The following is a 57,671-nucleotide window of genomic DNA, read 5'->3' as shown; positions in this document are numbered from 1 at the left end:
AGACATTCAGCTAAGGGGTTATGAAGAAATTATTTAGGGAGTATCAACATTATAAATGAAAAGGCTTAAATCAAGCTTAATCAAAATATTACTTTAAAAAAATAATAGAAAGATTGACAAATGCGATATAAATATATTATAATATAGAAAAACACGATAAGAGGGAAGCGATGAATTTCGGAGAAAATATCAAGCGACTTCGCACTTCTGCGAATCTCACCCAGTCGGAATTAGCAAAAAGGCTCGGGATTAAACAGAGTAGTTATGTTTCATGGGAACAAAAAAAGAGTAATCCCACATTGGAGTTGCTCGAAAAACTATCTGATATCTATCAGATGCCTATCCGCAAAATTATAGAAAAAGATGATATAAACACTGAAGAAGGACTGTTGATTGACGATTTCAGACGGTTAAGCAATTCCCAAAAAGTTCAATTGTCTGAGTTTGCGCATTTTTTGATGCAAAAACAAGTCCAAATCCCACAAAAAGAGCGCTCGATGTCAAAAATTATCGAAATCACACGCTACAAACGCGATCGCCTTCACTATGCTATCGTTGAAGACGAGCAACTGTCAGCAGGATATGGACAGGCAGTTTCAAATACAGGTGAAACATACAAAGCCTATACTCCAGAAAGATTGGCGAGATATGACGGAGCAGCGCGAATCAAAGGGGAGTCAATGGAGCCAGAATTTCCTAATTTTTCGATTGCTACCTTTTTAAAAACAGGATTCGATCGTGATGGTCAGATTTATGCCATTTCTCAGGGAGATTTGGGAGATGAACAACTTTATATTAAACAAGTTTTTAAAGAAGATCAACAGTTCAGGATTCATTCATTAAATCCTAAATACAAAGATTTTTATTTAGGAGAAGAAGATAATTTCAGAATTATTGGACCAGTGGTTGATCATTTTATGGAACTTGAAGAAGAACAAATCGAAGATTAACGCAGAAGCTTTGGTTGATGGAGATGATGATGTTAGAGAATTACATGCAATTTATTCCGATTTTGAGTGTCGGTGTGATTTTTTCCGTAAGTTACGAATTAGTCCTGCTTTTAGAGCGCAAATTAAATCAAAACACAACGCAAAAATCACTGCATTTAATAAATCAGATAAGAAAAACGGAAACAAAAACAAAACCCATCAAAACCAATCAGCATTCTGCCTAAAGTGAGAAAAAATCATGCTCTCTTTTCCACTCATCAATGATACATCAAGAAAAATTATACACATTGACATGGACGCTTTTTTTGCCGCTGTAGAAATCAGGGACAATCCATCTCTCAAAGGGAAACCAATCGTGATTGCGAGAAATCCCTTAGAGACAGGTGGAAGAGGTGTTGTTTCTACGTGCTCTTACGAAGCCAGGGCTTTTGGTATTCACTCAGCAATGAGCGCTCAAGAAGCTTATGAACGCTGTCCTCAAGCAATCTTTATTTCTGGGCATTATGAAAAATATACCGCTGTTTCACAGCAAATTCAAAAAATCTTTTTTAGATATACCGACCAAGTGGAGCGTGCATCCATTGATGAAGCTTACTTAGATGTTACAGAAAACAAGATTCAATCAACATCTGCCATCAAGATTGCAAAATTAATTCAACACGATATTTTTGTTGAACTCCATTTGACTTGCTCTGCAGGGATATCTTACAACAAATTTTTAGCAAAAATTGCTTCAGATTATCAAAAGCCACATGGCTTGACAGTGATTTTACCCGCAGAAGCTAAAGCTTTTTTAGCGCAATTACCAATAGAAAAATTTCACGGTGTAGGAAAAGCAACAGTCCCGAAACTTCATGAAATGAATATTCAAACAGGAAAAGAAATACAAGAAGCTGATCCACTAGACTTAGCTGAGCGATTTGGTGTTTATGGCTGGGAATTGTATCTCAAAGCAAACGGGATCCACCAGGCAAAAGTAAAAAATTCACGTCAAAGAAAATCTGTGGGTAAAGAAAAAACCTATGGAAAACTCCTTTATTTTTCAAGTGATATCAAAGAAGAGTTGAATATTCTATCAGAAAAGGTCGCAGAGAGTCTAAAAAAATACGATTTAGTGGGGCATGTCGTGACGATCAAAATGAGATATTCAGATTTTACAACATTCACTAAACGAAAAAAATTTCAGGAAAATATCTCACTAAATGAAAAACTCAAAACTGCAGCAACAGAACTTTTTGAAACGATTGATTTTGATGAATCAAGAGGAGTGCGATTATTGGGCGTTACTGTTAGTGAATTTGGAGCGTTAGAAATAGGATTAGATATCCAATAGATAAAAACGGAATGAAAGCCAGTTCTTTTTCTTTTTTGAAGACATACCACAAAAGCCCCAATACACTAGCGATTTGGATGACTTCGACTAACTGAATGAATGATAAAAAATAAGACAAAATAAAGAGCCACAAAAAATCTCCTGCCCCGATTTTAAGCGGAAAACAATCAGCGAGCAAAGCCAGGAAAAACCAGCATAGCATGGTTACATGAAAAGGAAAAATCAGGAAAAATATAACGGCAAATCCTCCCCAAACGAGAAGGGGGAATCCATGATTTTTTGCATCAAACAAAGAAAGAACGAGACAAAAAAGAAAACTCAATGCTTGGGTGACGGATGTGAAGTGAAGAAAAGCACTGAGAAAAATTAAACCACAAATCAATTCCGTAAAAAAATTAAGAAATGAAATTTTTGTTTTGCAATACCGACATCGCCCTCTCAAAAATAATTGAGATAGGAGTGGCACAAGATCAAAAATGCCCAAACGATGCTGACAATGATCACAATGTGATCGTCCATAAATGAAAGATTCTTCAGTGAAAAAACGTTCGACAAAAACGAGTAAGAAAGAACCAATCGTACTTCCAAAAAAGAAAATAAGTAAACTAAGCATATCTTTTTATACGTAAAAAGAAAAGAGTTGTCACTTTTTATGGGAATGATTTGGCTTTTGTTCAAAAAACGGGTATAATTAAAGAAGAGTTAAAAATAAATGATAGAAAAAGGAGAAAATTATGTCAGACGTAAACACAATTCTCAATCAAACGGTTGCCGATCTTGCGAAAGCATCAGCACTTGTTCACCAAATCCACTGGTATATGCGTGGACCAGGATTTATGAATCTTCATCCAAAAATGGATAGTTTCATTTCTGATTTGAATGAACTTCAAGATGAATTTGCAGAACGCTTAATCACTATTGGAGGATCACCACTTTCTACTTTAAAAGAATTTGATGACACTTCAAAAATCAGCTTAGAAACTGCAAGCTGGGATAAATCCATTCACGAGAGATTTGAAGCGTTGGTTACAGCGTACAAATATTTAGCCGATCTCTTTAGACAGGGGATTGATGTGGCCAATGAAAACCACGATGATGTGACTGCAGATATTTATACAGGTGCACTTGGAGATATTGAGAAAACCACTTGGATGATTAAAGCAGAATTGGGCTGGTAAAAATTATTTTTATCTGAAATCAGAGAAAATTGTGCTGTAAGAGGCAAAAAAACGAGGATCATATCAAATGACCCTCGTTTTTAATTTTTTAGTGGAAATTTGAAAAAATCGATTATGCGCCTTCTTTGACTTTTCCGTCCCATCCATTTAATCCGTTTTTCAAAATATAAATCTCAGGAACACCCGCTTTTTTAAGCTTTTTTGCAACTTTTGCTGCTGCAATGGGTTTTGCATTTTCATAGATCAAGACAGGTTTATGTGTGCTGATTGCATTTAAACTTGAATCAATTTGAGCGGCTGCGATATTACGCGCACCTAAAATATGTTTGACACGATATTGATTTGCTTCACGAATATCTAAAATCTGAGAAGTCATCATTAAACGGTTGAATTCTTCGTTTTCTACAACTTTTGCATTGCGCCGAAGATTCCATCTGGGGTAAAAAAGCATCATAATGATGGCAATAACTAAAACAACATCAATAATTAACCAAAGCATTTATTTTATTCTCCTTTTATTTTTAAAGCAAGGCTTGCAGCACCAATGATTCCTGCATCATTTCCAAGGACAGCAAGTTTAATTTTTGTGGTGTTACGAACCGTTGAGAAGGCGTATTTTTTGAAGTAAGCGTCCACTTTTTCGCGTAAAAATTCTCCAGCAGCAGAAACACCGCCACCAATAACAATAGAATCTGGATTTAATGTTGACCCAAGATTGGCACAAGCAAATCCAAGATAGTATGCAAAACGATCAACGACACGGAGTGCAAAAGCATCACTGTCTTCTTGTGCCGCAACAAAAATATCTTTTGATGTCACAAGTTCACCATTATCAATTGCAGCTTTAATTTTGGAGTCTCCCTCATATTCTTCTGCGAACTTGTTTGCTAAGCGGACAATTCCTGTTGCTGAAGTTAATGTCTCTAAACAGCCAAAATTTCCACAGGTACAAGCAAAACCATCGTCGGGTTCCACACAAATGTGTCCAATCTCACCAGCCGCGCCAGCAACACCATGAACAAGAGCACCAGCAGAAATAATACCACCGCCAACACCAGTACCTAGAGTAATGAAAACAACATCTGGATTATTTTCTCCTGCACCGACCCAAGCTTCTCCTAATGCAGCAACATTTGCGTCATTATCAAGAACAAAAGGTAATCCGATTGCTTTGGAAATCACAGGACCAACTTCTTGTGTGTTTTCCCAATTGAGATTAAATGCAGCTCTGACGGTTCCTTTTTCAATATCAACCGTACCAGGAGTTCCCATACCTATCCCAACAAATTCAGATTTGTCAAGTTGGTATAAATCCAAGCGATGGTGGATGGATGCGATGATGTCAGGGACGATGTGTTTTCCGTCTTCAAGGATATTGGTAGGAATGGACCATTTGTCTTGGACTTTTCCATCTAAAGTTAAAATGCCAAATTTGATTGAAGTGCCGCCAAGGTCAATTCCGATGATTTTGTTTGCCATTTGAGAGATCTCCTCATTTTTCATTTTCAAAACGCTCCTCACGCTGCAAAATCAAGCGCGCTTTAAGGTAGTCGTGATTATTTTTTTCAATGATTCCAGAAGCAACGAGATTTTTAAGCTCTTGTTGCATAAAATAAATCGCATCTAAACGGTTGGGGGAGAGGTTAATATAACCAAACTTTTTGAACCATTCTTGCACATCGTAAAGAGTTTTCATTACTATATTTTACCTTATTTGAAAGCGGTAATCAAGTGAGGGAAGGTTTTGAGGAGGATTTATAAAAAAAAGTCGCATTTTTTCATTGAAAAATGAAGAAAAGCAGAGAAAAAAACTTTATTTAGTCGTGTAAACACATACATTTACACGTTTGGTAAAAGTGTGTTATAATAAGTCTGATATATTGAAAGAATAGGTATGATAAAATTGACTAAATTACGCGAAGATATAAGAAACGTCGCTATTATTGCCCACGTCGACCATGGTAAAACGACGTTGGTTGACGAACTCTTGAAACAATCTCACACATTGAACGCACGGACACAATTGCAAGAACGTGCAATGGATTCAAATGCGCTTGAACAAGAACGTGGGATTACTATCCTTGCTAAAAATACTGCTGTTGAATATGATGGTCATCGCATTAACATCTTGGACACACCAGGTCACGCGGATTTTGGTGGTGAAGTGGAACGGATCATGAAGATGGTTGACGGGGTTGTTTTGGTGGTTGATGCTTATGAAGGAACCATGCCTCAAACGCGTTTTGTTTTGAAAAAGGCTTTGGCACAACATTTGACGCCTATCGTCGTTGTCAATAAAATTGATAAACCTTCTGCTCGTCCTCAAGAAGTGGTTGATGAAGTTTTGGATTTGTTTATTGAACTTGGTGCAGATGAGGATCAATTGGAATTCCCCGTTGTTTATGCATCAGCTTTGAATGGAACATCTTCAATGTCAGACGATCCAGCGGATCAAGAACACACAATGAGTAATGTTTTTGATACTATTTTGGAACACATTCCTGCGCCAGTTGATAATTCTGATGAGCCTTTGCAGTTCCAAGTTTCACTTTTGGATTATAATGAATTTGTCGGTCGTATTGGGATTGGTCGTGTTTTTCGTGGAACAATTAAGGTTGGGGACAGTGTCACATTGTCTAAACTTGATGGCACAACTAAAAATTTCCGTGTGACTAAAATGTTTGGTTTCTTTGGGTTAGAGCGTCAAGAAATCCAAGAAGCTAAAGCTGGGGATTTGATTGCGATGTCAGGGATGGAAGATATCTTTGTTGGTGAAACAGTGACCCCATCTGATGCTGTTGAACCATTGCCTCTTTTGCACATTGATGAACCAACACTTAAGATGACTTTTCTTGTGAATAATTCACCTTTTGCTGGACGTGAAGGAAAATGGGTCACTTCTCGTAAGATTGAAGAACGTTTGAATCAAGAATTACAAACGGATGTTTCGCTTCGCGTTGAAAATACGGATTCTCCTGATAAGTGGATCGTTTCTGGTCGTGGTGAATTGCATTTGTCTATTTTAATTGAAACAATGCGTCGTGAAGGATACGAACTCCAGGTTTCTCGTCCAGAAGTCATCATTAAAGAAGTCGATGGTGTGATGTGTGAACCATTTGAACGTGTTCAAATTGATACACCTGAAGAATATCAAGGCTCAATCATTCAAGCGTTGTCTGAACGTAAAGGTGAAATGCTTGATATGATTAATGAAGGTGCGGGACAAGTCCGTTTGGTCTTTCTTGTCCCTGCTCGTGGATTGCTTGGGTTTACAACAGAATTCATGTCAATGACACGTGGATATGGAATCATGAATCATACGTTTGATTGCTACAAACCTTATATTAAGGGAGTAAATATTGGAGGACGTAATCGTGGCGCACTGGTTTCAGCAGATACAGGAACAGCTACGCACTATGCCATCATGTATGTAGAAGAACGTGGTGTGATCTTTATTGAGCCAGGGACTGAAGTTTATGAAGGAATGATCGTGGGACAAAATTCACGCGAAAATGACATTACAGTCAATATCACGCGAATGAAACAACAAACCAATGTGCGTTCATCAAATAAAGATTCAACAGTGGTCATCAAAGCGGCTAAAATTATGACACTTGAAGAATCTCTTGAATTCTTGAATGATGATGAGTACATGGAAGTCACTCCTGAATCCATTCGCGTGCGTAAGCAAGAATTAAACAAGGGAATGCGTGAAAAAGCAGCTAAAAAACGCAAACAAGCAGAAATGGAACTTGAAGGTTAAGCAAGCGATTTAAGTCAGAAAATCAAGGACACCAAAAAATATTCTGTCAGTACTGACAGAATGAAAAAATGAACGGGGATCGCGTGTTTTATGCGACAACGTGCAAGCAAAATCGGAGGGCAACGTGTTATATTTTATTCTTTTGGTCATAATGGCATTGGTGTATTTATTTGTGATGCCAAAAGAGATTAGACGGAGCTTGGATATTTTTGCATTAGCTGCACTTGTTGTGCTCGTTTTGGCGGTCGCGATTTCACAAGCTGTGATGAATCGGGGATTGGTTCTTGAGATTTTGATTGTTATTTGTGGATTTTTCTTGATGATCAAGGCCTGGCGAGAAATCGGGCAGATGAATCAAAGAGGACGTCGAAGCAATAGAAACAAAAGAAGATAAGAAATTGCTGTCAGGAGATTAGCCCCAACAAGCTGTTGTGAGGCTGTCAGTACTGACAGCTTTTTGAGTTTTTCATCAAAAAGTTAAAGATAAAAAAGGAGACACGAATGGACATGGAAAAAATTGAGCAAGGTTTTTTGCTGATGATAGAAAATATCAAATCCATCGCGCGCGAGCAAAACACAGATTTTTATGATGCGTTCGTCGAGCAAAATGCGGCATTTTTGCAAGCAAAGCTTGATAAACCGACAGATGTGGCGCTGTCAGTACTGACAGCATCAAATCAGAAGCTCTCACAGCTTCATTTGACCAAAAAAGAGTGGCAAAAACTGTTTCAATTTGTTTTGCTAAAAGGAGCTCAAGTCGCTCCAATGCAGCCCAATCATGCGTTCACACCAGATTCAATTGGCGCGTTGTTTCACTTTATCATTGAAACGTTGCATCCTAAAAAAGACATTCGTGTGTTGGAAATGGGCTCTGGTTTAGGGAATCTTGCTGAATTTTTACTTGTAAATACGACAAAAAATATAGAATATGTGGGCTTTGAAGTCGATGATTTATTACTAGATCTAGCAGCTTCAATGTCAGAAATCATCGGATTACAAGCGACATTTATGCAAGTTGATGGGGTTCAAAGTCAATTGTTAGCTCCAGTGGATGTGGTGATTTCTGATTTACCGATTGGATTTTATCCAGATGATGCGCTTGCACAGACTTTTTTTGTTGGTCAAAAACAAGGACACACGTTCGCCCATCATTTGATGATTGAACAAGCGATGAAATATCTAAAAGAGAGTGGTTTTGCAGTGTTTTTGGCTCCTGCGGATCTTTTGACAAGTGTACAAGCTGAAACGCTCAAAAATTGGATGGTTGAACAGGCGCATCTTGCCGCTGTGATTACACTTCCTGAGCAGCTATTTAAACAGGCAGCAAAAAGCATTTATGTGTTTAAAAAATCAAAAAGTACACGCGCAACATTTGTGTACCCGCTTGAAAATCTCAATGATCAAAAAGACATTCACGCACTCATGACCGCTTTTCAATCACATTTTGACGCGTAAGTGCAAAAAGTGCGAAAATAGGGGTGTTTTTCATTTTAAAACCGCTAACATTTCCAGAGTGTGATATAATGAAAAGGTATAAATTGTAAAATAGAAGGAAGTAGAAATGTCTAAAACACTCTCAGTTAATGCGGGTTCATCCTCATTAAAATGGCAACTTTATGAAATGCCAGAAGAAAAAGTGATCGCAAAAGGAATGTTTGAACGGATCGGATTGAAAGATTCCATTGTCACAGTGAAGTTTGATGGAAAAAAAGAAGAACAAATCTTTGATGTCCCTAATCATGTTGAAGCAGTCGAGCGCTTGCTTGAAGATTTCAAACGCTTACATATCTTGTCAGATCTGACAGAAATCACAGGTGTTGGTCATCGGGTGGTAGCAGGTGGAGAATTGTTCAAAACATCCACTTTGATCACACCAGAAGTATTGGAAGAAATTAAAGCGTTATCAAATCTTGCTCCTCTTCATAACCCAGCGAATGCACAAGGCATCGAAGCGTTTATGAAATTATTACCAGATGCGACTGCTGTTGCAGTTTTTGACACTGCATTTCACACGACCATGCCAGAAAAAGCATTCCGTTATCCTTTGCCTAATAAATACTATGATGAGTTCCAAGTCCGCAAATATGGCGCACACGGGACCTCACACATGTATGTCTCACAAGAAGCGGCAAAATTACTTGGAAAACCCCTTGAAGCCACTAAAATCATCACGTGTCATATCGGAAACGGAGCGTCAATCACAGCCGTTGCAGGTGGAAAATCTATTGATACATCGATGGGATTCACACCACTTGGTGGAATTATGATGGGGACACGTTCAGGCGAACTTGATCCTTCTGTTTTTCCTTACTTGATGGCCAATGATCCAACGCTCAAAACTGCGCAAGATGTAGTGGATATGATGAATCAAAAATCTGGATTAACAGGAATTTCTGAAATTTCATCAGACATGCGCGACATTCGTGATGGCAGAGCTAACGGCAATAAAAAAGCCATTCTTGCTTTTGAAATGTATTGTGATCGAATCAAAAAATACATTGGTCAATACTTAGCTGTGATGAACGGTGCAGACGCCATTGTATTTACAGCAGGAATTGGTGAAAATGCAGAGTACATGCGTGCAGGTGTACTTGAGGGATTATCTTGGTTTGGCATTGAATTAGATCAAGAAAAAAATAACACACCTGGTGCAATCGAAATTTCAACACAAAACTCACGTGTAAAAGTCTTTGTCATCCCAACAGACGAAGAACTCGTTATCGCACGTGACGTGGAAGCGTTAAAAAAATAAATGCGTTTAAACACTCTGTTGTCAGTACTGACAGTAGGTGATCTGAAATAAATGAAAAATAAAAACACTTGCGAGTTGAACGAAAACCGTGAGTGTTTTTTTCTGTCAGTACTGACAGAAATTTTAAACGATACAAAATCAGCCAAACAGAAAATTTTTCTTAAAATATGTTATACTTTAGAAATAAAACGCATACATAAAGGAGAATAACATGGAAAAAACACTCGCAATCAACTCAGGATCATCCTCTTTGAAGTGGCAACTTTATGAAATGCCAGAAGAAAAAGTCATTGCAAAAGGAATTTTTGAACGGATTGGACTTGAGCGCTCCATGTCAACAGTCAAATTTGATGGGGAAGCACACACACGAGAAATTGATATTATTGATCATCGCCAAGCAGTACTACTTTTGATGGACGAATTGATTCATTTCCATTTGATTAAAGAATTTCGTGAAATCACAGGTGTCGGTCATCGTGTCGTTGCAGGTGGTGAACGCTTTAAAGAATCCGTCTTAGTGACCCAAACAGTCCTTGAAGAAATCAAAGCAATCTCCAATCTCGCGCCCCTTCATAATCCAGCCAACGCAGCAGGTATTGAAGCTTTTTTGAAACTCTTACCTGATGCCGTTTCTGTTGCGGTATTTGACACTGCTTTTCACACGACCATGCCACAAGCTGCTTATCGCTATCCGATCCCAAATAAATATTACAATGAATTTTCAGTGAGAAAATACGGCGCACATGGGACATCACACATGTATGTTTCAAGAGAAGCGGCACAGTATTTTGATAAGCCACTAGAATCACTCAAATTGATCACGGCTCACATCGGCAATGGGGCATCAATATCCGCCATCGACGGTGGAAAATCCATTGACACCTCCATGGGATTCACACCGTTGGGTGGAGTGATGATGGGGACAAGATCAGGTGAGATGGATCCGTCTGTCATCCCATTTTTAATTGAAAATGATCCAGAACTCAAAACCGCACAAGATGTGATTGATTTATTTAATCATCAGTCAGGCATCAAAGGTGTTTCCGAGGTTTCAAGTGACATGCGGGATTTGGAAATCGCAAGAGATCAAGGTGATAAAAATGCGATTTTAGCGTATGAGATGTTTGTTGATCGTCTCAAAAAATACATTGCTCAATATTTTGGCGTCCTCAATGGTGCTGACGGACTGATTTTCACAGCAGGAATTGGTGAAAATGATCGAAAAGTTCGTGAGGATGTGGTCAATGGACTTTCTTGGTTTGGAATGGAAATTTTACCAGAACGTAATGTTCGCGGCGTGGTTGGCGAAATTTCAACGCCAACATCTCGTGTGAAAGTGCTTGTGATCCCAACAGACGAAGAAGTCATCATCGCACGAGACGTTGAAAAATTCAAAAAAAAGACAGCTTTTCTTTAATTCTGTTTCAAGCTTGAAAAAAATTAAGAAAAAAGAAAAATCAGATGTATAATAGAATCAATAAAGAAATCGAGGTGATTCTATGCATGCAAGTCTTGATGGCGAACGTGTTGAGATCTGGCATTTTACAAAAGCAGATCCTAAACCTAGCGAATGGGTAAAAACAGCACTTGAAACCGGTATACAAATGCAAAAAAACGACGTTATTGTCAAACACAAAGACGGAAAAATCGAAGTTTTGGATGAAAAAACAGCACTTCAAAAGTTGAAGCTGCTTACAGCTGCGCAAGCAAAAGTCATGAGCATGACGAAAACGGGCGATGCCAAACTCCTAAAAGTGAAAAATGGATTTGATATCTGTGATGCTTGGAAAATTTGCCCCAACGAAGAACCAATTGGGTGGGTAAAAGAAGCGCTGGATAAAAAGTGGGTTTTTTGGGACGAAATTTCGGAATTTTCTGAAGTGTTCTTAAAAGCACCTGGTTTTTATCTTGGATCCGGCATAGGAAGTGCCGGTGCCTATCTGGTCATGGCAAATGGAAATTTTAGAATTGTTCCTGAAAAAGATTTTAACAAACAGTATCGCATTTTAAAGGAGGCAGGGGATGCTTGAAAAAATAATCTTCATTTTATTCGGGCTTGCTTTTTGTGTGGGCGGCGTATTTTTCCTTTTTCAAAAGCAAACATTGGAAAAAAACTTTTTGGATTCAAAGATGCCCGTGCCATTTTATGGGTTTATTAGTAAAGTGCTCGGAGTCGTTTTCATTATTTTAGGAGTGGTGATTGTAGGGTTTGCACTCATTGCACTCATCCATCATTAAAAACAAAAAGGCATTGAGCCTTTTTTTAATGAATATTTTATGATAAAATAGAAGAAATAAATAAAATGGCGTGTTGTGTGACTACTGACAAGTCGAATCCATATTTATTTTAAGAAAACAATTTTTTTGAAAAATATGACAAGTAAAACAAGGATAGAAAAAAGTAGAAATGCTTGATTTTATCCTCTCGGAGGACTCATGGCTGAAATTAAATATAAACGTGTACTTTTAAAATTATCTGGCGAAGCACTTGCTGGTGAAAAAGGCTTTGGATTTGACCCTGAAACAGCAAAGGTTGTCGCAAAAGAAATCAAAGAAGTTCATGATTTAGGTGCTGAAATTGCAATCGTCTGTGGTGGTGGGAATATCTGGCGTGGCATCACAGGTGAAAAAGGCGGGATGGAGCGTGCGCAAGCAGATTATATGGGGATGCTTGCAACCATCCAAAATGGTCTTTTTGTCCAATCTGCGCTTGAAAATCTCGGGGTGGATACCCGAGTGATGACAGCCATTTCAATGCCTGCAGTTGCTGAGCCATACATTCGTCGTCGTGCTGAGCGTCATCTTGAAAAAGGACGTGTCGTGATTTTTGCAGGAGGAACAGGATCACCATATTTTTCAACGGACACAACCTCAGCGCTACGTGCTGCTGAAATCAATGCAGATGTGATTTTGATGGCAAAAAATGGCGTGGACGGTGTCTATAATGCAGATCCAAAACTTGATCAAAACGCAGTAAAATTTGAAAACTTGACCCACATGGACGTGATTACAAAAGGATTGCACGTCATGGATAGTACCGCGTCAACGATGTCAATGGATAATCACATCCCATTAGTTGTCTTCAACATGAATGAACTTGGCAATATCAAACGTGTGGTGTTGGGTGAAAACATCGGAACAACCGTTGAATAAATCAATCTAACAAAAAACACAGGAAAAAATTTCTGTCAGTACTGACAGAATTCAAAAAGAAGAAAAAAGGAGTCTGTCAGAGCTGACACGTTCATTTTTACCTCAAGTGAAGATAAAAAGAGATCAAAAATGAAAATGAAGAAGTGAAAGTGACAGAAAATAAAAAATGACAAACGAAATTATTGATCACGCAAAAGACAAAATGAAACAATCCCTTGGAAGCTTGCAACGTGAACTTGCACACATTCGCGCTGGACGCGCTAACGCAAGTTTACTTGATCGAATCCAAGTAGAATATTACGGAGCGTCCACACCATTGAACCAATTAGCTTCTGTCACAGTTCCAGAAGCGCGCGTTTTGATGATTACCCCGTTTGATAAAACCATCTTAAAAGACATCGAAAAATCAATCTATGAGTCAGATCTCGGGATTACACCAGCAAATGACGGCGCTGTAATCCGCTTGGTGATTCCAATGCTGACCGAAGAACGTCGCCGCGAGTTGGTCAAAGACATGGGCAAATACATTGAATCTGCAAAAGTAGCCATCCGCAACATCCGCCGTGATGCGATGGACGCCGTTAAAAAGCAAGAAAAAGCAAAAGAAATCACAGAAGATGATCGGAAGTCACTAGAAAAAGACATCCAAAACGCAACAGACGATGCAGTAAAAGAAGCAGATCGTTTGGCCTCTGTAAAAGAAAAAGAACTTTTGGATCTGTAATTCTAAAAGTGCCGTCAATAAAGGAACTAAAACGGCTCATTGAGCCGTTTTTTAAAAAGAAAGCTGCCTAAACAGCTTAAAAGGAACAATATGGAAAATTATATCGCAACAACATGCGCTGCGCTCATCGTTGAAGAAGGAGACCAGTTTTATTTTCTCCAAAAAGGAGATACCATCTTTCGCTTGGCAAAAGATGAGGGGGAACATGCTATCGGAGACGTTGTGACGGGATTTGTTTATACAGATAAAGAAAATCACAGTCGGATTACGACAGTAGCGCTCGCAGCAACACAAGAAACATTTGGTTGGGGCGTCGTGACAGACGTTCGAAAGGATTTAGGAGTGTTTGTCGATACAGGACTCCCAGGAAAAGATGTCGTCGTCTCACTTGACGATTTACCACTTGAAAAAGAACAATGGCCCAAAAAAGGAGATCAGCTCTACGTGAAGCTTGTCTTAGATCGTAAAGCGCGCATTTGGGGACATTTAGCATGGCATGAAGATTTCTGGCAATTAGCGCAAGCAGGGTATGATAACATGAACAATCAAAACCTTCGAGCAATTGTATATCGGAATAAAGAATCCGGAACGTTTGTCTATTTACCAGATCATAACATGCTAGGATTTATCCATCCCAACGAGCGTTTTTCAGTACCACGGGTGGGACAAGAATTGCAAGTGCGCGTGATTGGATTTAGAAAAGAAGATCGCTCACTCAATTTATCCGCAAAACCGCGCGCGTATGAAATGTTAGACGCAGATAGTCAAATGCTGCTTGCTTATTTGCAGTCAATGGGAGGAAAAATGTCCTTCAATGACAAATCAAATCCAGAGGAAATCAAAGCAACGTTTGGCATCTCAAAAGGACAATTCAAAAAAGCACTTGGCGGATTGATGAAACAAGGAAAAATCAAACAAAGCCCGCAAGGCACCACACTTAGTGATGAAGCATAAAAAACAGATGGAATGAAATCATTCCATCTGTTTTTGTATAGGGGACATTATTTAATGTAAACGGTCTTGAAATCATACTCCAATCCAGTGCCGTGGAATGTCAATCCTTTGAGTGCAGTATTGCGCAAAGCAGGCGTTGTACGGAAGAAGATAGGATTGATGCTGGATTGATCATAGAGCGCTTTTTCAGCAGCTTTATAATCCGCATTCCGAGCAGCATCATTAGTCACATCAGGAAGTGTTGATGCTTTAGTCCAAGCTGCTTGATAAGCTGTATTATTAACGCCACCATCATTTTGTCCTGATCCAGCTGCAAAAAGTTGGAGGAATGTTGAAGGTTCAGCATAATCTCCACCCCATAAAGAGTTGACCAAATCAAAGTTGTGCGCAGCAGAATCTTTCAAACGTTGTTGGAAAGGAACAACCTTTTCAGTGATTTTCAAACCAGGCAATGCTTTTGCAAGTGAAGATTGAAGAAAATCAGCTTGAGTTTTCGCCGTTGGGCTATCTGCATCCGTCTCATACGATAAATTAACAGAAGTGGCACCGATTTCTTTAAGTCCTTCTTCCCACAATGTTTTCGCTTTTTCAACGTTATATGTATAAGGTTGAGCAGCGTACTTAGCAAAGTCTTTTCCAGATTGTGTTTGCGCCATGCCAGTTGGTGTGAATCCAGTCGCAACAGTTGAAACAGCTGTGGATTGTGCAACAATAGCAGAGCGGTCGGTGGCAAGATTTATCGCTTCTCTAATTTTTTGATTTTGGAGCGCTTTAGCAGCGGTTGGATTTGAGGTTCCTTTACCAGTTTGGTTATATTCGATATAGTCCGTCGTTGATTCTTTAAGTTTGACTAAATTTGTATTTTTAGTGTAGCCTTTATTAGCATTGTACAAATCAGGACTACCAAGCGAAACTTGATCTAACTTTCCTTCTTTATAAAGTTGAACAGCAGTATTTGGATTTTTGACCACTTGAAGATCAATTTCATTGGATTTGACATCTTTTTTATCGTAATAATCTGGATTTTTAACAAGTTTGAAACTTTCATTTGTCCCTGTCCATCCGTTGCCCTTGAAGATAAATGGACCATCATAAAGTGTCTTAGTAGAGGATGTTCCATAACTCTTTCCATATTTTTCAACAAATTTTTGATTCAAAGGATAATAAACGGACTCAGCAAGTAAGAACTTGAAATATGGCGTGGGTTGAGAAAGTGTAACGGTCAACTTCGTATCGCTCACTGCTTTTACACCGAGCGTATCCAAATCAGCTTGTGTCGCTGTTTTAAGTCCCATAATTTTATTTGCATTTTGAATATTTCCAAGAAGATAAGCATATTGTGATCCTGTCGCAGGATTTACTGCCCGTTGCCAAGCATAAACAAAATCTTTTGCAGTTAACGCATCTCCATTTGACCATTTAAGCCCTGAACGAAGTGTAATCGTCCATGTGAGTCCATCAGAAGATTCAGAGATTGATTTAGCTAAAGCATTTACAGCTTTTCCATTCGCTGCGACACGCGTTGCACCTTCTTCTACATTTCCGATAAACAAATTAGAGTACGTATCGGTATTCAATGTTGAATCAAGCGTTGTGATATCAGTCGGAACAGCAAGTGATGGAGCTTTTGAAGTTGTACTACTTTGTCCGCAAGCAGCAAGCAATGCAGCAGATCCCAGTGCAATCGTTCCTAAAGTAACTTTTTTCCAATTTTTCATTTTTTTCCCTCATAATGTATTACCATTTTTACGTAATAAATATCTTTCAATTACGTATGAAGTTGATTATATGCTCAAAATTTCTGAATGTAAAGTGAATTGACATAATTTTTTGAAAATTTGGCTTATTATTTTTTTATGATGGACTAAAAATAAGGAATATCAAGCGTTTAAAGCAGGTGATGAAAAACAAAAAGTTTTAGAGCAAGCAAAAGAAATGAAGGCTATGTTATAATAATTCAAAGAAAGTGAGAAATATGGCAATAGAAAAAGCAATTTTTGCAGGAGGCTGCTTTTGGTGCATGGTTCAGCCTTTTGAAGAACGTGAAGGAATTTTGACTGTGACAAGCGGGTACACGGGAGGAGATTTTGCACATCCGACCTACGAGCAGGTCAAGATGCACATGACAGGACACACCGAAGCCATCGAAATTATCTTTGACAACGACATAATCCCATACGAAGCACTCGTTGAACTTTATTGGCAAACGACTGATCCAACAGATGCGTTTGGACAATTTGAGGATCGCGGGGACAATTATCGTCCCGTCATTTTTTACAGCACTGAAAATCAACAGCGCATTGCACAAAAAAGTAAAGCAGCCCTGCAAGCTTCCAGAAGATTTGATGGACCAATCGTGACAACCATTGAGCCCGCACAAATATTTTGGCCCGCAGAAGCGTATCATCAAGGATTTTACAAAAAACATCCCCAAACCTATCAAGAAGAAATACAAGAACGACGCACGTTTATTTTAGAACATTGGTCAAAAAAAGAGGAGAATAAAGTGAACGAATGAATAGACCCTTTTATACATTTTTAATGAAATATCGCGCACCAATAGAAGTTGATGATGTGACCCGACTTGCAAATCTCGCTTTTCGAGATCCGCTTTTTCCAAAGCACAGCAGTGATTTTGAAGAAATTTCAAGTTATCTTGAAACACATGCTCCCTTTTATTTTAATCTGACATTGTTTGATGAAATTTGGGAAAAATACTTAGAAAATTGAAACATCCGTGTTTCTTTTTTATATGAAGCTGTGACAAAAAAGACGCCCAATCAAGAGTGTCTTTTCGTTTCTTTTTATTTCATTGTAGGGAAAAGCAAGACATCGCGGATACTTGTCGTTCCTGTAAAGAGCATGACCAATCGATCAATACCAATTCCCAAACCACCTGTTGGTGGCATTCCATGTTCAAGCGCTTCGACGAAATCGTAATCAACACCTGTTGCTTCGTCATCGCCCAATGCTTTAGCCTGTGCTTGTTTTTCAAAACGTTCTAATTGATCAATTGGATCATTCAATTCTGAAAATGCATTTGCGAATTCGTGTCCATCAATGAAAAACTCAAAACGATCTGTAAATCGTGCATCCTCAGCGTTCGCTTTTGCAAGCGGTGAAATTTCCTTTGGATGACCAAAAACAAAAGTAGGTTGAATCAAAGTTTCTTCTACATAAGTTTCAAAGAATTCATTAATGATATGTCCAACTGTGTTCATGTGTGGATCAAGGTGAATGTTGTGTTTTTCAGCAAGTTTTGCAGCTTCATCAAAAGACATTGGCAACCAAAAATCGACTCCTGAAACTTCTTTAATCGCATCTACCATGTGAACACGACGATATTGTCCACCCATATTAATTTCATGTCCATCATAGTCCAACACATCATGACCGACCACATTTTTGGCGACAGATTGGAAGATGCCCTCAACCATATCCATTACATCATGATAATCTGCATAAGCTTCGTAACTTTCCATCGTTGTAAATTCAGGATTGTGCGTTTGATCCATCCCCTCATTACGGAAAACACGGCCCATTTCATAGACTTTTTCCATTCCTCCGACAATCAAGCGTTTCAAATGCAACTCTGTTGCAATCCGAAGCGCCATATCCATATCTAAAGAATTATGGTGTGTGAAAAATGGACGTGCAGCTGCCCCACCAGCTTCATTTTGCAAGATTGGAGTTTCTACTTCAATAAAACCAAGACTATTCATATAACGTCGAATTTCAGAGACAATTCGTGAGCGCATCACAAAACGATCAAAACTTTCACGATTTGAAATCAAATCCAAATACCGTTTACGATAGCGTGTCTCGGTATCTGTCAACCCGTGGAATTTTTCAGGTAATGGACGCAAAGCTTTACTCAAAAAAGTGAGGTGGCTTGCTTTAAGTGTCACTTCACCTGTGTCTGTTTTCATGATATCCCCATCAACACCTAAGAAATCACCAAGATCGGCTTTTTTGAACAGCTCATAATTTTCTTCACCAACCGCATCTTTACGCACATAAATTTGGATTTGTCCGTTTCGATCTTGAAGATGTGCAAAACCGACTTTTCCTTTTCCACGTTTTGTCATCATTCGACCTGCAACAGTTGCTGTCAATGCTTTTGCTTCGAGTTCTTCTTTAGTATCTGCATCGAATTTTGTGTGTAATTCAGCAGAATTATGCGTGCGTACAAATTTTGTGCCAAATGGATCAATTCCTGCCTCACGCAAGTTTTCCATTTTTTCACGACGCACTTTCATTTGGTCATTTAATGCTTCAATTTCAGCCAATTTTGATCGCTCCTTGTCAAGTTTATTCTAGCCTATTCTATCATATTTTTACAAATTTTACACGCTTGTCCTCATTTAATTTTCAAGATTGTAAAGAGGATTCATCATTTTAATGTTACTTTTAATACTTTATGGATAAATTCGTTTGTTTTTGCGGATTTAGCACACTCAACCGTGATGAATCAACAAAAAAATGCTATAATAATTTGGTTACGATTATAGGAGTAAAAAAGTGTTTAAAAAATTAAAAGAAATTTTAATCGGTAAGCCCTTGAAATCATCTTCGGATGATTCACATTTATTAAATAAGCAACAAGCGCTTGCGATGCTTTCATCTGATGCGCTATCTTCTGTTGCTTATGGACCAGAGCAAATCATCATCGTTTTGATGACCGTTGGAGCTGCTGCAACATGGTATTCTGTTCCAATTGCTGCAGTAATTTTGATTTTGCTGGCTGCATTGATTTGGAGTTACACACAAGTCATTCATGCTTATCCATCTGGTGGAGGTGCTTATCTTGTTTCAACAGAAAATTTAGGAACAATTCCAGGATTGATTTCTGGAGGTTCGTTACTTGTAGATTATATGTTGACGGTCGCTGTATCGACAGCTTCTGGAGCAGATGCAATCACTTCTGCGATTCCAGAGCTCTATAAGTATAACTTAGGGATTGCGATTGTTCTTGCGTTGATTTTGATGTTTATGAATCTGCGTGGACTACGTGAATCGGCGGCATTTTTAATGATTCCAGTCTATACTTTTATTGTAAGTACCTTTGTTTTACTTGCTGTTGGAGTCGTCAGGATTTTATCTGGAAGTTTACCCTATCACGCACCAGCACATTTAGGTGCTTCTATTGGTGGGGTCACATTAATCCTGATTTTAAAAGCCTTCTCCACAGGTTCCTCATCCCTCACAGGAGTGGAAGCCATCTCAAATGCAGTGCCATTTTTCAAACGTCCAAAAGAACATAATGCAGCATTGACATTAGTCATGATGGGCTCGATTTTGGCTGTATTCTTTGCCGGTGTTGTTTTCTTTGCTTATTGGATGGGACTTGTGCCTGGTCACAATATTACAGTGATTGCGCAAATGGCAAACGGATTACTTGGAGAAAGTCCGATTGGACATGTGATGTTCTTTATCTTCCAATTCTCAACCGCCTTAATCCTCGCAGTTGCTGCAAATACGGGGTATTCAGCTTTCCCCGTCTTAGCATTTAATATGGCAAAAAATAAATACATGCCACACATGTTTACTGCCCGCGGCGATCGTTTGAGTTATTCTAATGGGATCATTAGTCTTGCTGCAGGAGCGATTGTTTTACTTGTGATTTTTAAAGGTCAAACAGAGCGCTTGATTCCACTTTACGCGATTGGTGTTTTTACACCATTTACACTCGCTCAAGTCGGGATGGTTGTGCATTGGAAAAAGAAATTAGGAAATAAATTTATTTTTCATTCCATTCCAAATATCATTGGTGCTTTGATTTCATTTTCAGTCGTTATGATTCTTCTGATTTTCAGAACACTTGAGATTTGGCCTTTCTTTCTTGTCCTTCCACTCTTGATTTTTGCTTTTCTTCGCGTGCATCATCATTATGTCAATGTTGCAGAGCAATTACGCTTGCGTGAGGGAGTGGCTGAGCACAAGTTTGATGGGAATACTGTCATTGTACTGGTTGGAAATATGACAAATGTTGATTTAGGCGCCATCAATTATGCACGCTCTATCGGAGATTATGTGATTGCACTCCATGTTTCAACCAAAGAAAATACACAAAAAGAACAAGAGATTGAGACAGAATTTAAATCAACATTTCCTGATTTACATTTGACTGTGATTCAGACGAATTATCGTGACATCATTGCTCCCGCCGCTCGCTACATTGGTTTGACAAGTAAAGATGCTAAAAAACGAAATTTCACTACTACAGTGATTATTCCAAACTTTATCCCTTCTAAACCTTGGGAAAATATGTTCCATAATCAAACAGGACTCCGCTTACGGATGGCCCTCAACTCACATGAAGACATTATTCTTGCAAGTTATAATTATCATCTAAAAAAATAAAAAACTCAACTTCTCAATTCAATGACTGCTTCATCCTTTGAATTGAGATTTTTTTGAAAGAAAATTTCTCATTCTAAACTTTACATTTTTTCAAAAAATCCAGTGATACCAAGGCTTTAAAGACAAATAAAAGAATAAAAAACGAATCTTCCCTTCCCTTCCCTTCCCTTCCCTTCCCTTCCCTTGTGGTATAATGTAATCAAAAAAGGGAAAAGAGAAGTGCGATGGCAGAGAAAAATAAGCATCTGAATTTTAAAGATCGACAAATGATTGAGACATTATTTAATGACCATCAATCTATCGCTAACATTGCGAAAGCAACAAAGCATAGTCGTGTGACAATCACAAATGAAATCAGACGCGGAGTAAAAGAAATGCAAACTTCTAAAGGACTTCGGATTGAGCGCTATTATGCCGAGTACGCCCAGCAACTTTATGAAGCCAGTCAAAAAAATAGAGAAAATACGCCCCGTTTTTCAGAAGTAATCAAAAATAAAGTCAAAGAAAAATATCAAGCAGGTCATTTAGATAAAGCAATCGTCGTTGATATTCAAGAAGAATTTGGTACTCTTGCACCTGCTGAATCAACAATCAGAAGATGGCTAAAAGTCCTCAGAGATAAGCAAGCACCTACGATCGATCGGACTTATTCCCGACTTGGAGACGAAGCTTATTTTAATGATGACTTTAAAAAAGCGAGGCAGTATTATAAAAAAGGAGTAGCCCTTGGCGATACTTATGCAATGACTGCATTGGCTGATTTTTATCAAAATGGAAAATCTGTCCCTCAAGATTGGAGAAAAGCATATCTTCTCTACGAAAAAGCTGCGAATCTGGGAGATTCAAAAGCAAGGTATATGCTCGGTATTTATCTGGATAATGGATTAGGCTGCAAAGCAGATTCTAATCAAGCGATTTTTCATTTAATCAAATCTGCAAATGAAGGAAACTCAACAGGAATGACTATTTTAGCTTCAAATCTTGAACATGGAGGAAACATGGCCAAAGATCTCCGAAAAGCAGTCTATTGGTACAAAAGAGCAGCAACATTAGAAAATGCTTATGCTAAAAAGTGGTTGGAAAAACATGAAGGAGAAGCACTCAATCACCTCCAAGACGAAATAGGATTTACGAATGAAGAGTATATCAGCTACACGTGGTCGAAAACGCATGAAGAATTTGGACACTTAGATAAAAAAATAACAGAAAAAGAACTAGAAAAACTAAGAGCTGCAGGTATCATCTCAGAAGTTACATCAAAAGAAAAGAAACAGCATAAAAAAGATTCAGATTGAATCTTTTTTTTCATAAAATTTCTCATTATAAATCTTAATCAAGGCTGAAAAAGCGCGTGATGACTGGGGGGACGTGCAATGTGTAAAGTTTACAATGAGAAAAATAGTTGTTCCAATGCGTCAAAAAAAGAGTAAAATAGTAATGTTAAGTTATAGATGACAAAAAGGAGTGAAAAAATGGGTAAATACCAATCCAAACATGACGTTAAACAAACGAACTTTCGCACATGGAAATCAGGAAAAATCTGGATTTATGCGGCTGGCGCGCTGCTGACACTTGGGGCAGCGGGTGTCTTTGGGACTGTTCCATCAAGTCCAGTTGCTTTAAGCACGCGTGCTTTTGCTGACACACAGCAGCAAGCAAAAGCAAATGTCACTGGAGCTGTGTCAGGGACAAACTTGACGATTACCGCTTCAAGCTCACAAGCAGGGACAAACTCTGGAACAACAGGAGATTCGATCTCAACAATCAACTTTACCGATACAAAGTCGGGAGACTCTATCACACTGAGTGCAAAAAATAATTATAGTGAGGAATTTGGCGGAGCAATCACTTGGAAAGACAATAAAACAGGGGAAACAGGAACGGCAACTGCTGCTATTGACTATAAGAACAATACGGTAAATCTCGTAACCATCCGTGATGATGCGCCTACTGGACTATCTTATAAAGATCAGTCAAATTTGGAAGTTCAAAATTTCACTTATATCATTGGCGATAAATTTGATGCAAGTAAAGGGTTTGAAAATGCAACTGACGCATCAGGAAATGCTATTGCTTTTTCGAGTGTGAAAGTTGATAGCAGTAAGGTTGATTTAAAAACCCAAGGAGTTTATCCTGTCAGTTATTCCATTGTTGATAGTGCAACAGGAAAAACGCTGACGAAGGTTGCGAATGTGAGTGTGAGGAATGACGCTGCTTATATTGGACTTTTTGGTAGTGATGGGGGGACGGACGATCTTGCACTAATCAAGCTAGGTTCAAAATTTGATGCCAGTCAATATTTTGGGTTTGCGCAGGATATGAATGAAAACTCAGTTGATTTCAGTCAAGTCACGGTCGATACAAGTAAGCTCAACACATCAAAAGCGGGGATTTATCCAGTTTATTATAGTATTCCAGATCCATCCCTATCGGGTGGAAAATTTACAATGGTTTTAAATGTAACAGTGGGCTCTCCCTTAACTGGGGACGCGAGTACATTTGATCCTTGGGTTATGGGTACTTATATAACAAAAGGGAACACAGACTGGGCAATAGGAGATTCAGGAAGTCTTTTAGGAGACTTTTCTGAAGGAGAAAATGTGGATACTTCAGGTACTAAAATCATCCTGAAATCTCCAGATAGTAGTACAGCGACTTTTGATAGTGCAGCTGTAGATACTAACACTCTAGGAACTTATCAAGTGCCCATCACAGTGATTGATCCGATTGGAAATAGTCAAACCATGTATGCGACGGTTGTTGTCAGTCAACCATCTGGCTGGCCAGGTTACTACAATCCAACTTGGAACATTGATTTACCAGTTGGTTCAAGCTATAGTCCTACTTATGGCATAGACACTGGATATTATTCCGTTTCAAATGAGATTGGTACAATTTTCGACAGTGATTTGACATATACCACACAAAGTAATGTCAATATGAAAGTACCAGGTGTTTATCAAACGGTTTACACGCTAACAGCATCAAACTTAGCCGAATCTGGTATTCTTTCGGGGTCATGGAATGTGACCGCTAATGTTCGTGTTTATGATGATACAGATCATACTGCACTTTCAGCACCAAAGACGAGTACAGGAACGATCGGTCAAGTGTGGTCGATTGACTCAAAGAATGGTCTTAACGTGACTCAATCTGATGGCTCATCTGCAGATGGGAATTTGGTGGTTGCACTCATTAAAAAGCCAACAGGAAGCAAGGCTGATGTTGAGATGACAAATCCGATCAGTGTGACCTTTACGCCAGACGTGGCGGGGGATTATACGCTCACATATACCTATACAGATTTAGTCACAGGCAAAGTCGTCTCTGCATCGACTGTGGTGAACGTGGCAGCGAGTACAACACCAAGCGGACCAACAAATTCAACAGATAACTTACTTAATGATGTCAGTATTTCGACAAATAATATCACAATAAATCAAAACGCGACTTTTTCTATGAAGGATTTGGTTAACAGCTTTACAAATTTTGGTCCAGATGCCAATGGGAATGGAAATGGAAAAACAGGCTCACTTGGTTCAAATATGATTGAATCGGCTAAGAGCTGGAACAGTATGAATGATAGCTATTTAAATGTTGACACTCCAATTGATAGCACTACTTATCCTTTGTATTATATTATCCCTTATGGAATGTCTGAAGATAGAGCCTATGGCATTTGGTTTGAAGTGGATGTTTCTAAAGTTGATACATCTAAAGTTGGAACTTATACTGTGACATACAAAGGAATTGATATGGATGGTTCTTTTTATGCTAATCTTCCTTATGATGGTTTAGACACCAAAATATTAGGCACATCAACCGTGACCGTTGTCGCACCAAAAGATCAAAGTGCGTTGAGTGCGCCTAGTCATTATGACATGACAACAGGTCAAACTTATGATGTCTCGACATCCGTGAAGGCCTTGAATGCTGCTGGTCAAGTGGTCAGTCCGACTTATCAAGTAAGCGCTCAAGATGTTAAGGGTCAAATGATTGATACGACAGGACTTTTGATGGGGACAAGTTTTGCACCGAAAGTTGCAGGGACATATACCGTGACTGTGACGAACGGTACGAAAAAGGCAAGTCTTAAGATTGCTGTTGCGCCAAGTCAAGTGAGTCCGATTGTTGATGAAGTGACCGATAATACAGCGCCGTCAGATCCAATCTCATCAACGGATAAGGTCTTGATAGGAACGGTGACTGTTAAAAAAGTGGGGGATGCTTTTAATGCTTACGATGATTATGTGACTGGTGCTGTGAGTGAGAATAATCAACCCGCATCATCAGGTGCACAAACCACGATGGCAAGTGCGATTCAAGCGTTACTTGTCAAACAATATCCAGATTTGGCGACTCAAATCAAGTCAGGATATCTCAATAGCACAGGCGTTTTGACAAATCTTGTCGGTGTTCACATCATCAGCAATAATGTGAATATGAATAAAGCAGGCACGTATGTTGTAAATTATTTGATTGATGGTGCGACGATGACCTTTACGACGGGCGATCCACTTCCTGCGCAGATCATTGATTTGAAAAACTTGATTGTGACGCGGACGGTGATCGTTGAAGCAGATACGGTATCTACTCCAAGTCAAGGTAAAGGACAAACACCAAAATCTGGTAGTGAAAGTACATCAACGACGCTCAACTCAAATGGAAAGAATCAAGTTTCGATGCTTGCCACGACTCAGGTAAAATCAGCAGCTCAGCCGATGGTAAAAACGGCTGTTGCTAGTGCAACGCTGCTGCCAAAAACTGGAGATCATAGCAGTGTAACACTCGCTGAAACACTCTTGGGACTTAGTTTTGTTGGACTTTCTGGCTTGTTTTTGGAGATGAAACGTCGGAGACTTTGAGTGAGTAATGTGAACGCACAGCAAAAAACAGTGATGTTGGATGATTTTTTGAAATTTTTGGAACTGTGTGAGATTATTTGACTGATTGTAATGACTTATTATGAAAAAAGGACTAAAAAAATTAAAAATAAGGTTGGGCTAAGGTTTACTTTAGTGTGAATTAAGTGAGAGAGGATATACTTAATTTATTCCAAAATAATTTTTTCATAAAACTCCTAATTTAAAACGGTATCCGAGGTGAGTGCGGATGCTGTTTTTATTTTATTTAAGCGAAATTGTGTAGAAACTGCTATAATGATGTCATGTTAAAGAAAAAAGATATTTTGGGTTTTGGGCTTTCTTTTGGGATTGCTTTGGTTGCTTATTTTTTAAATCTGTCAGTGATGAAAGGACTTGGTGCTCCAACGATTTCCATTATTTTGGGAATTATTTTGGGGAATGTTTATTTTCATCAGCCTCAACTTGAGAGTGGGACAGCGTGGTCGGAGAAGAAGTTGTTAGAGTATTCGGTCATGTTGCTTGGGGCGACAGTGACATTTCAAACCATTCAAAAATTGGGAATTAACGGAGTTTTATTTGTTCTTTTACAGATGAGTGCGACGATTGTTTTTGTTCTTTTTCTTGGTGGAAAATTGGGATTTTCTAAGAATGATGCACGCTTGATGGCGGCTGGAAATGCGGTTTGTGGTTCTTCTGCGATTGCCGCGGTGGAACCTGTCGTTGGTGCTACAATCAAGGAGAGACGGACATCAATCACGATGGTGAATTTGATGGGGACGGTGCTGATGCTGACGTTGCCTGTGATTGGGACGTGGGTTTTTGGGACTTCTAATTTTTTGCGGGGCGCATTGATTGGTGGGACGGTGCAATCGGTTGGTCAGGTGGTCGCATCTGGAACAATGGTGAACGTTGCAACGACGACGACAGCGACTTTATTTAAAATTATGCGGATCATCATGTTAGTTTTTGTGGTTCTTTTGTTTGGAAGTTTGAGTCGGCGAGAACAGATAAAAAGTGGTCATGTGACTGCAATCAAGGTGAAACGAAATAGTTTTTTACCATGGTATGTGATTGGATTTTTGGTATTGTGTGTGGGAGATACGTTATTTCACTTTCCAACAGTCATTTCTCAAGCGGCTCATTTTTTGAGTTCTTGGGCTGAAACGATTGCACTTGCTGCGATTGGATTGCGTTTGAATCTGATTGAATTTATCAAAGCAGGGAAAAAATTGATGATTTATGGTTTTCTCACGATTTTATTTCAAGTACTCATCGCACTGCTCCTTATTTCAATATTATTAAAATAAAATGAAAATCAGAACTTCTGATTTTTTTATTTTTGAAGAAGAAAGGGTTGACAGAAGATGAAAGTCATGTTATACTTTGGATATAAAATGACACTGTGTCATTTGTGAAAATGAGGGGAAAAATGCCGAAAGAAACGTTTTTTAGTTTGCCAGATGAGAAAAGGATGAGAGTTTATCAGGCTTGTAAACAAGAGTTTGAGCAGCATCCATTTCATGAGGCAAAGGTCATGCATATTGTCAAAGCGTTAGGGATTCCAAGAGGGAGTTTTTATCAATATTTTGATGATTTAATGGAGTGTTATTTTTATATTCTTTCAAAAGAAACGAAAGAATTGCATGGGGCTTTTATTGATTTGATCAAGGTTTATCCTTTTGAGGAGGCAATAGATCGGTATAAGTACTTATTGTTGGAACAGTTGATTCATAGTGATCAGTATGCTTTGTATCGTTATCGGTTTTTGAGCTGGGATTATCGTTTAGATCAGGCTTGGGCGGTGCGATTTGGAGGGACTTATCATTCTGAGCAAAAGGAAAATCCTGTGATTCAGGTGTTCAAAGCTGTGGTTCATGATTTGGTTTATCGTCTTTATGCTAAAGCGTGGGATGATCAAGCGTTTATTGCGCATTATGATCGTGAACTTTCTGTGGTGTTGAATGGGGTGAAGCATGAGATGATGGGCCACCCACATGAAAAGAGAATAAAGGAGTAACCATGTTTTTATCAACTCGGGAAATATTGCATTATAAATCAAGATATGTGTTAATCGGAAGTATTATTTTTTTGATTGCATTTGTGGTTTTTATTTTATCTGGTCTTGCAACGGGACTTGCCAATGACTTTAAGCAAGGGGTTGTGGATTTTAAGGCTGAAAAAGTTATTTTGTCAGAGAGTTCCAATAATCTCTTGAATGCTTCTCAGATTTCAACTTCAGATGTGAAGAAAATCAAAGGGGGACAAACGGCACCTGTGTCTTTATTTACGACTTCTGTGGATCGTACGTCAAAAAAAAGAGTCAATGTGGCAATTTTTGCGATGGATGAAGATGCGGTGATTAAACCAAAACTGCTGGATGGAAAAATGTTTTCTGTCAGTACTGACAAAACGGTGGTGATTTCACAAGGTCTTGCTGATGCGGGATTCAAAATTGGACAAACGATGAAAATTGGAAATCACAAAACTGAAGTGAAAATTGTGGGAATCTCAAAAGCGTCGGAATATTCGGCAGCACCTGTGATGTACACATCATTTTCGACATTAAATGAGATTCAAAATGCTGTCAGTACTGACAACGTTCCTTTTGTGAATGCGGTAGTCATCAAGTCTGGTCATCCGAGTGATGAGGTGAAATCAGGGACTTTAAAGACCATTTCGATGAATGAATTAATCGAAAATATTCCAGGATATACGGCGCAACAAACGACATTAGATGCAATGATTTATTTTATGTTCTTTATTGTCATGATGATTGTGGCGGTGTTTATGTATGTGATCACGCTACAAAAAGTTCCGATTTTTGGAATTATGAAAGCACAAGGAATTTCAAATCTTGTGATTGTAAAATCGCTCTTGTGGCAAGGATTTTGGGTTGGGTTTGTTGGTGTTGCAGTCGGTCTTTTAGTGAGTTTGGGGACGAGTTTGATTTTGCCTAGTCAAATGCCTTTTGGGATTGATTGGGTGAAGTGGATCATTTATGGGAGTATTTTAGTGGTGATTTGTGTATTGGGATCAGCATTTTCTATTGTAACGGTAAGAAAAGTGGACCCTACAAAAGCGATTGGAGCGTGAGGATGAAAGAGATATTAGTCATGCATCAGATTGTTAAGAAATTTGGTGAGAAAAAAACAGAAGTTCAAGCACTAAAAGGAATTGATATGACGGTGAAAGAAGGGGAATTTATCTCAATTATTGGGCCTTCTGGATCTGGAAAAAGTACTTTTTTGACGATTGCTGGAGGACTACAAACACCAACTTCTGGAACAATAGAGATTAATGGTCAAAATTTTACAGATTTGCCTGAAAAAGAGCGCGCGAAGCTTCGATTTAAAGAAATTGGTTTTATTTTGCAAGCATCAAATTTGATTCCTTATTTGAATGTGGAAGAGCAGTTTCAATTGGTGGATCGGATCAATCACAATCACCAACCTGAGCGGCATTTTACGGAGTTTTTAGAGGCATTAGATATTGATCATTTGACGAAAAAATACCCCAATGAGTTATCTGGCGGAGAGCGGCAGCGTGTGGCGATTGCGCGTGCTTTGTATAATGATCCTAGTTTGGTTTTGGCAGATGAACCGACGGCGAGCCTAGATACTGAGCGGGCGTATCAGGTCGTGGAATTGCTGAAAACAGAAGCACATTTGAAAAATAAAGCCACCATCATGGTCACGCATGATGCACGAATGATTGAACATAGTGATCGCGTGTATCGCCTTGAAGATGGGAAACTTTTTGAGGGTGAAGCTTAAAATAAAAGTGGAAATGTTGAAATTTCCATTTTTTTCGTTAAAAAAATAAATATTTAGCCCATTTTGTGCTATAATTGGAGCATTGTGTTTTGATAAGAATATAAAAAAAGAAAGAGGAAGTAGATGACCGTAAATTATGACGAAATCATGGTTCGGTATGGGGAACTTTCAACAAAAGGAAAAAATCGAGGGTACTTCATCAATCGTTTAGCAATGAATCTACGTGAAGTCCTTGCGGATTTGACGGCGTTGAAGATTACTGCTGTCCGTGATCGTGCGCACATTGTGCTTAATGGGGAAAGTTATACTGAAGTGTCTCGTCGCTTAACAAAAGTTTTTGGGATTCAAAATTTTGCACCGTCCATTAAAGTAGAAAAAACAATGCCAGCGATAAAAAAAGCTGTGGTCGCACTGTTTCAGGAGATTTATCATGATCAAATGACCTTTAAAATTGCTGCAAGACGGGCGGATCATACTTTTGAATGTGATTCAACGCAGCTGAACCAAGTGCTTGGAGATACTGTTTTTGATCATTTTGATTATGCAAAAGTACAGATGAAAAAACCTGATATTCAATTACGTGTCGAGATTCGTCAAGAAGCTGCTTATTTGAGTTATGAAAATATCAAAGGTGCTGGTGGAATGCCTGTTGGAACTGCTGGACGTGGCCATTTGATGCTTTCAGGTGGGATTGATAGTCCTGTGGCGGGATATTTAGCACTCAAACGTGGGGTCGAAATTGAAGCCGTTCACTTTGCCTCACCCCCTTATACGAGTCCTGGTGCGCTTAAAAAAGCGAAAGATTTGGCAGGAAAATTGACTGTTTTTGGAGGAAGTATTCAATTTATTGAAGTTCCATTTACTGAGATTCAAGAAGAAATCAAAGCTAAAGCACCACAGGCTTATTTGATGACATTGACGCGGCGTTTTATGATGCGCGTGGTCGATGAAATTCGAGAAAAACGGCATGGGAAGGTCATTATCAATGGGGAGAGTTTAGGACAAGTGGCTTCCCAAACGCTTGGGTCAATGTCTGTCATTAATGAAGTAACGCATACGCCGGTAATTCGTCCTGTTGTAACGATGGATAAGATTGAAATCATTGAAATTGCAGAGCAGATTGATACGTTTAATTTGTCAATTTTACCGTTTGAGGATTGTTGTACTGTGTTTGCACCGAAAGCGCCAAAGACAAATCCAAAACTTGAAAAGTGTCTCTTTTATGAAGAAAAATTTGATGTTGAAGGATTGGTTCAGCGTGCTGTGGATGGAATCATGATTACAAGCATTACTGGTGAAAATTGGGACACTCAAACGGTAGATGAGTTTGAAGCGTTCTTGTAAATAAAAAGAACGGATGTTCTTTTTTTATTTCTGTCAGTACTGACAGAAATAGTTTGGGAAAGAAGAAGTGCTGATGCGTTTACATGTGTCAATTTTCACGTACTTTCTGGCGAAAAATTGAGCTAGAATCTGATATAATAAATTTTGTCAAATCTTTTTGACAAAAAAGAATCAAAGTAAAAGGAAAAACTCATGTCAAAATTACTTGTTGTTAAAGGTCATCCCCTTACTGCCGAATTTTCTGCTTCATTAAAAGGGCTGGATGCTTTTGTTGAAGCTTATCAAGCAACTCATCAGTCAGATGAAATTGAAGTGTTAGATGTTTTTGCTGCTGGAATTCCAACATTGGATGCGAAGATGCTCGGTGCAATGTTTGCGGGAGAAGCAGCAACAAACGAGCAAAAGGCGCTGTTGGCAACATTTGGAGGATTCACAGATCAATTTTTATCTGCTGATAAAGTTGTGATTGCAAATCCATTACATAATTTGATGATTCCAGCGGAGCTTAAATCGTGGATTGATACCATTAATGTAGTTGGAAAAACATTTAAATATACAGAACAAGGGCCTATCGGACTTGCCACAGGAAAAAAGTGCTTCATTTGCAAGCGAATGGTGGCGTGTACGAAGGAAAAGATCCAGCTGAATTTTATATGAGCACGATGTTTAACTTTATCGGTGCAGATTATTCAGCACTTACTGTTGAAGGTCATGCATATGCACCAGATCAAGCAGAGCGTTTGGTGAGCGAATTTGTTGAAAAAGCAAAAGTAGCAGCACAAACCTTCTAATTTTTGCTCATTTTTTAAAGCGTGTCAGTGACAAAAGTATTTTTGTCAGTACTGACAGCTTTTTTTTCGTCTTAAAACATTGACAAATGGCAATTTTTGCTTTAGAATTAACTGTTGCATTAAACGAAGAAAAGAGGGAAAAATGGCGAACCGTACAAAAGCACTTCTTGCGATTGGAATCTTTACATTCATGTCCACATTGGATGGTTCAATTGTCAATATTGCACTCCCAACCATGTCGCGTGAATTACACACATCAACGGCTCAAATCACTTGGGTGGTGACAATTTATCTTATTGTGATTTCTGCGATTATCCTCATATTTGGACGATTGTCTGACTTGATTGGAAAAGCAAAGGTCACAAAAATTGGATGGGGCATCTTTATTTTGGGCTCATTTTTGGCAGGTCTAAATTTAGGAATGGGGCTTGCGTTTTTGTTAGTCGCGCGGGTCATTCAAGCGATTGGGGCGTCGATGATGATGGCGACCAGTTTTGGAATTATCGCACAGATTTTTCCAGCAGAAAATCGGGCGCGCGCTTTGGCAATCAACACCATGTTTGTTTCTGTTGGTTCCATTGCAGGACCAGCACTTGGTGGCGTGATTTTACAGATTGCGAGTTGGAATTACATTTTTTGGATTAATGTGCCTATTGGCATTTTGGCCTGGATTTTTGGAAATCGTGCCCTACCGACAAGAAATGGGCAAGGTCAGCTTTCAGATATTGATCTCAAAGGTGGGGCATTAATGAGTGGTGTCATCATCTTATTGTTTCTCGCATTGAATTTTGGGATGACTTTGGGCTGGACGAATCCATTAATTCTCATCGCTGTCCTACTTGGAATTTTACTTTTTATTGCTTTTATTGTCACAGAAAAACGCTCTGAAAATCCATTGCTCAATCTTGGAATTTTCAAATCTAAACTTTTTTCATTAAGTCTGATTATGGCGCTTTTTAACTTTACAGTATCCATGTTTGCAAGCATTTTATTGCCATTTTATCTGCAAGATTATCGCGCTTTTGGTCCAGGAATTGCTGGGATGTTTATGATGTGCTACCCGTTATCAATGCTCATATTTAGTCCAATTGCAGGAATCATCGCTGACAAAATTGACAAAGAACTCGTCACATTTATCGGCATTTCAGGTATCGTCATTTCACAAATCGGCTATTTGATGATTCATCAAACGACACCATCGTGGTGGATTGTTTTAGTATTGTTGATTCAAGGCGGATCTGTTGGAATTTTCCAAAGTCCAAATAATGCCCTCATCATGGAAACAGTGGACCGCAAGTATCTAGGAATAGCGGGATCGGTCAATTCTTTAGCAAGAAATGTAGCATTTGTCTTGGGAACATCCCTTGCAACGATCATTCTCTTTTTCTCCATGTCAAAAATGACAGGACAAAAAGTGACCAGTTATTTACCAGATCAACCAGAAATTTTCTTAAATGGAATGCACGTCGCCTTTATTTTTGCATTATGTTTTACCTTGATCACATGGATTTTAGCACTGTCACGACTACTCGGACGCAAAAAAATTCAAGCATAAAAAATCTGTCAGTACTGACAAAAATAAAAAAGAGCAATGCTCTTTTTTATTTTTCTAAACTTAACCAATAAGTATCTCGTTTTTGTCCGTGATTGTCTGTCATTGCTGACAAAATGACGTGATCCATCCTCAGTCCTAATTTTTTTAATAACGGAACTGCTTTTTTTACATCGCAGGTTTCAGCAACGATTTTTTGAGCAGAACGGTTCAAAAAAGCATGAGCAATCAAGCACTGACAAGCTTCAAATGCAATTCCAGTTCTCCAAAAATCACGATTGATCCAAAATCCTAACTCGAAAGTCCCTTTGTGATCCAGTGGTTTTAATAAGAGATAACCGATAACCTTTTGTGTTGCTTTTAATTCAACCGCAAAAGCCACTTGTGGGGTACGCCTGATGCAAAAATTTTCTAAAAAATCCCTTGTTTGACTTAATGAAAAAGGAGGCTCCGTAAATTCCATCAGAATCGCATCGCCTAAAATATCATGTAAATCATTACAATCAAGCTGCTGAAAACGCCTGATGTTTAACCGCTCTGTTTCCATTTTTTCTCACAAAAATTCCTTTTTCTCCATCATAACATTTTCTAAAGAAAAAAGAACGGAAAAATAATCCATTCTCATTTTTTTCGTTTTTCAAGCAAATTGAAAAAGAGGGTGCGATGATTACTCTCCATCGAATAATCCTCCAAAACATTGACGTTTTGTCTTAATAACTTCGCTTCTTTTGGACTTAATTGCCCTGCGGATTCGTACTCAAAAATGGATTTACGCTCCAAATAATAAGCCCGCATTAATTCTCGATAATTATTTGGCTCAGATTTATGAAGCACGTGAGTAATGTAGCCGCCATGTGCCACAAGTTCTGCTGAACGTAAGCGTTGCATTTGCAAGAAATCAATCAATTGAGTATCATAAACCGACTCTAAACTCTCCAAAGCTTGTAAAATAATTTCAGTATTTTTAAAATAGAGCGTCGTGATTTCTTCACGTGTGATTAACCGTTGCTCTTTTCGAGGTTGGTTTGAAAAAGTCACATGAAACACTTGTGAAAAAAGAAGATGCGTTGTTTTAAAAAGGACTAACGAAAAAAATTGAAAACTTGAAAGAAAAGTGTGAGAAATGGATCTTCCAAGTGAGCGAATATAGCGGTGATAAAGGCGATACGTCGGAATCGAGATTTCTCCATTGCGATATGCTGTTTCAAGTCCCTCAGATTCAAGCCTCATGATGAGGAGCTGAAGTTCATTGAAATCCACAGAAGTACTCGCACTTTCTTGTTCAATGATTAATTTTTGGATACGATCTTGATAACTATCAATCGCAATTGCATATCCTTCTTTGTTTTTCACCTTTTGCATATCTAAACGAAGTTCAGAAACCACATCACTTAAAATCGAAATTTTTGCGATATTATCAACTTTGACCGTCTTTTTTGCTGCAAAGAGTGGCAAGACAAATATCCCAATTAAAAAAGAAAGTGCAGTCACAGAAGCCACCAAGAAAATCAAAAGACTGTACGGCACACTATCCAATTTTGGAATTAATAAAATGGTCGCAATCGAAACAGTTCCCTTAGATCCTGCAAAAGTGAGTAATAAAATATCATTCCAATACAATTTAAACTTTTGATGCCGCTTGAGTGTGCGAATGAAATAATAAATCCAAATCGAAATAAAACGCAATAAGAATAAAGCGAAGGTTAATAAAATCACCATCATAATCAAGTGCGTGTTTGAATACAGTGGATTATTGAGCAAAGGTAAAGCGAGTTGATGCAACTCAATACCTAAAAACAAAAAGACCACTGAATTGAGAATAAAGACAATCATATCCCAAAGCGTACTTTTGATTTTTGTGACTTTGGCATCAAACAACGTTGTTTTCTTAATGCCGTTGGCTTGTAAAACACCTGCAACCACCACTGCTATGATTCCAGAAACATGAACCATTTCTGACAAAAGAAAAGCAGCAAATGGAATCGTAAATTCTAAAAGTAAGTAACTAATGACATCGCGTGCAGCAATTGAATTAAGCATCCGTAAGAGTACATTTTTAATCCAAACCAAGATCACCCCAATCAATGCGCCACCAATTGCAGATTCGACTAAGTCAATGGTAGCGTTGGGTAAAGAAAATTGTCCCGTACTTAAAGCTAGAACAGCGATTTGAAAAGCAATGATTCCTGAAGCATCATTTAAAAGACCTTCGCCTTGAAGAATACTTGTGATGCGCTTTGGAAATTTGAAATTTTTTGATAAAGCACCGACCGCAATCGCATCTGTCGGCGCCAAACTCGCGCCCAACGCAAAGCATGCCGCAAGTGGAATTCCTAAAAGTAAGAAGTGAGTAAGATACCCTAATCCAAGCGCTGTCAAAAATACAAGAGGCAAAATCAAAAAGAGAATGGTAGAAAAATGCTTGAAAATATGTGTCACATCAGCTTCTTCACTTTCTCGAAAAAGAAGGGGAGCGATGATGAAGCCAAGAAATAACTCAGGATCAACGTCCAGCAGATGAGAAGCACCTAAAAAGCCAAGAATAATGCCAAGAATGACTTGAATGAGCGGAAGTGCAAGTTTAGGAAATACTTGATTAAGCACGTTTGATAAAACGAGGGCGAGAAGAAAAATAATAACATAAAAAATACTGTGGATCATGAACTTCCTTTCTATATAGAAATGAAAAAACAGTTGAACTAAAAAAGGTGTGAAAATCAATGCAGAAGCGGTTTTGATTTTGCAAGCACTAAAAAGATCAGGCGAGTGATCTTTTTATAATTTTTTATAAGAATCCAATTTTTGATTTATTTTTTGATCGACTTTCACATGATCTTTATCTGCAAATTTGAGTTTGCACCGTTTTAATTCCAGTTCTAAGAGCTGACGTTTGAGTTTTTCTTTCCGCTGATCGTCCGTTTCTCCACTTCTGATAAACTCAAGCTTTTGCTCAAGAATCGATTTTCGGCGCTCAAGATTTGAAATTTTGTCTTTTAAATCAGAAATTCTCTCTTTTGATTCAGATTGGTCAATCGCAAGTTCAAGTGTTGAGACCAAATGAGTGAGTTCACTCAAACATTCTTGAATTTCATGAAGGACATATTGTTCTTTTTCAACGAGTGAAAGTGGTGTGAAAACATCACCCTCAGCCGGAGTGATGGGATGATTCTCATCATAAAGTTTGCGCAATTCTTTTAATTTTTCATCAAAATTTTGTTTATTCATCAGCTGACCCATCCTTTAGATTTCGTTCTCATTCTATTATACCAAGATGTTTGCACAAATGGGACCAAAAGGACTAAAAAGAAAGATTTTTTTGATTTTGTGTGAGAATTTCACAAATTTAGATTTTTGTCGCTTTTGATGATGTGCCCTTTTTAGATCAAAAAAAGGAACGCAAGCATTCCTTTATATTTTAGTAAGTCAAGACAAAGTTTTTTTTCTTTCCACGACGGATGACGGTCAACTGTCCATCGATCTTATCCTGATCAGATAAAACATAATCAAGATCAGACAAACGTTCACCATTGATGTAGATGGCGCCGTTTGTGAGGTCTTCACGTGCTTGGCGCTTTGATGTTTCAATGCCGGATTGAATGAGCAATTCGACGATATTGAGATTTTCGTCAGCGCTGACAGCATAATGTGGGACAGATTTGAGTCCTGATAAGATGTCTTTTGCTTTTAATTCTTTCAATTGTCCACCACCAAATAAAATGTCGGTGACGTGCAAGGCTTGCTCGTAAGCTGCCTTTCCGTGAACGAGTGTGACCACTTCGCGCGCTAATTCTTTTTGTGCGAAGCGTTCATGCGGTGCCGCTTCAAATTTGACACGAATATTTTCGATTGCATCAAGCGATAAAAATGTGAAAATTTTAAGCATTTTTATGGCATCTTCATCGTTGACATTGAGCCAAAACTGATACATCTCAAAAGGAGAAGTTTTTTCAGCGTCCAGCCAGATGGCATTTCCTTCGGATTTTCCGAATTTTTTTCCTGTACTGTCCGTAATTAATGGCGTTGTGATGACGTGTGCAGCTTTATTGGCTTTACGACGGATCAGTTCAACACCAGCGGTCAGATTTCCCCATTGGTCAGATCCTCCCAGTTGCAAAGTGACATTATGGCGTTGATTGAGCTCATAAAAATCATACCCTTGCATGACTTGATAAGCAAACTCAGTATAGGAAATCCCAGTTTCCATCCGTTTTTTTACGGATTCTTTGCTCATCATGTAGTTGACTGTAAAATGTTTTCCAACATCGCGCAAAAAATCAATGAAACTCAAGTGCTCAAACCAATTGTAATTATTGGTCATTTCTGCTTTATTATCCCCATTTTCAAAATCAAGAAAACGCTCCAGTTGGGAACGGATTTTTCCTGTCCATTCTTGTACAGTTTCCTTCGTTTGTAAAGAGCGTTCAGCGTCCTTAAACGAAGGGTCCCCAATCAAACCAGTTGCACCACCAACGAGTGGATAAGGTTTGTGACCAGCAAGTTGAAGGCGTCTCATCGTCAAAATCAACACCAGATTTCCCAAATGAAGGCTATCAGCAGTAGGATCAAAACCGCCATAATAGGAAACCATTCCCTCCGTTAGCGCCTTTTTAAGTAGAGCTTCATCAGTGGTCTGGAAAATCAAACCGCGTGCTTTTAGTTCGTCAAAAATGTTCATAAAAAATCCTTTCTATAAGACTGGCCCATTCATAAGCAATCAAAAAAGCTTGAATGCTTCAAAACTGCCGCTTTTTAAATTTTTAAATTTCTGTCAGTACTGACAAAAAAAGTCCATCTCTATTATCTCAAGATGTCAGCACAATTTCTTCAAAAAGAGGCAAGAAAGAAGGAATTTTTTGGTTCTGTGCAAACAGGTTCAAAAATTTCAGCTTTCTTGACACTTTTTATTTGTGCGCACTCTATTATATCAAGATGTAAGCGCAAATCGCTCAAAAAGAGGCAAGAAAGAAGGAATTTTTTGGTTCTGTGCAAACAGGTTCAAAAATTTCAGCTTTCTTGACACTTTTTATTTGTGCGCACTCTATTATATCAAAAAATCCTATTTTAAGACAGATTAAAAGAATAAGTGCGCAAAATGAGGTGATTTAAAAAAATCAAAGTGCAGCTGGATCTTTTTGACACTCCGAATTTTTTTGCACACTGTTATTTTCGCTGATCGCATTTCAAAACGCAATCAAAAAGAGAACATTTTCTTGTGCTCACGTTTGGAATTTGAGCAGCTTCATTTACAGTAGTATGTATTGCGGCTCATTTTGGTTTATGATATACTTAGGGCATGAAAAAAGATCAGGATAAAGCGCGGAAAAATTTGCAGGAAAAAATGCAAACAAGACGTCAAAAAGGCTCAGGACAACAGAATCAAAATCATCCAAAAGAAAATAAAAGGATTGCTTCTACCGTTTTTACAGTATTTCGAGGGCTGAGTGTGATTTTTGGAATTGTTCTTGTCTTGGGAGTAACTTTTGGTGCGGCAGCTGGTGTTGGTTATTTTGTTCGTTTGGTTGAAAAAACACCTCAAGCGAATAAAGAAAAAATGCTCTCAGCAATCAATAACATTCACGGTGTCTCAACGTTGAAGTACAGTAATGGGGAAAATATTTCAGACATTTCAAGTGATTTGATTCGGGTCAATGTTCCAAGTAATGCCATTTCAGAAAATGTAAAAAATGCGTTGATTGCTACAGAAGATGACACGTTTAAAACAAATGATGGTGTTGTTCCAAAAGCGGTAATTCGTGGCATCATTGGCTCAATTGGTGGAGGATCAAGCTCAGGAGGATCAACCCTAACTCAGCAACTCATCAAGCAACAACTGTTAGGAGACAGTGTCACTTTTCAGCGAAAAGCGAGTGAGATTGTTTATGCTAGAGCTTTAACGACGTATCTCTCAAAAGATGAAATTTTGACGGATTACTTAAATGTTTCTCCTTTTGGGCGCAATAATAAAGGACAAAATATCGCTGGTGTTGAAGCTGCTGCCGAAGGAATTTTTGGAAAAACGGCCAAAGATTTAACGATTCCACAAGCCGCTTTTATCGCTGGATTGCCACAAAGTCCAATTGTTTATTCTCCTTATGCTGCAAATGGTGCTTTAAAAACAAAAGCAAATCTTCTTTATGGCATCAATCGGCAAAAAAATGTTCTTTTTAATATGTATCGCAATGGGTACATCACTGCAACAGATTATAAAAAATATCTCAAAGAAGATATTACAACATCATTTTTGCCCTCTGCACCAGCGAGTGTCAAAAGCCACGGCTATTTATACAACGTTATCTATAAACAGGCCACGCAAGAAGTGTATAATTATTTAATCAAACGAGATAAGGTGTCTGCTACAAGCTTAGGAAATGACGCAACCAAGCAGTATTACACGAATCTTGCCGCACAAGAACTTCAAAGCAAAGGGCTCACTGTTAAGACAACCATTAATCAAAACATCTACACTGCGATGCAAAATGCAGTAGCCAATTATGGCAGTACCCTGCAAGACGGATCTGGTGTGGTTCAACCTGGAAATGTACTGATGGATAACAGTACAGGTGCTGTGCTTGGATTTGTTGGAGGATTAAATTTTGCAACGAGTCAATTTAATCATGCCTTTGATGGTGGAAGATCTCCAGGATCATCAATTAAACCTTTGATTGCTTATGGTCCAGCACTTGATTTGGGATTGATGGGCTCAGCAAGTGTCCTCTCTAATTATCCTGCTAAATATGCGACAGGACAAGATATTGAACACGTCGGATCTAAAGGAACTGCGATGATGAGTTTTACAGAAGCGTTAGACGTTTCTTACAATATTCCTGCTTTTTGGACGTATAAAGCAGTTTATAAGGATGGACAAGGGGCAAAACCTTACATGAGTAAGATGGGGTATAATATCAAAGATTATTCCATTGAATCTCTCCCATTAGGTGGAGGGGTTGATCCAACCGTTGTCCAGCATACCAATGGCTACGCTACACTTGCCAATGGAGGGAAATATGTCCCTTATTACCTCATTTCGAGCATCACGGATGATAAAGGAAATGTGATTTATGAACATTCTAATCCAGATCCTGTTCAAGTTTACTCAGAAGCGACAGCGACCATTATGGAAAATATGCTTCAAGGTGTTATCAAAGCACAAAAAACAAGTAAATTTTATTCGGATTTACAAGGGTTAAATCCAAACTTAGCCAACCAAGTGGCATGGGCTGGAAAGACAGGAACGACGGATTATTATACGGATGTGTGGCTGATGCTTTCGACACCAACAGTGACTTTAGGAGGTTGGGCCGGACATGATGATAACAGTCCAATGACATCAAATGTCGGATATTTCAATAATGCAGCTTACATGGCAAATTTGGTCAATGCAATCAATACAGCCGATCCAAATATTTTTGGCAGTGGAAAAACATTTAAAGATCCTAATACAGATCCGAATGTGACCAAGTCCACGGTTCTTGAATCGACTGGAGAAAAACCAGCCACAGTCAATGGGAAAGCTGTTTCAGGAAAAACAGTTACGAGCTTTTGGACGACGAAATCTGGCGCACCAAATACAACATACAAGTTTGCGATTGGAGGATCAGATGCAGATTATGTGGATGCATGGAATAAGATTCTGCCAGGAATGCCAGCAAGTAGTGGAACAACACCGTCCGCTTCAAGCGCCCAACCCAAGCAGTAAAAAAATCTGTCAGTACTGACAGATTTTTTTAATTGTAATTTTTAATTTCAGCAACGGTTGCTGCATCTAAAGATGTGCTGATGGCGCGAATGAAATTTTGTGCATGGGTGAAATCTTCTAAGCTAAAAATGGTTTGATGACTGTGAATATAGCGAGCACAAACACCAATGGTTGTTGATGGCACACCAGAATTTGTCAGATGAGCAGCGCCAGCGTCTGTCCCACCTTTTGCGATATAGGGCTGTGTTTTGATGTGATTTAGCTTTGCTGTTTCGATAAGAAAATGTTTCATGCCAGGTAACATGATGTGACCTGGATCGTAGTAGCGCAAGGTCACGCCGGCTCCGAGTTTACCATTGTCATCGCCAAAAGTATCTCCAGCTGGCGAACAATCAATCGCAAAAAACAAATCTGGGTGAAACTTGGTCGTTGAAACTTTTGCACCGCGCAAGCCAACTTCTTCTTGGACATTAGCTCCAATGATCAAAGTGACTGGAAGTGTTTTTCCTTTGAGGTATTCAAGTAATTCAAGAATCATAAGGCAGCCATAGCGATTATCCCACGCTTTACTGATGACGTTCTCGCCATTTGCTGTGAGGATGGCATTTGTCTGTGGAATGATCACATCTCCTTGCTGAATTCCAAAGGCTTTAGCTTGCGCTTGATCTGAAAATCCGCCATCAAAAACAAGATCAGAAAGTGCTGGAAGCGTTGGTGATGTACCAGTTCCGCGGAGTAAATGAGGAGGCAATCCTCCTGAGACGACAGGGATTTTTTTGCCGTCTTGTGTAAATAAAGTAAAACGTTGCGCAGAAACAACAAGTGGATTCCAACCTCCAAGAGCAACGACGCGAAAAGTTCCATCTTGCTTAATGGTGCTAACCATGAACCCCACTTCATCCATATGCGAAGCAAGCATCACACGAGGGGCATTTTTAACAGCACTCTCAAGCGTGACAAAAATTCCGCCAAGACCATCAAATTCTGGAGAATACCCCAACTCTACCATTCGCTTTTTGAGATAATCGCGCACAGCACCTTCATGCCCAGAAGTGGCTTGAATTTCTGTGATTTCTTTTATTTTGTCAAACAGGGACATTTTTTCTCCTTTATTAGAGCTTGTGATGCTCACATCAAAAACTCAAATTCACTTGATTTTTGATAATTATGAGTTCTATTATATCAACTTTTGTGGTAGAATTTCAATAGATAAAAAGATGCGCAACGCATTAGCGACTGTATTTTTAATGCAGAACCGTATTTTTGAGTGATAAAATGGACCTTTGCTTTTGTTTGGCGAGTCGTTTCATTCAAATATAGAAAGATTTGTGGTAAAATTTCAGTATGAACAGAGTTTTGAAATGGAGTTTAGGGCTTCTTACTGTGGCAGGCGCCGCACATGTGGTATATCATGGCTATCAAAATTTCGCTGATGAAGTGAGAGAAAATCTGACTTTAGCGATTCGCGCTTATTTTTCTGACGAAGAAATTTTGGCCCTGTGGGTGTTTGAGGATCCAATACAAGATGCTTGCTTTGAAGCTGGTGTTGTTGTCAGTACTGACAACAGTGAAACTGACGCACATTCAGAGTCGCAGCTCCCGATTGAACGCCCAAAAAAATCAATTTCATTTCTGATTGATGCTCAAAGTTTAGAAATCATAGAAAAAAGTGAGGAATGGATATGATCATCCCAAAAAATGTTGAACAATTAGCACAATTCGTTGAAGCAAAAGGAAAACACGTTTTCTTTTTCACCGCAACGTGGTGTGGCGACTGTAATTTTATCAAACCAAAAATGCCTGAAATCGAAGCAGAAAATAGTACATTTGAATTTATTGAAGTAGATCGTGATGAATTTATGGATGTCGCAGTCGAATGGGGCATTATGGGAATTCCGAGTTTTGTGGTGATTGAAGACGGAAAAGAAACCGCACGTTTGGTCAATAAATTGCGCAAAACCAAAGAAGAAGTGAACGCATTTTTAGCTACTGTAAAATAAAAAAATGAGTGAATCTGCCCCTGTGGCGTATTTTAGATGTGACAAATGAAGAAAGAAAGTTGTCAGTACTGACAAAAAAATAGTGGAGTTAAATTTTAAAAATGATAGCAATTTATAACACTCATGTGGGCGATGTTTTGATGCTGATCGTCGCAAATGACAATGGTCAAAACGTTAATTTTGAGCGACAAGGTAAAGTGGCGCGTATTTTTCTTGAAGCAACAGGAGAAACAGTGGCATGGAATATTTTCGAGGCAAAATCTATTTTGTCAGCACTGACAGGAAATGGGGAAGTGAAATTAAGTCCATCTGACATCGAAAAATTGAATGCAGAAGTATCCAACGCAGGATTTAGCGACATTTTAGTCTTTGACAAACAACCCAAATTTGTGGTGGCAGAAATTTTAGAAATGAAAGAGCACCCAGATAGTGACCATCTGCATATCTGCAAGGTCAACGTTGGACTTTCTGATCCTGTTCAAATCGTTTGCGGCGCTCCCAATGCTGCTGTCGGCATGAAAACTATAGCAGCACTTCCAGGAGCCATGATGCCAAACGGAGCTCTCATTTTTCCAGGAGAATTGCGCGGCGTACAAAGTTATGGCATGCTCTGCTCTGCGCGTGAATTAGAATTACCAGATGCCCCACAAGTGCGTGGCATCATTGAATTATCCTCTGATTTAGTTGCAGGAACGATCTACGACGCATTACAGGCATAAAAACAAAAAAAGAACGGCAAAATCTGCCGTTTTTTTGCATCAAAAAATAGTTTCCTTTACGAATCAAATGTTGTGAAATGTGATATTTTCAAAAACATTTTTATTATTGAACCAAAAAAAATAAAAGCACTACAATTCTGTGATTTTCACAGAAATTTGCCAGAAAAAACAAGAGATTCAAAAACAAAATTACCTTATAATAAACTTGTCACTAAGATAAATCAATTAAGGAGAACGAAAATGCAAACAAAAACAACACACTTTCGCTCATGGAAATCTATACGATGCTGTTCAAGTCACAGAAAACAAAACGACCTATGAATTATGGTTTTCTATCCAAGGCGCTTTGCAAAACGTCTTTGAAATGATGGTTGGTATAGCAATCATTACGATTGTTACCTATTTCATTGGCTTATTATTGATCAGAAGATATTCCAGAAAACTAAGTCAACCCATTGAACAATTGGCCATCGAAGTTAACCAAAACTCAACATTACTAAACATCCCAGATTCTCCAGCAGAAGTGAAAGCATTAGCGATAAACTTTAATGGATTAATTACAAGACTGCAAGAAAAGGTTGCTCAAGAGCAACAATTTACCTCGGACGTTTCACACGAATTAAGGACACCAGTGATGGCCATTCGTGGTTATATTTCACTGATAAAAAGGCGAGGAAAAGACCATCCTGAAATTATAGAAAAATCTCTTGATTACCTTGATCGAGAATCAAAACGTCTGAAAGATTTGATCGAAGATCTCTTGATGCTGGCACGACAATCTTCAGAATTATCCGAAAATGAAATCGAAAAATTTTCATTGTCTGATTTAGTTGATGACACCGTAAAACGTGTGCAGCTAACATTACAGCAGCACATTTATACACTCGGAGCAAAGGAACTTTCCATAAAATCAAATTCTTTTGCAATTCAAGAAATTTTAACGATTTTTTTGGAAAATGCAGGACGCTACTCATCGAATGACAGTAAGATTTTTGTAAAGTTTGATGAAAAAGAAATTCAGGTTATCGACGAAGGAATCGGTATTGCTGATGAAGAAAAAATAAAAATTTTTCACCGATTTTATAGGGGTGATAAATCACGTGGTGAACAACCAGGAACGGGGCTCGGTCTAGCAATTGCTCAACAATATGCTATACAAAATAAGATTGGACTTTCTGTTAAAAATCATCATCCAAAAGGGACAATTTTTATAATGAGATTCAATTAAAAAGGAACGCAGTGTTCCTTTTTACTATCCCCCTATTGTGAAGTTTGTGAATTCACAAACTTCACAAGCGTTTTCAAAATGGAAGCTGAAATTTTATGTTAAACTGAGATTTGTAAGTCCAAAACGTCAAAACTATTTGACATAAAAAACAAGGAGATTTTTCACATGAAAATCGTCATTTTAGGAACCAACCACGCTGGAATCGCAGCTGCAAATACATTACTTGACCACTATGAAGGCAATGAAATCGTCATGATTGATCGAAATAGCAACATGAGTTATCTTGGATGCGGCACTGCCATTTGGGTAGGACGTCAAATTGAAAAACCAGACGAACTCTTCTATGCCAATCCTGCTCAATTTGAAGCAAAAGGAGCTAAGATTATGACTGAAACAACCGTCACAGCGATTGATTTTGATCAAAAAGAAGTTCATGCCACCACAAAATCAGGAGAAAATGTCACGCAAAATTACGATAAACTCGTCCTTGCCACAGGCTCACGTCCCATCATTCCTGATATCCCAGGAAAAGAGTTGGATGGGATTCATTTCTTAAAATTATTCCAAGAAGGACAAGCCGTTGATCAAGAACTTGCAAAAGACACTGTAAAACGTGTTGCAGTGATCGGTGCAGGATACATCGGTACAGAAATCGCCGAAGCCGCAAAACGTCGCGGAAAAGAAGTACTTTTGTTTGATGCTGCCAAGACCTCTCTTGCATCCTATTACGACGAGGAATTTGCACAGGTAATGGATGAAAATCTTACGAATCACGGAATCAGCTGCCATTTTGGAGAATGTGCCACAGCATTTAAAGGAGTAAATGGTCGTATCAGTCAATTGGTCACAGACAAAGCAACCTATGATGTCGATTTACTGATCAACTGCATTGGCTTTACGGCCAATAGTGCTTTAGCTTCGGATCATCTTGAAACATTCAAAAATGGAGCAATTTTAGTAAATGAGTATCAACAAACCAGCGATCCAGATGTTTATGCTGTCGGTGATGTCGCAACCATTTATTCCAATGCCTTACAAGAAAAAACATACATTGCACTTGCATCAAATGCAGTACGTACAGGGATTGTTGCGGGACATAATATCGGTGGAACTACGCTCTCCTCACCAGGAGTTCAAGGATCGAACGGCATATCCATTTTTGGCCTTCATTTGACCTCAACAGGACTCTCACTTCAAGCTGCAACACGTGCAGGACTCAAAGTCGCCTTTTCAGACGTTGAAGATTTGCAAAAAGCATGGTTTTTACACGAAGACAATGATAAAGTAAAAATTCGTATCGTTTACGAAGAAGACAGTCGTCGAATTGTTGGTGCACAACTCGCCAGCCATAGTGAAATCATTGCAGGAAATATCAATATGTTCAGTCTTGCCATACAAGATCATCTCACGATTGATCAACTTGCATTACTCGATTTATTTTTCTTGCCTCACTTTAACAGCCCATATAATTATATGACGATGGCTGCTTTGAGTGCAAAATAAACAAAAAACTCGCGTTTGGCGAGTCTTTTTTGTTACAAAAGTACTTTTTTTACGAATAGAATAATGAAGTCATGATACTTCATATTACTAAGGAGAAAAAAATGAATAAAAGTATGCTGATTGGTCGCCTAGTAGCACATCCAGAAATTATCAAAACCTCAAACGACAAAAGTTTAGTTCGAACCACGCTAGCGGTCAATCGCCGATTTAAAACTGACGATGGCACTCGAGAAGCAGATTTTATTTCAATTGTCATTTGGGGAAAAACTGCAGAAAATTTTGCATCTTACGCCAAAAAGGGAGCACTGATCAGTATTGAAGGTGAGATTCGCACACGACAGTTTACAGATCAAAAAAAGATAAAGCATTATGTGACTGAGATTTTAGTTTCAACTTATGAACTACTCGAAAGTCGCACGACGATGGCGATGCGAGAAAACAACCAGCAGACAGAAACCCTCATTCTTGAAGCTGAAGAATTTCCATTTTAAAAAAGGACTCCAAAAAAGGAGTTTTTTTCTTGACTATTTTTGACCTTCGCGTTAAAATAAGAAATAGAGGTTAGCACTCGCCAATAAAGAGTGCTAAAACCCAAGGGAAATGATTCCCTTGATAATTTTTTCTTAACAGAGGAGGATAGTTCAAATGTTGAAACCATTAGAAGACCGTGTTGTCTTACGTGTGAAAGTCGAAGAGGAAAAAACGGTTGGTGGGATTGTGTTAGCTTCGAGTGCTCAAGAAAAACCACAAACGGCGACAGTTGTTGCAGTAGGACCAGGAAAAACAACGCCCCACGGTAACTTGATTGCTCCAGCGCTTAAAGTTGGTGATACAGTTATTTTTGAGAAATTTTCTGGAACAACTGTAAAAGTCGATGGAGAAGATTTTTTAATCATCAAAGCATCTGACTTATTAGCTATTGTGGAATAAATGCGTTTAAAATAAAAATAAGAATGAGCCATTGCTAGATAAAGCAATGGATTAAGAATAAAAGTGAAAAAAGGAAGAAAAAATGAGTAAAGAAATAAAATTTTCATCTGACGCAAGAACTTCAATGATGCGAGGCATTGATATTTTAGCAGATACAGTAAAAACGACCCTTGGACCTAAAGGACGAAACGTTGTTCTTGAAAAATCTTACGGTTCACCTTTGATTACAAATGATGGCGTTACAATTGCAAAAGAAATTGAATTAGAAGATCATTTTGAAAACATGGGAGCAAAACTTGTTTCTGAAGTGGCTTCTAAAACAAATGATGTTGCTGGGGACGGCACGACGACTGCAACAGTTTTAACTCAAGCCATTGTACGTGAAGGTTTAAAAAATGTGACTGCTGGTGCGAATCCAGTAGGCATTCGCCGAGGGATTGAACTTGCAAGTGAGACGGCAGTGAAAGCTTTAGCTGCTCTTGCTATTCCTGTTTCAGGAAAAGAAGCTATTGCTCAAGTTGCGACAGTTTCAAGCCGTTCTGAGCAAGTTGGTGCTTACATTTCTGATGCGATGGAAAAAGTCGGAAGCGATGGCGTGATTACGATTGAAGAATCAAAAGGAATGAAAACAGAACTTGAAGTGGTTGAAGGAATGCAATTTGATCGTGGTTATCTGAGCCAATATATGGTGACTGACAATGAAAAAATGGTTGCGAATCTCGATAATCCATATCTTTTAATCACGGACAAGAAAATTTCTAATATTCAAGAAATCTTGCCTTTACTTGAGGAAGTTTTGAAGTCAAGTCGTCCATTATTAATCGTCGCTGATGATGTTGATGGAGAAGCACTCCCAACACTTGTTTTAAATAAAATTCGTGGTACATTTAATGTGGTTGCCGTCAAAGCACCAGGTTTTGGAGATCGTCGCAAAGCACAGCTCGAAGATCTTGCTATTTTGACAGGTGGGACGGTTATTACTGATGAATTGGGACTTGATCTGAAAGATGCAACAATTGATGCACTTGGACAAGCAAGTAAAGTTACAGTAGATAAAGAACACACAACAATCGTTGAAGGTGCAGGTGCAGCGGATGCAATTGCTCAACGTATCGCGATCATCAAAGCTCAAATTGAAAAAACAACTTCTGATTTTGACCGTGAAAAATTGCAAGAACGCCTGGCTAAATTATCTGGCGGTGTTGCAGTGGTTAAAGTTGGCGCAGCTACTGAAACAGAACTTAAAGCATTGAAACTCTTGATTGAAGATGCACTTAATGCAACCCGTGCAGCAGTCGAAGAAGGAATTGTTTCTGGAGGTGGAACAGCACTTGTCAATGTGATTGCAGACCTTGATAAGCTCCAAGAAAAAGGAGATGTTCAAACAGGAATCAATATTGTCCGTCGTGCGCTTGAAGAACCTGTCCGTCAAATTGTAGCAAATGCGGGTTATGAAGGTTCTGTCATTATTGATAAACTTAAATCTGTTGAACCTGGCATTGGATTTAATGCGGCAACTGGTGAGTGGGCAAATATGATTGAAACAGGAATTGTTGATCCTGCGAAAGTAACACGTTCTGCCCTCCAAAACGCAGCCTCTGTAGCTGGTTTGATTTTAACGACAGAAGCAGTCGTAGCAAATAAACCAGAACCAGAAGCACCAGCACAAGCAATGGATCCATCGATGATGGGTGGAATGATGTAAAATAAAATAGAACCCCTTTATTATCAAGGCTCTATCATTAAAATATATCTTATTTTACGTTTGGTGTCCAAAAGGTGGGCAAAAAAATTAAAAAATATTATCGAGAGAATGAGTAATTTGTTCTCTCGATTTTTTTGTAACGTGATTATAAATTGAAAGTGTAGTATTTGCATCAGAATGCCCAACACGCTCCATTATCGCTTTGAGCGGTATATTATCCTCTGCTAGAATTGAAACGTGCGTATGGCGAAATATGTGACTTGTAACGTTCTTTCCTAGTTCTATTTTTTTGGCTGCTTCTTTTAGCGATTTATTAAAAGCATGAATGGTTAGTGGTGAGTTTTTACGAGATAAGAAAATAAAATCATCTGGATTGGTGCTGAATTTAAAAGAATTAAAAACTTTTTGTTCCTCTAATATTTTTATTCCACGTTCTGGAAGGTCAACAATTCTCTCTGAACTTACATTTTTTGTTGATGTCTTGACTGCTTCCGTTATTTTAGTCATGGTATAATCTAGCGTTCCCTCAATTGAAATAGACTTTCCATCAAAATTTTTCCATTGTAATGCCATAAGTTCTCCATAACGTAATCCAGTTAGTAGCAGGAATTCAGCGACTAATGCTTGAAGCCTCCTATTGCCATCGGAATATAGTTCTTTGAGAATAGCCTTATATTCGTTTTTCTCTAAATACTTATCTCCTATCTTTTTTCTGTGTTGTCTTTCCTGCTCACGCTTTATATTTACTTTAACTTTTGACACAGGGTTTGAGTCAATATAGCCTTTTTCTATTGCAAAATTAAAGATAGTTGAAATAGTCGTCCTTGTCTGCTTAGTGTAATTAAGCGAGTATTTGCCAAACGTGTACATTTTTTCAATGACATCATTAACAAGCGAAGGAGTAATAGCAGATATTTTCATGTCCTTTGTTATTATTGGGAAAACATGATTGTCCATATAGAATGGAACTTTAATCCAACTTGTTCTCTTATTTTGTATCTTGTAATATTTGTACCATTCGTCGTATAACTCTCCGAAAGTCATGTTATTATCTTTTTTGTCAACCGTCGTACGTTCTTCAATCTTTTTCTGCAATATTAATTTTGCTTTATTAACTGCTTGAGCGCTATCCTTTTCAATACCAACTGAAATAGCTTTCCATTTTCCAGTGTAAGGGTCTTTATACTTATCTCTTAATAGATATTTACCATTCTTTTTTTGTTCAACATACATTGCTTTTTACTCCATTTCTTGATAAAATGAGTGTAGTAAAAGCTCTATTCATAATTAGAGCCTTACTAATACTATATCTTTAGTCCACCTTCCCTCAATCCAACGGGGTGGGCTTTTTTGTTTTACTTCCAAATATCTGTTGATTTTATATTATCATCAATATGCGCAACTCCGTATTGAGCTTGGTCTTGGGGGAATTTAGAACCATATTCAGAAGTGAGCTGGTCAAGAAGCTCTTGCCCAGTTAGATTGCCAGATTCTCTATACCCCTTGGCACTTAATACTGCAAGATTATTCCAATTTACTAATGGGTCAATTCTATTTATCGCTCCATTTGCCTCATCCGCTGTCATTTTAGAACCATATTCAGAAGTAAGCTGGTCATATAATTCTTGCTTGCTCATATGACCTGAATATAAATAGCTAATCGCCGACCTTGTTTGAGCTAATGAATTTCCAGTAAGACCATCAACCGCCTTTTCTTGACTAGTTAGTACCTTAGGCGCTTTAGATTTGCTAGGCTTTGGAGTAGATGCTTCTTTTTTACTAGAAGATGATGATGAGGATGAAACAGACGTACTAGTATTATCTTTCGCCTCTTTATTCTGATTATTGCTTGGGATAGATACGCCAACAACAAACAGTATAAATCCAGCAACTATTAAAATCAAAGATTTTTTCTTTGATTTTTTCCTAAATAAATTAATTAGTAGCATAATTATCCCGATTAAAAACGCTAAAAAACCAATTATTCCAATAAACGCACTCATAATAAACCTCCTACCTAGCTTTTCATGAGAATCAAGGCTTGCTCATTATTTTTATATCGCTTTAAAAAATGAAGAAGCATATTCTTCAATAACTTTTTCGCATATCCATCTCATTTTATTTTCAAAATGGTATGCTTTCATGAATTGTTCTATGCTTATTTCGTTTGGTTCAGGAGCAAAGTCCCATAAAGATAACCATTCATTAAACCTATAAGAAATCATATAATAATTAGCTTCTGATTCTTGCTTGTTACTATACATCTTTGCATGACAATCATAATGGATATGATTATAATTACAATGTCCTATTTCGTGAAGAATAACGTTTTCTTGTTCAACCGATTCAACATCTTCACGGACATATATTAAACTAACATCAGGGATATAAATCCCCTTTAACTCAGTTTCATTGGTGCTAAAGTAAACTATCTTAGCACCAAGTTCTCGAGCAAGCTCTTTCAATTTACTCATAGGCTTATTTGCCCTTATCTATTTTTTCCTTTAACGTATTTTTCAAAAGTTCTTTAAAAAACTTTTCATCTTTTTCAGTCATTGTGCCACCATAAGCAACGCTATTTTTTATTTGCTTATCAAGAAATTCATCAGTTAACCAATAATCTTCTATTGATTTAACTTTTTCTTGTTCCTTCAATTGAGCTTCTGCAAAATCAATTACTTTTTCTTGACGTGGCTCTTCTAGTTTACTAATTACAAAAATAGCTTTATCAATTATTATTTTATCTTTCTTTTCTTCGGTGTTAGATTCTACCATAGGAACATCAAATCCCATTAGCCAAGCCTCACTTACCCCTAACGTTTTAGATAGAAGATATATCCTGTTTTGGTCAGGAGATTGCACAGCATTTACATACTGTGACAAAGCGCTTTTACTTAGCTTTATATTGAATTTCTTTTGAAATGGAACGGATAGATTAAGTATATCAACTTGCTTCAAATTTCTTTCAGACATTATTTGTTTTAGTCTATTACTTGTGTCGGTTTTCATAAAAAAGCCTCTTCTTTATTTTGTATAAATAGATTATAACTCATTTTAAATAAAAGTTCAACAAAAAAATTCATTTTTCATGAACTTTTTTGTTGACAAAGGTAAAAACAAGTGATATACTAAAAACATAAAGTTCATGATTGGTGAACAAAAAGAAAGGAGGAGCGCTTTATGAGTTATGATTATTCTTCGCTTCTTGGTAAAATAACTGAAAAATGCGGTACGCAATATAACTTTGCTATTGCGATGGGACTATCAGAACGCTCTATTTCATTGAAGCTTAATGATAAAGTGAGCTGGAAGGACGATGAAATTTTGAAAGCAGTTCATGTTTTGGAACTTGACCCGAAAGATATTTCTAAATATTTTTTTAAAGCAAAAGTTCATGTAAAATAAACTTTTCAACAGAAAGGAAAACAAAATGAATGAATCAATCAACGTCATAAAAATAGCGTCAATCAGTGAGGTGAAAAGCCCATACGCTGATGATGATGAAGTGACAAAGTATTACCATCCGTTTGCAGTAACAAAAGAAGACTGGTCAAAGGCTAGACGTGGAACGCAAGATAAATTAAGAGAGTTCGAAGAATTTACAAGCGGTAAGTACACAAGGAGCCTTAGAGGTCGAGTGACAAATTTAAAAGCATTTGATGCATGGCTAGTTTGGAAAAATCAAACTAAAAATTTATCTCGCAAACCAAATTTTACGTTTAGCGAACATTGAAAGGAAAAACAAATATATTTCATACGATTGGAGATTAAAAACATGGAAATTACCATAGAAATGAAAATAGACGAACAAAGCAAAGAACGAGAATATTTTATTAGCGATACCAGCACGGAAGCTATCACTGCTATAATGTTCGCATTGATTGGAGTAGCAAGACAAAAAACAAACTATGAACAATTTTTAGAAACAGTAACAAGAATTTGGGGGTGCTTAAATGAAAATGAATGAATTACAAAATTTTAACTTCAATAGTTTACCAGTAAGAACGGTATTAGTTGACAATGATCCTTGGTTTGTTGCTAAAGATGTCTCTGATATTCTTGAATATTCCGAGACCTCCCAAATGACACGGAGGCTTGATAAAGAGGATTCCATGTCTGTCAAATTGACAGGTATGAATATGAAGTCAACAATCATCAATGAAAGCGGACTTTATGAAGCAATTATCGGCAGCAAGAAAAAAGATGCTCGACAGTTCAAGCGCTGGATTACTCATGATGTATTACCGACAATCCGCAAGCATGGGGCATACATGACAGAAACGAAAGCTAGAGATGTACTTTCTGGTAACGGTTTAGCTGACTTACTCCTACAAGCTGGAAACCAAATTAAACAGCTAGAAGCAGAAAAAAGCAAGCTTAATCTTGAACTTGCAGAAGCTAATGAACGCACACGCTATCTTGATTTGATTTTTGAAAGCACCGATGATGTGCTAGTTACTCAAATTGCACAAGATTATGGGATTGGCTCTCCAACTTTTAACAAGTTGCTCGCTAATTTACGAATTCAGCGAAAAGTTAATAATCAATGGATTCTATATAGCAAGTACCAAGCGAAAGGATATATCAAGAGCCGTACTCATTCATTTGTTGACAGTAAAGGGAATACTCGCACGAACATTACGACAACATGGACGCAGAGAGGCAGAGAGTTTTTATATCGTAAATTAAAAAAAGCTGGATACCTTCCAGAAATTGAAAAATTAAGCGTATTTTGAAAGCGCAAATCAAGCAACTAGATTTATTTTAAGGAGAAAAATAAAAATGAAAAGACTAATAACTACACGACTATTTGAAGAAGAACAAAAACTTGCCGATTACGACAAGTTAGCTAGTGATTATAAAGAGTTGCAAGATGAGTTAAACAAAGTGGCTGAAAGCCGTGATGACTTCAAAGAGTGCTATGAAATCATGCTGGACAAGTTCGCAGCACTTGAAGAGTTCAATGCAGTACTGATGCAAGAGCTTGAAATCAGACGTAAAAATGATGATTCACGCAAGAAAATGAATAATGAAGTGGAAATTGTTTCATGGTAAAAGAAAAACCCCATGGGAATGGGGCTTATGAAAAAGTGTGTCTATATTATAGCACAAATCAAACGAAAAAGGAAGTAAATATGGAATTAGAACTAGTACCACTCAATAGAGAGACTGGAGAGATTGTAACGTTAGACCCTAGCATGGTTACATCAATGAATAATGCAGACTTACAAGACTTCTACGCTAATTTGAAAGTGATTGAATCGCTTAAGAAGAAAGCAGAAGCAGAGATTAAGCGAAGACTTGACGAAGGACAATTATTCAAGCGATTATCGTATGGGAAAGTACAATATCAAAGGGTTTTAACTTTGGAAAACGAAGATAAAGCAAAACTTGTCAATAAATATGGATTTGAGTGCATGGTTCCATTGACAATAAATCAATTAGAAAAGAAGTACGGAGAGTCAATTTATCAAGAATTAGAACGTTTTATCGTTATGAAGCCAAAAAATCAAGCAATCAAGTGGGATGATTGATATGGAAAAAGAAAAAATGACTTTTTCTGAACTGCAAAGAGAAATGCAAATCGGAAAAAGTAAATCTGTTAAAAATTACAGCGGTCAAACAAGCTACAACTATAGAAATGCTGAACAGATTTATGAGCATTTCAAATCACTTGATAGCGGTTGGATATTAATTGTTAGCGACAAAATGCATGAAATACTCGGTAGGTTGTTTGTTGAATCTACTGCTACAGTGTCAAATTCAAGCGAAGAACATACTGCAGTAGGATATTCAGAACATGACCAAGTACCAATTTTTGAAAAATCTGGGAAGCAACAAATGCAAAAGCCTCAATGGACTGGTGCTGTGAGTTCTTATGCTAGAAAATATGCGCTTCAAGGTCTGTTCGCTATTGGGGAAAATGATGTTGATGATTTACAAAGCGAGAACTTAAACGATACGCCAAAAGCAAGCAAAAAAGACGATAAAGAAGTAAAAGCAAAACTAGAAAAAATCAATGCCCAATTTGAAAGAGCTTTGAGGGCTGCAAAAGATAAAGAAGCGCCAATCGATCAGTTAACGAACTGGAGCAAAATGGATAAGTCGCAAGCTGTCAAAGACATTGCGATGTGGATTAAAGAAAATGAGGTTAATAAATGATTAATAATGTTGTTTTAGTAGGTAGGATTGTACGAGACCCTGAACTTAAATATACTCCTTCAAATGTTGCTATTGCTACATTCACTCTTGCAGTGAACCGCAGATTTAAGAACGCAAATGGAGATAGAGAAGCAGACTTCATTAATTGCGTAATATGGCGTCAATCCGCTGAAAATTTAACAAACTGGGCTAAAAAAGGAAATTTAATTGGCATCACAGGTTCTATTCAAGTTCGTAATTATGATAATAAAGAAGGGAAACGCATTTACGTTACTGAAGTAATCGCAGAAAACTTCCAAATGCTTGAAAGCGGGAAAGGGCAAGTAAATCAAAATAGCCATCCCCAATCACAAAGCAATGGAGCAAAAGAACCAGACCCATTTTCTTCAAGAAAAGTAGAAGAAATTGATGATGATGATTTGCCGTTTTAATTGAAAAAGGGGCGCTGATGGAATGAGCTTAATACAGCGGTAGTCGTAAGTCAGAAGAGTGCAGGAACACCGCAACCCCGTTATTATGAAAGGAATATTTTTTTGGCACAACGTAGAATGTTTAGCAAGAAAATTGTTGAGACGGATTTATTTATGGAAATGTCACCAACAGCAAAATTATTATATTTTTACCTCAATATGGGGGCTGATGATGATGGCTTTGTTGGAAATCCAAAAACAATAAAAATGATTAGTGGTGCCACTGATGATGATTTGAAAATATTAATTGCAAAACAATTTATCATCCCATTTGAAAGTGGCGTAATCGTGATTAAGGATTGGAAAATCCATAACTATATACAAAAAGATAGATACAATCAAACGCAGTATATCAAAGAAAAAAATCAGTTATTAGTTGAAGAAAATGGGTCGTATACAAAATGTATACAAAACGTGTCCATGTTGGATACACAGGTAAGGTTAGGTAAGGAGAGTTTAGGTAAGGAAAGTAAAGAGATAGAGAGAGAAGAAAATATAGATGAAAAATTCGCTCGCTATTTCTCTATCTTTCATCAATTTGCTAGAAAAAACGGAAATAAAAGAGCTATGGCACTTCAAGAATTCATGACGCTACCACCTTTCCAGAAAGATGAAGCGATTATTGGAGCTGAAAACTATGTGAAGTTCTATGTTCTTGATAATCCAGATGATAAAACTCATCAATACAGCGTTAATGCGTATGAATTCATTAAAAATGCGCTATTTGGAGATTATCAAGAAATGCCAGAAGTTAAAAAAGTAGCTAAAAAGAAGAAGTGGATTTAATTAATGGAAGTTAAAGTTAATGGAGAAGTAATCACTCCTATTGAGCTTGAAGAAGTATGCCCAGAGCATGGATGCCGCTTGCTTGGAAGAAATGAGCCAGTATGGTCTTATGACGGACATGATTCAAACGGTAAAGGAATTGGCGGACATTGGTATACTCCTAGAGTTTGCCCGCAATGTTTCGGAAGAAAGCCAGAAGAATCAGTAATAGTGAGTTCAATCGCTGAATTCAAGCATAAAAAGGGGATTGATCTTAAAAAAGACGTTATTGTCAAGTATTCATTTAACGACGAGTTGAGCGTTGTTGCTGCCGACAACATGAAATCATGGATTATCCAAAATGTCGGAAGAGAAATCAAGGTTAAAATCGTAAATACTCGAAAATACTGCGAACAAATGACACACCGCTTCATGAGTGATGAGGAAAAGCAAAAGTTTTTGAAGCTAAAGCACGAGATTGAAATTGCGGACTTAGTCATCATTGATTCACTTGCTGACTTTTCAGAAAGTCAAGAGGAATCGGTATATAACATGATGCTGACATGCAAAGACAACGCATCATTCATGATTCTTACTATTCCAGAAAGTGAAAGCAGGCTTGATGATATGCCTATAAAGCTTAAATATAGGCTAAAATCTGCGCAAATAATGGGGTTAGATAGTAAAGGAAGAAGAAATGAAGTTTGAATTTGAACTGGAAAAGATGCCAACTACACAACAGCAAAAAGGCATTAAAAAAGTGAATGGTAAACTTCAATTCTATGACCGCGGAGGAACTAGCAATTACGAGCTTAAAGCTCAACTCATGAAGAACAAGCCAAAAGAGTGCTTTGAAAAAAATACTCCTTTAAAGTTATCCGTTACTTTCTTCTACGCTATCAAGCAAAATAAGCGCTGGTGGCAATGGAAAACGACAAGACCTGACTTAGATAATCTCATGAAGAACTTGCAAGACTATATGACTAAGTTGCGTTATT

The 57,671-nt window shown here is 38.0% G+C and carries 60 protein-coding genes and 1 pseudogene; 46 read left to right on the top strand and 15 right to left on the bottom strand.

Annotated elements, in window-relative coordinates; genetic code table 11:
* Positions 1–170: 170 nt before the first annotated feature.
* Genes GHI93_RS09820 through dinB form a run of 3 tightly spaced genes read left to right on the top strand, consistent with a single transcriptional unit; the run spans position 171 to position 2,283 of the window.
* Entirely contained in the window at positions 171–950 is a 780-nt protein-coding gene (locus GHI93_RS09820) for a helix-turn-helix domain-containing protein (RefSeq protein ID WP_153496882.1), read from the top strand.
* A gap of 29 nt (positions 951–979) precedes the next feature.
* A complete protein-coding gene (locus tag GHI93_RS09815; protein WP_153496881.1) occupies positions 980–1,174 on the top strand; it encodes a hypothetical protein in 195 nt (64 codons plus the stop codon).
* A 14-nt stretch (positions 1,175–1,188) separates the two neighbouring features.
* Positions 1,189–2,283 (top strand): DNA polymerase IV, encoded by a 1,095-nt coding sequence (gene dinB, locus GHI93_RS09810; protein ID WP_153496880.1) that lies wholly within the window; start codon positions 1,189–1,191, stop codon positions 2,281–2,283.
* On the opposite strand, the gene GHI93_RS13290 is transcribed toward dinB, so the two are convergent.
* Positions 2,240–2,896 carry a prepilin peptidase gene (locus GHI93_RS13290; RefSeq protein ID WP_153496879.1) on the bottom strand — a complete coding sequence of 219 codons (657 nt, stop codon included), beginning with the start codon at positions 2,894–2,896 and terminating at the stop codon, positions 2,240–2,242. The two genes, dinB and GHI93_RS13290, sit on opposite strands and share 44 nt — an antisense overlap.
* 121 nt (positions 2,897–3,017) lie before the next feature.
* On the opposite strand from GHI93_RS13290, the gene GHI93_RS09800 reads away from it, so the two are divergent.
* Positions 3,018–3,461, top strand: coding sequence for a Dps family protein (locus GHI93_RS09800; protein WP_153496878.1), 444 nt, complete (start codon positions 3,018–3,020; stop codon positions 3,459–3,461).
* Positions 3,462–3,573: 112 nt separating this feature from the next.
* Here the strand turns inward: GHI93_RS09800 and GHI93_RS09795 are convergent, their stop codons facing one another.
* The 3 genes from GHI93_RS09795 to GHI93_RS09785 are packed head-to-tail and all read right to left on the bottom strand — an operon-like array spanning position 3,574 to position 5,157.
* Complete coding sequence (locus GHI93_RS09795; RefSeq protein WP_153496877.1) at positions 3,574–3,960, bottom strand: rhodanese-like domain-containing protein; 387 nt, start codon at positions 3,958–3,960, stop codon at positions 3,574–3,576.
* Between the two features lie 5 nt (positions 3,961–3,965).
* On the bottom strand, positions 3,966–4,940 hold the full coding sequence (locus tag GHI93_RS09790) for an ROK family glucokinase (protein WP_153496876.1): 975 nt from the start codon (positions 4,938–4,940) through the stop codon (positions 3,966–3,968).
* Between the two features lie 13 nt (positions 4,941–4,953).
* Complete coding sequence (locus tag GHI93_RS09785) at positions 4,954–5,157, bottom strand: YqgQ family protein (protein ID WP_153496875.1); 204 nt, start codon at positions 5,155–5,157, stop codon at positions 4,954–4,956.
* 207 nt (positions 5,158–5,364) lie between these two features.
* On the opposite strand from GHI93_RS09785, the gene typA reads away from it, so the two are divergent.
* The 10 genes from typA (at position 5,365) to GHI93_RS09735 (ending at position 14,807) form a co-directional block, all read left to right on the top strand.
* A complete protein-coding gene (gene typA, locus GHI93_RS09780) occupies positions 5,365–7,224 on the top strand; it encodes a translational GTPase TypA (RefSeq protein ID WP_170272431.1) in 1,860 nt (619 codons plus the stop codon).
* A gap of 124 nt (positions 7,225–7,348) precedes the next feature.
* On the top strand, positions 7,349–7,618 hold the full coding sequence (locus tag GHI93_RS09775; RefSeq protein WP_343030357.1) for a DUF3165 family protein: 270 nt from the start codon (positions 7,349–7,351) through the stop codon (positions 7,616–7,618).
* A gap of 107 nt (positions 7,619–7,725) precedes the next feature.
* Positions 7,726–8,679, top strand: coding sequence for a class I SAM-dependent methyltransferase (locus GHI93_RS09770; RefSeq protein WP_153496873.1), 954 nt, complete (start codon positions 7,726–7,728; stop codon positions 8,677–8,679).
* A gap of 106 nt (positions 8,680–8,785) precedes the next feature.
* Positions 8,786–9,976 (top strand): acetate kinase, encoded by a 1,191-nt coding sequence (locus GHI93_RS09765; protein ID WP_153496872.1) that lies wholly within the window; start codon positions 8,786–8,788, stop codon positions 9,974–9,976.
* Positions 9,977–10,187: 211 nt separating this feature from the next.
* Positions 10,188–11,393, top strand: a complete 1,206-nt coding sequence (locus GHI93_RS09760) for an acetate kinase (protein ID WP_153496871.1) — start codon at positions 10,188–10,190, stop codon at positions 11,391–11,393.
* Positions 11,394–11,475: 82 nt separating this feature from the next.
* On the top strand, positions 11,476–12,006 hold the full coding sequence (locus GHI93_RS09755; RefSeq protein WP_153496870.1) for a hypothetical protein: 531 nt from the start codon (positions 11,476–11,478) through the stop codon (positions 12,004–12,006).
* Positions 11,999–12,214, top strand: a complete 216-nt coding sequence (locus GHI93_RS09750) for a hypothetical protein (RefSeq protein ID WP_153496869.1) — start codon at positions 11,999–12,001, stop codon at positions 12,212–12,214. Before GHI93_RS09755 ends, GHI93_RS09750 begins: the two co-directional genes overlap by 8 nt.
* A 198-nt stretch (positions 12,215–12,412) precedes the next feature.
* Positions 12,413–13,129: a UMP kinase gene (gene pyrH / locus GHI93_RS09745; RefSeq protein ID WP_153496868.1), complete on the top strand. Its 717-nt coding sequence runs from the start codon at positions 12,413–12,415 to the stop codon at positions 13,127–13,129.
* Positions 13,130–13,295: 166 nt separating this feature from the next.
* Positions 13,296–13,853: a ribosome recycling factor gene (gene frr, locus GHI93_RS09740; protein WP_153496867.1), complete on the top strand. Its 558-nt coding sequence runs from the start codon at positions 13,296–13,298 to the stop codon at positions 13,851–13,853.
* Between the two features lie 90 nt (positions 13,854–13,943).
* Complete coding sequence (locus GHI93_RS09735) at positions 13,944–14,807, top strand: CvfB family protein (protein ID WP_153496866.1); 864 nt, start codon at positions 13,944–13,946, stop codon at positions 14,805–14,807.
* A 47-nt stretch (positions 14,808–14,854) separates the two neighbouring features.
* Here the strand turns inward: GHI93_RS09735 and GHI93_RS09730 are convergent, their stop codons facing one another.
* Entirely contained in the window at positions 14,855–16,525 is a 1,671-nt protein-coding gene (locus GHI93_RS09730; protein WP_153496865.1) for a peptide ABC transporter substrate-binding protein, read from the bottom strand.
* Positions 16,526–16,782: 257 nt separating this feature from the next.
* On the opposite strand from GHI93_RS09730, the gene msrA reads away from it, so the two are divergent.
* Positions 16,783–17,325, top strand: a complete 543-nt coding sequence (msrA, locus tag GHI93_RS09725) for a peptide-methionine (S)-S-oxide reductase MsrA (RefSeq protein WP_153496864.1) — start codon at positions 16,783–16,785, stop codon at positions 17,323–17,325.
* On the top strand, positions 17,322–17,537 hold the full coding sequence (locus GHI93_RS09720; protein WP_153496863.1) for a YozE family protein: 216 nt from the start codon (positions 17,322–17,324) through the stop codon (positions 17,535–17,537). Before msrA ends, GHI93_RS09720 begins: the two co-directional genes overlap by 4 nt.
* A 74-nt stretch (positions 17,538–17,611) precedes the next feature.
* On the opposite strand, the gene lysS is transcribed toward GHI93_RS09720, so the two are convergent.
* On the bottom strand, positions 17,612–19,066 hold the full coding sequence (gene lysS / locus GHI93_RS09715; protein WP_170272430.1) for a lysine--tRNA ligase: 1,455 nt from the start codon (positions 19,064–19,066) through the stop codon (positions 17,612–17,614).
* Between the two features lie 262 nt (positions 19,067–19,328).
* Between lysS and GHI93_RS09710 the strand changes: the two genes are divergently transcribed.
* From GHI93_RS09710 to GHI93_RS09665, 10 genes and pseudogenes are all read left to right on the top strand, one after another.
* On the top strand, positions 19,329–21,170 hold the full coding sequence (locus tag GHI93_RS09710) for an APC family permease (protein ID WP_343030356.1): 1,842 nt from the start codon (positions 19,329–19,331) through the stop codon (positions 21,168–21,170).
* Positions 21,171–21,394: 224 nt separating this feature from the next.
* A complete protein-coding gene (locus tag GHI93_RS09705) occupies positions 21,395–22,465 on the top strand; it encodes a helix-turn-helix domain-containing protein (protein WP_153496861.1) in 1,071 nt (356 codons plus the stop codon).
* Positions 22,466–22,642: 177 nt separating this feature from the next.
* Positions 22,643–26,035, top strand: coding sequence for a bacterial Ig-like domain-containing protein (locus GHI93_RS09700; RefSeq protein WP_153496860.1), 3,393 nt, complete (start codon positions 22,643–22,645; stop codon positions 26,033–26,035).
* 302 nt (positions 26,036–26,337) lie between these two features.
* Entirely contained in the window at positions 26,338–27,342 is a 1,005-nt protein-coding gene (locus tag GHI93_RS09695) for a putative sulfate exporter family transporter (protein WP_153496859.1), read from the top strand.
* A gap of 122 nt (positions 27,343–27,464) precedes the next feature.
* Positions 27,465–28,052, top strand: a complete 588-nt coding sequence (locus GHI93_RS09690; protein WP_153496858.1) for a TetR/AcrR family transcriptional regulator — start codon at positions 27,465–27,467, stop codon at positions 28,050–28,052.
* 2 nt (positions 28,053–28,054) lie between these two features.
* Positions 28,055–29,128, top strand: coding sequence for an ABC transporter permease (locus GHI93_RS09685; RefSeq protein WP_153496857.1), 1,074 nt, complete (start codon positions 28,055–28,057; stop codon positions 29,126–29,128).
* Between the two features lie 2 nt (positions 29,129–29,130).
* Entirely contained in the window at positions 29,131–29,808 is a 678-nt protein-coding gene (locus tag GHI93_RS09680; RefSeq protein ID WP_153496856.1) for an ABC transporter ATP-binding protein, read from the top strand.
* A 123-nt stretch (positions 29,809–29,931) separates the two neighbouring features.
* Positions 29,932–31,152, top strand: coding sequence for a tRNA uracil 4-sulfurtransferase ThiI (gene thiI / locus GHI93_RS09675; RefSeq protein WP_153496855.1), 1,221 nt, complete (start codon positions 29,932–29,934; stop codon positions 31,150–31,152).
* A gap of 192 nt (positions 31,153–31,344) precedes the next feature.
* Positions 31,345–31,943: pseudogene (locus GHI93_RS09670) on the top strand (FMN-dependent NADH-azoreductase).
* A gap of 142 nt (positions 31,944–32,085) precedes the next feature.
* Positions 32,086–33,498, top strand: a complete 1,413-nt coding sequence (locus tag GHI93_RS09665; protein WP_153496854.1) for an MFS transporter — start codon at positions 32,086–32,088, stop codon at positions 33,496–33,498.
* A 46-nt stretch (positions 33,499–33,544) separates the two neighbouring features.
* Here GHI93_RS09665 and GHI93_RS09660 read toward each other — a convergent pair whose 3' ends face one another.
* From GHI93_RS09660 to tyrS, 4 genes are all read right to left on the bottom strand, one after another.
* A complete protein-coding gene (locus GHI93_RS09660) occupies positions 33,545–34,042 on the bottom strand; it encodes a GNAT family N-acetyltransferase (RefSeq protein WP_153496853.1) in 498 nt (165 codons plus the stop codon).
* 74 nt (positions 34,043–34,116) lie between these two features.
* Positions 34,117–36,156, bottom strand: a complete 2,040-nt coding sequence (locus GHI93_RS09655; RefSeq protein WP_153496852.1) for a cation:proton antiporter — start codon at positions 36,154–36,156, stop codon at positions 34,117–34,119.
* A 114-nt stretch (positions 36,157–36,270) separates the two neighbouring features.
* A complete protein-coding gene (locus GHI93_RS09650; RefSeq protein ID WP_153496851.1) occupies positions 36,271–36,720 on the bottom strand; it encodes a hypothetical protein in 450 nt (149 codons plus the stop codon).
* A 190-nt stretch (positions 36,721–36,910) separates the two neighbouring features.
* Positions 36,911–38,170, bottom strand: a complete 1,260-nt coding sequence (gene tyrS, locus GHI93_RS09645; protein WP_153496850.1) for a tyrosine--tRNA ligase — start codon at positions 38,168–38,170, stop codon at positions 36,911–36,913.
* A gap of 618 nt (positions 38,171–38,788) precedes the next feature.
* On the opposite strand from tyrS, the gene GHI93_RS09640 reads away from it, so the two are divergent.
* Complete coding sequence (locus GHI93_RS09640; RefSeq protein ID WP_153496849.1) at positions 38,789–41,191, top strand: transglycosylase domain-containing protein; 2,403 nt, start codon at positions 38,789–38,791, stop codon at positions 41,189–41,191.
* Positions 41,192–41,219: 28 nt separating this feature from the next.
* Here GHI93_RS09640 and pepA read toward each other — a convergent pair whose 3' ends face one another.
* Positions 41,220–42,290 (bottom strand): glutamyl aminopeptidase, encoded by a 1,071-nt coding sequence (pepA, locus tag GHI93_RS09635; protein WP_153496848.1) that lies wholly within the window; start codon positions 42,288–42,290, stop codon positions 41,220–41,222.
* A 245-nt stretch (positions 42,291–42,535) separates the two neighbouring features.
* On the opposite strand from pepA, the gene GHI93_RS09630 reads away from it, so the two are divergent.
* From GHI93_RS09630 to groL, 8 genes are all read left to right on the top strand, one after another.
* Entirely contained in the window at positions 42,536–42,877 is a 342-nt protein-coding gene (locus GHI93_RS09630) for a hypothetical protein (protein WP_153496847.1), read from the top strand.
* Positions 42,874–43,191, top strand: a complete 318-nt coding sequence (locus GHI93_RS09625; RefSeq protein WP_153496896.1) for a thioredoxin family protein — start codon at positions 42,874–42,876, stop codon at positions 43,189–43,191. The genes GHI93_RS09630 and GHI93_RS09625 overlap by 4 nt, the downstream gene beginning before the upstream one ends.
* Before the next feature lie 101 nt (positions 43,192–43,292).
* Positions 43,293–43,910 (top strand): YtpR family tRNA-binding protein, encoded by a 618-nt coding sequence (ytpR, locus tag GHI93_RS09620; protein ID WP_153496846.1) that lies wholly within the window; start codon positions 43,293–43,295, stop codon positions 43,908–43,910.
* 364 nt (positions 43,911–44,274) lie between these two features.
* The gene (locus GHI93_RS09615; RefSeq protein ID WP_153496845.1) at positions 44,275–45,138 is read left to right on the top strand and encodes a sensor histidine kinase; all 864 of its coding nucleotides are present in this window, start codon (positions 44,275–44,277) and stop codon (positions 45,136–45,138) included.
* 165 nt (positions 45,139–45,303) lie between these two features.
* Positions 45,304–46,641 (top strand): H2O-forming NADH oxidase, encoded by a 1,338-nt coding sequence (gene nox, locus GHI93_RS09610; RefSeq protein ID WP_153496844.1) that lies wholly within the window; start codon positions 45,304–45,306, stop codon positions 46,639–46,641.
* Positions 46,642–46,742: 101 nt separating this feature from the next.
* Positions 46,743–47,132: a single-stranded DNA-binding protein gene (locus GHI93_RS09605; RefSeq protein WP_153496843.1), complete on the top strand. Its 390-nt coding sequence runs from the start codon at positions 46,743–46,745 to the stop codon at positions 47,130–47,132.
* A 154-nt stretch (positions 47,133–47,286) separates the two neighbouring features.
* The gene (groES, locus tag GHI93_RS09600) at positions 47,287–47,571 is read left to right on the top strand and encodes a co-chaperone GroES (protein WP_153496842.1); all 285 of its coding nucleotides are present in this window, start codon (positions 47,287–47,289) and stop codon (positions 47,569–47,571) included.
* Between the two features lie 82 nt (positions 47,572–47,653).
* Positions 47,654–49,276 (top strand): chaperonin GroEL, encoded by a 1,623-nt coding sequence (groL, locus tag GHI93_RS09595; RefSeq protein ID WP_153496841.1) that lies wholly within the window; start codon positions 47,654–47,656, stop codon positions 49,274–49,276.
* A gap of 87 nt (positions 49,277–49,363) precedes the next feature.
* On the opposite strand, the gene GHI93_RS09590 is transcribed toward groL, so the two are convergent.
* From GHI93_RS09590 to GHI93_RS09575, 4 genes are all read right to left on the bottom strand, one after another.
* On the bottom strand, positions 49,364–50,509 hold the full coding sequence (locus GHI93_RS09590; RefSeq protein WP_153496840.1) for a tyrosine-type recombinase/integrase: 1,146 nt from the start codon (positions 50,507–50,509) through the stop codon (positions 49,364–49,366).
* Positions 50,510–50,631: 122 nt separating this feature from the next.
* Positions 50,632–51,279: an Ltp family lipoprotein gene (locus GHI93_RS09585; RefSeq protein ID WP_153496839.1), complete on the bottom strand. Its 648-nt coding sequence runs from the start codon at positions 51,277–51,279 to the stop codon at positions 50,632–50,634.
* Positions 51,280–51,330: 51 nt separating this feature from the next.
* Positions 51,331–51,750, bottom strand: coding sequence for an ImmA/IrrE family metallo-endopeptidase (locus tag GHI93_RS09580; protein ID WP_153496838.1), 420 nt, complete (start codon positions 51,748–51,750; stop codon positions 51,331–51,333).
* 4 nt (positions 51,751–51,754) lie between these two features.
* Positions 51,755–52,285, bottom strand: a complete 531-nt coding sequence (locus GHI93_RS09575) for a helix-turn-helix domain-containing protein (RefSeq protein WP_153496837.1) — start codon at positions 52,283–52,285, stop codon at positions 51,755–51,757.
* 171 nt (positions 52,286–52,456) lie between these two features.
* Here GHI93_RS09575 and GHI93_RS09570 point away from each other — a divergent pair, with 171 nt between their 5' ends.
* From GHI93_RS09570 to GHI93_RS09520, 11 genes are all read left to right on the top strand, one after another.
* Positions 52,457–52,681, top strand: a complete 225-nt coding sequence (locus GHI93_RS09570) for a DUF739 family protein (protein ID WP_153496836.1) — start codon at positions 52,457–52,459, stop codon at positions 52,679–52,681.
* 25 nt (positions 52,682–52,706) lie between these two features.
* Positions 52,707–53,009 carry a hypothetical protein gene (locus GHI93_RS09565; protein WP_153496835.1) on the top strand — a complete coding sequence of 101 codons (303 nt, stop codon included), beginning with the start codon at positions 52,707–52,709 and terminating at the stop codon, positions 53,007–53,009.
* Between the two features lie 42 nt (positions 53,010–53,051).
* Complete coding sequence (locus tag GHI93_RS09560; protein WP_153496834.1) at positions 53,052–53,243, top strand: hypothetical protein; 192 nt, start codon at positions 53,052–53,054, stop codon at positions 53,241–53,243.
* Entirely contained in the window at positions 53,230–54,012 is a 783-nt protein-coding gene (locus tag GHI93_RS09555) for a phage antirepressor (RefSeq protein WP_246177074.1), read from the top strand. Before GHI93_RS09560 ends, GHI93_RS09555 begins: the two co-directional genes overlap by 14 nt.
* Positions 54,013–54,058: 46 nt before the next feature.
* The gene (locus tag GHI93_RS09550) at positions 54,059–54,331 is read left to right on the top strand and encodes a hypothetical protein (RefSeq protein ID WP_153496833.1); all 273 of its coding nucleotides are present in this window, start codon (positions 54,059–54,061) and stop codon (positions 54,329–54,331) included.
* An 80-nt stretch (positions 54,332–54,411) separates the two neighbouring features.
* Complete coding sequence (locus GHI93_RS09545; protein ID WP_153496832.1) at positions 54,412–54,810, top strand: hypothetical protein; 399 nt, start codon at positions 54,412–54,414, stop codon at positions 54,808–54,810.
* A gap of 1 nt (position 54,811) precedes the next feature.
* Positions 54,812–55,438 carry an ERF family protein gene (locus tag GHI93_RS09540; RefSeq protein WP_153496831.1) on the top strand — a complete coding sequence of 209 codons (627 nt, stop codon included), beginning with the start codon at positions 54,812–54,814 and terminating at the stop codon, positions 55,436–55,438.
* The gene (ssb, locus tag GHI93_RS09535) at positions 55,435–55,869 is read left to right on the top strand and encodes a single-stranded DNA-binding protein (protein ID WP_153496830.1); all 435 of its coding nucleotides are present in this window, start codon (positions 55,435–55,437) and stop codon (positions 55,867–55,869) included. Before GHI93_RS09540 ends, ssb begins: the two co-directional genes overlap by 4 nt.
* Before the next feature lie 102 nt (positions 55,870–55,971).
* Complete coding sequence (locus GHI93_RS09530; protein WP_153496829.1) at positions 55,972–56,694, top strand: phage replisome organizer protein; 723 nt, start codon at positions 55,972–55,974, stop codon at positions 56,692–56,694.
* Between the two features lie 3 nt (positions 56,695–56,697).
* Positions 56,698–57,381, top strand: a complete 684-nt coding sequence (locus tag GHI93_RS09525; RefSeq protein WP_153496828.1) for a hypothetical protein — start codon at positions 56,698–56,700, stop codon at positions 57,379–57,381.
* Positions 57,371–57,671 (top strand): RusA family crossover junction endodeoxyribonuclease (locus tag GHI93_RS09520; RefSeq protein WP_153496827.1); only part of this gene is annotated, 301 nt, incomplete at its 3' end. The genes GHI93_RS09525 and GHI93_RS09520, both read left to right, overlap by 11 nt.

The sequence above is a fragment of the Lactococcus hircilactis genome, assembly GCF_009601015.1.
Taxonomy (GTDB): domain Bacteria; phylum Bacillota; class Bacilli; order Lactobacillales; family Streptococcaceae; genus Lactococcus; species Lactococcus hircilactis.
The sequence above is the reverse complement of the archived record's forward strand: the minus strand, read 5'-3'. Positions and strand labels throughout refer to the sequence as shown.

Bases quoted from the DNA above. Each gene is read 5' to 3' on its own strand.
- GHI93_RS09525 (WP_153496828.1), top strand. From the start codon at position 56,698: ATGGAAGTTAAAGTTAATGGAGAAGTAATCACTCCTATTGAGCTTGAA.
- ssb (WP_153496830.1), top strand. From the start codon at position 55,435: ATGATTAATAATGTTGTTTTAGTAGGTAGGATTGTACGAGACCCTGAA.
- GHI93_RS09590 (WP_153496840.1), bottom strand. From the start codon at position 50,509: ATGTATGTTGAACAAAAAAAGAATGGTAAATATCTATTAAGAGATAAG.
- GHI93_RS09800 (WP_153496878.1), top strand. From the start codon at position 3,018: ATGTCAGACGTAAACACAATTCTCAATCAAACGGTTGCCGATCTTGCG.
- GHI93_RS09655 (WP_153496852.1), bottom strand. From the start codon at position 36,156: ATGATCCACAGTATTTTTTATGTTATTATTTTTCTTCTCGCCCTCGTT.
- GHI93_RS09605 (WP_153496843.1), top strand. From the start codon at position 46,743: ATGAATAAAAGTATGCTGATTGGTCGCCTAGTAGCACATCCAGAAATT.
- GHI93_RS09705 (WP_153496861.1), top strand. From the start codon at position 21,395: ATGGCAGAGAAAAATAAGCATCTGAATTTTAAAGATCGACAAATGATT.
- GHI93_RS09790 (WP_153496876.1), bottom strand. From the start codon at position 4,940: ATGGCAAACAAAATCATCGGAATTGACCTTGGCGGCACTTCAATCAAA.
- lysS (WP_170272430.1), bottom strand. From the start codon at position 19,066: ATGAAAGTGCGTCGTGAAAAAATGGAAAACTTGCGTGAGGCAGGAATT.
- GHI93_RS09765 (WP_153496872.1), top strand. From the start codon at position 8,786: ATGTCTAAAACACTCTCAGTTAATGCGGGTTCATCCTCATTAAAATGG.
- GHI93_RS09570 (WP_153496836.1), top strand. From the start codon at position 52,457: ATGAGTTATGATTATTCTTCGCTTCTTGGTAAAATAACTGAAAAATGC.
- GHI93_RS09815 (WP_153496881.1), top strand. From the start codon at position 980: ATGTTAGAGAATTACATGCAATTTATTCCGATTTTGAGTGTCGGTGTG.
- thiI (WP_153496855.1), top strand. From the start codon at position 29,932: ATGACCGTAAATTATGACGAAATCATGGTTCGGTATGGGGAACTTTCA.
- GHI93_RS09565 (WP_153496835.1), top strand. From the start codon at position 52,707: ATGAATGAATCAATCAACGTCATAAAAATAGCGTCAATCAGTGAGGTG.
- GHI93_RS09665 (WP_153496854.1), top strand. From the start codon at position 32,086: ATGGCGAACCGTACAAAAGCACTTCTTGCGATTGGAATCTTTACATTC.
- GHI93_RS09795 (WP_153496877.1), bottom strand. From the start codon at position 3,960: ATGCTTTGGTTAATTATTGATGTTGTTTTAGTTATTGCCATCATTATG.
- GHI93_RS09820 (WP_153496882.1), top strand. From the start codon at position 171: ATGAATTTCGGAGAAAATATCAAGCGACTTCGCACTTCTGCGAATCTC.
- GHI93_RS09690 (WP_153496858.1), top strand. From the start codon at position 27,465: ATGCCGAAAGAAACGTTTTTTAGTTTGCCAGATGAGAAAAGGATGAGA.
- GHI93_RS09785 (WP_153496875.1), bottom strand. From the start codon at position 5,157: ATGAAAACTCTTTACGATGTGCAAGAATGGTTCAAAAAGTTTGGTTAT.
- GHI93_RS09755 (WP_153496870.1), top strand. From the start codon at position 11,476: ATGCATGCAAGTCTTGATGGCGAACGTGTTGAGATCTGGCATTTTACA.
- GHI93_RS09770 (WP_153496873.1), top strand. From the start codon at position 7,726: ATGGACATGGAAAAAATTGAGCAAGGTTTTTTGCTGATGATAGAAAAT.
- GHI93_RS09735 (WP_153496866.1), top strand. From the start codon at position 13,944: ATGGAAAATTATATCGCAACAACATGCGCTGCGCTCATCGTTGAAGAA.
- GHI93_RS09630 (WP_153496847.1), top strand. From the start codon at position 42,536: ATGAACAGAGTTTTGAAATGGAGTTTAGGGCTTCTTACTGTGGCAGGC.
- nox (WP_153496844.1), top strand. From the start codon at position 45,304: ATGAAAATCGTCATTTTAGGAACCAACCACGCTGGAATCGCAGCTGCA.
- GHI93_RS09545 (WP_153496832.1), top strand. From the start codon at position 54,412: ATGGAATTAGAACTAGTACCACTCAATAGAGAGACTGGAGAGATTGTA.
- GHI93_RS09625 (WP_153496896.1), top strand. From the start codon at position 42,874: ATGATCATCCCAAAAAATGTTGAACAATTAGCACAATTCGTTGAAGCA.
- GHI93_RS09695 (WP_153496859.1), top strand. From the start codon at position 26,338: ATGTTAAAGAAAAAAGATATTTTGGGTTTTGGGCTTTCTTTTGGGATT.
- GHI93_RS09650 (WP_153496851.1), bottom strand. From the start codon at position 36,720: ATGAATAAACAAAATTTTGATGAAAAATTAAAAGAATTGCGCAAACTT.
- tyrS (WP_153496850.1), bottom strand. From the start codon at position 38,170: ATGAACATTTTTGACGAACTAAAAGCACGCGGTTTGATTTTCCAGACC.
- groL (WP_153496841.1), top strand. From the start codon at position 47,654: ATGAGTAAAGAAATAAAATTTTCATCTGACGCAAGAACTTCAATGATG.
- GHI93_RS09580 (WP_153496838.1), bottom strand. From the start codon at position 51,750: ATGAGTAAATTGAAAGAGCTTGCTCGAGAACTTGGTGCTAAGATAGTT.
- GHI93_RS09575 (WP_153496837.1), bottom strand. From the start codon at position 52,285: ATGAAAACCGACACAAGTAATAGACTAAAACAAATAATGTCTGAAAGA.
- GHI93_RS09680 (WP_153496856.1), top strand. From the start codon at position 29,131: ATGAAAGAGATATTAGTCATGCATCAGATTGTTAAGAAATTTGGTGAG.
- GHI93_RS13290 (WP_153496879.1), bottom strand. From the start codon at position 2,896: ATGCTTAGTTTACTTATTTTCTTTTTTGGAAGTACGATTGGTTCTTTC.
- GHI93_RS09760 (WP_153496871.1), top strand. From the start codon at position 10,188: ATGGAAAAAACACTCGCAATCAACTCAGGATCATCCTCTTTGAAGTGG.
- pyrH (WP_153496868.1), top strand. From the start codon at position 12,413: ATGGCTGAAATTAAATATAAACGTGTACTTTTAAAATTATCTGGCGAA.
- GHI93_RS09685 (WP_153496857.1), top strand. From the start codon at position 28,055: ATGTTTTTATCAACTCGGGAAATATTGCATTATAAATCAAGATATGTG.
- GHI93_RS09540 (WP_153496831.1), top strand. From the start codon at position 54,812: ATGGAAAAAGAAAAAATGACTTTTTCTGAACTGCAAAGAGAAATGCAA.
- GHI93_RS09750 (WP_153496869.1), top strand. From the start codon at position 11,999: ATGCTTGAAAAAATAATCTTCATTTTATTCGGGCTTGCTTTTTGTGTG.
- GHI93_RS09730 (WP_153496865.1), bottom strand. From the start codon at position 16,525: ATGAAAAATTGGAAAAAAGTTACTTTAGGAACGATTGCACTGGGATCT.
- GHI93_RS09640 (WP_153496849.1), top strand. From the start codon at position 38,789: ATGAAAAAAGATCAGGATAAAGCGCGGAAAAATTTGCAGGAAAAAATG.
- pepA (WP_153496848.1), bottom strand. From the start codon at position 42,290: ATGTCCCTGTTTGACAAAATAAAAGAAATCACAGAAATTCAAGCCACT.
- groES (WP_153496842.1), top strand. From the start codon at position 47,287: ATGTTGAAACCATTAGAAGACCGTGTTGTCTTACGTGTGAAAGTCGAA.
- dinB (WP_153496880.1), top strand. From the start codon at position 1,189: ATGCTCTCTTTTCCACTCATCAATGATACATCAAGAAAAATTATACAC.
- GHI93_RS09555 (WP_246177074.1), top strand. From the start codon at position 53,230: ATGAAAATGAATGAATTACAAAATTTTAACTTCAATAGTTTACCAGTA.
- GHI93_RS09550 (WP_153496833.1), top strand. From the start codon at position 54,059: ATGAAAAGACTAATAACTACACGACTATTTGAAGAAGAACAAAAACTT.
- ytpR (WP_153496846.1), top strand. From the start codon at position 43,293: ATGATAGCAATTTATAACACTCATGTGGGCGATGTTTTGATGCTGATC.
- GHI93_RS09560 (WP_153496834.1), top strand. From the start codon at position 53,052: ATGGAAATTACCATAGAAATGAAAATAGACGAACAAAGCAAAGAACGA.
- GHI93_RS09720 (WP_153496863.1), top strand. From the start codon at position 17,322: ATGAATAGACCCTTTTATACATTTTTAATGAAATATCGCGCACCAATA.
- GHI93_RS09615 (WP_153496845.1), top strand. From the start codon at position 44,275: ATGATGGTTGGTATAGCAATCATTACGATTGTTACCTATTTCATTGGC.
- GHI93_RS09585 (WP_153496839.1), bottom strand. From the start codon at position 51,279: ATGAGTGCGTTTATTGGAATAATTGGTTTTTTAGCGTTTTTAATCGGG.
- msrA (WP_153496864.1), top strand. From the start codon at position 16,783: ATGGCAATAGAAAAAGCAATTTTTGCAGGAGGCTGCTTTTGGTGCATG.
- GHI93_RS09660 (WP_153496853.1), bottom strand. From the start codon at position 34,042: ATGGAAACAGAGCGGTTAAACATCAGGCGTTTTCAGCAGCTTGATTGT.
- frr (WP_153496867.1), top strand. From the start codon at position 13,296: ATGACAAACGAAATTATTGATCACGCAAAAGACAAAATGAAACAATCC.
- GHI93_RS09700 (WP_153496860.1), top strand. From the start codon at position 22,643: ATGGGTAAATACCAATCCAAACATGACGTTAAACAAACGAACTTTCGC.